The organism is Pseudomonas sp. G3-19, assembly GCF_054855875.1.
Map to the genome: position 1 here is coordinate 3,035,384 of NZ_JBMPIQ010000003.1, position 56,445 is coordinate 3,091,828.

General features: G+C 59.7%; 56 protein-coding genes, 1 tRNA gene and 1 pseudogene (2 of these 58 only partly in view). 25 read left to right on the forward strand and 33 right to left on the reverse strand.

Annotation, left to right across the window (positions count from 1 at the left end; translation table 11 throughout):
* The 7 genes from hscB to trmJ form a co-directional block, all read right to left on the reverse strand.
* A protein-coding gene (hscB, locus tag ACOYXI_RS13865; RefSeq protein WP_003227901.1) for a co-chaperone HscB crosses the window boundary here: on the reverse strand, positions 1-408 show its 5' portion. It extends 114 nt beyond the left edge of the window; 408 of the gene's 522 nt are visible here — the first part of the coding sequence; its start codon is at positions 406-408; the stop codon falls past the left edge of the window.
* An 8-nt stretch (positions 409-416) separates the two neighbouring features.
* The gene (gene iscA, locus ACOYXI_RS13870; RefSeq protein ID WP_003227904.1) at positions 417-740 is read right to left on the reverse strand and encodes an iron-sulfur cluster assembly protein IscA; all 324 of its coding nucleotides are present in this window, start codon (positions 738-740) and stop codon (positions 417-419) included.
* 28 nt (positions 741-768) lie between these two features.
* Positions 769-1,155 carry a Fe-S cluster assembly scaffold IscU gene (gene iscU, locus ACOYXI_RS13875; protein ID WP_003227907.1) on the reverse strand — a complete coding sequence of 129 codons (387 nt, stop codon included), beginning with the start codon at positions 1,153-1,155 and terminating at the stop codon, positions 769-771.
* A gap of 83 nt (positions 1,156-1,238) precedes the next feature.
* Positions 1,239-2,453 (reverse strand): IscS subfamily cysteine desulfurase, encoded by a 1,215-nt coding sequence (locus tag ACOYXI_RS13880; protein ID WP_007964423.1) that lies wholly within the window; start codon positions 2,451-2,453, stop codon positions 1,239-1,241.
* A 50-nt stretch (positions 2,454-2,503) separates the two neighbouring features.
* Positions 2,504-2,995 (reverse strand): Fe-S cluster assembly transcriptional regulator IscR, encoded by a 492-nt coding sequence (gene iscR, locus ACOYXI_RS13885; protein WP_007956690.1) that lies wholly within the window; start codon positions 2,993-2,995, stop codon positions 2,504-2,506.
* Between the two features lie 240 nt (positions 2,996-3,235).
* A complete protein-coding gene (gene cysE, locus ACOYXI_RS13890) occupies positions 3,236-4,012 on the reverse strand; it encodes a serine O-acetyltransferase (RefSeq protein ID WP_003227913.1) in 777 nt (258 codons plus the stop codon).
* 3 nt (positions 4,013-4,015) lie between these two features.
* Positions 4,016-4,786: a tRNA (cytosine(32)/uridine(32)-2'-O)-methyltransferase TrmJ gene (gene trmJ, locus ACOYXI_RS13895; protein ID WP_027612138.1), complete on the reverse strand. Its 771-nt coding sequence runs from the start codon at positions 4,784-4,786 to the stop codon at positions 4,016-4,018.
* Positions 4,787-4,931: 145 nt separating this feature from the next.
* On the opposite strand from trmJ, the gene suhB reads away from it, so the two are divergent.
* On the forward strand, positions 4,932-5,750 hold the full coding sequence (gene suhB / locus ACOYXI_RS13900; RefSeq protein ID WP_003227916.1) for a type III secretion system regulator SuhB: 819 nt from the start codon (positions 4,932-4,934) through the stop codon (positions 5,748-5,750).
* 244 nt (positions 5,751-5,994) lie between these two features.
* On the opposite strand, the gene ACOYXI_RS13905 is transcribed toward suhB, so the two are convergent.
* The 6 genes from ACOYXI_RS13905 to queA form a co-directional block, all read right to left on the reverse strand.
* Positions 5,995-6,543 carry a glycine zipper 2TM domain-containing protein gene (locus tag ACOYXI_RS13905; RefSeq protein ID WP_027612139.1) on the reverse strand — a complete coding sequence of 183 codons (549 nt, stop codon included), beginning with the start codon at positions 6,541-6,543 and terminating at the stop codon, positions 5,995-5,997.
* Between the two features lie 121 nt (positions 6,544-6,664).
* Positions 6,665-7,579, reverse strand: a complete 915-nt coding sequence (secF, locus tag ACOYXI_RS13910) for a protein translocase subunit SecF (protein ID WP_003227920.1) — start codon at positions 7,577-7,579, stop codon at positions 6,665-6,667.
* A gap of 9 nt (positions 7,580-7,588) precedes the next feature.
* Positions 7,589-9,457, reverse strand: a complete 1,869-nt coding sequence (secD, locus tag ACOYXI_RS13915; RefSeq protein WP_003227922.1) for a protein translocase subunit SecD — start codon at positions 9,455-9,457, stop codon at positions 7,589-7,591.
* A gap of 64 nt (positions 9,458-9,521) precedes the next feature.
* Positions 9,522-9,860 carry a preprotein translocase subunit YajC gene (gene yajC, locus ACOYXI_RS13920; RefSeq protein ID WP_003227923.1) on the reverse strand — a complete coding sequence of 113 codons (339 nt, stop codon included), beginning with the start codon at positions 9,858-9,860 and terminating at the stop codon, positions 9,522-9,524.
* 43 nt (positions 9,861-9,903) lie between these two features.
* Positions 9,904-11,019 (reverse strand): tRNA guanosine(34) transglycosylase Tgt, encoded by a 1,116-nt coding sequence (gene tgt, locus ACOYXI_RS13925; RefSeq protein ID WP_461675565.1) that lies wholly within the window; start codon positions 11,017-11,019, stop codon positions 9,904-9,906.
* Between the two features lie 14 nt (positions 11,020-11,033).
* The gene (queA, locus tag ACOYXI_RS13930) at positions 11,034-12,098 is read right to left on the reverse strand and encodes a tRNA preQ1(34) S-adenosylmethionine ribosyltransferase-isomerase QueA (RefSeq protein WP_367085639.1); all 1,065 of its coding nucleotides are present in this window, start codon (positions 12,096-12,098) and stop codon (positions 11,034-11,036) included.
* Positions 12,099-12,206: 108 nt separating this feature from the next.
* Here queA and ACOYXI_RS13935 point away from each other — a divergent pair.
* Positions 12,207-12,291: transfer RNA gene (locus tag ACOYXI_RS13935), tRNA-Leu, on the forward strand.
* A gap of 138 nt (positions 12,292-12,429) precedes the next feature.
* Positions 12,430-12,945, forward strand: a complete 516-nt coding sequence (locus ACOYXI_RS13940) for a DUF2059 domain-containing protein (RefSeq protein WP_461674971.1) — start codon at positions 12,430-12,432, stop codon at positions 12,943-12,945.
* 1,049 nt (positions 12,946-13,994) lie between these two features.
* Here ACOYXI_RS13940 and ACOYXI_RS13945 read toward each other — a convergent pair.
* Together ACOYXI_RS13945 and ACOYXI_RS13950 are read right to left on the reverse strand one after the other, a co-directional pair.
* Positions 13,995-14,351, reverse strand: a complete 357-nt coding sequence (locus ACOYXI_RS13945) for a DUF7079 family protein (RefSeq protein WP_461674972.1) — start codon at positions 14,349-14,351, stop codon at positions 13,995-13,997.
* A gap of 67 nt (positions 14,352-14,418) precedes the next feature.
* On the reverse strand, positions 14,419-14,679 hold the full coding sequence (locus ACOYXI_RS13950) for a DUF6429 family protein (RefSeq protein ID WP_461674973.1): 261 nt from the start codon (positions 14,677-14,679) through the stop codon (positions 14,419-14,421).
* A gap of 264 nt (positions 14,680-14,943) precedes the next feature.
* Here ACOYXI_RS13950 and ACOYXI_RS13955 point away from each other — a divergent pair, with 264 nt between their 5' ends.
* Complete coding sequence (locus ACOYXI_RS13955) at positions 14,944-15,273, forward strand: hypothetical protein (protein WP_103369541.1); 330 nt, start codon at positions 14,944-14,946, stop codon at positions 15,271-15,273.
* Between the two features lie 24 nt (positions 15,274-15,297).
* Here ACOYXI_RS13955 and ACOYXI_RS13960 read toward each other — a convergent pair whose 3' ends face one another.
* On the reverse strand, positions 15,298-16,047 hold the full coding sequence (locus ACOYXI_RS13960) for a hypothetical protein (RefSeq protein WP_134787278.1): 750 nt from the start codon (positions 16,045-16,047) through the stop codon (positions 15,298-15,300).
* 119 nt (positions 16,048-16,166) lie between these two features.
* Between ACOYXI_RS13960 and ACOYXI_RS13965 the strand changes: the two genes are divergently transcribed.
* The 3 genes from ACOYXI_RS13965 (at position 16,167) to ACOYXI_RS13975 (ending at position 19,376) form a co-directional block, all read left to right on the forward strand.
* On the forward strand, positions 16,167-16,541 hold the full coding sequence (locus ACOYXI_RS13965) for a hypothetical protein (RefSeq protein WP_266273552.1): 375 nt from the start codon (positions 16,167-16,169) through the stop codon (positions 16,539-16,541).
* Between the two features lie 110 nt (positions 16,542-16,651).
* A complete protein-coding gene (locus ACOYXI_RS13970) occupies positions 16,652-17,383 on the forward strand; it encodes a hypothetical protein (RefSeq protein WP_461674974.1) in 732 nt (243 codons plus the stop codon).
* Positions 17,384-17,456: 73 nt separating this feature from the next.
* Positions 17,457-19,376 (forward strand): alkaline phosphatase D family protein, encoded by a 1,920-nt coding sequence (locus tag ACOYXI_RS13975; protein ID WP_461674975.1) that lies wholly within the window; start codon positions 17,457-17,459, stop codon positions 19,374-19,376.
* A gap of 123 nt (positions 19,377-19,499) precedes the next feature.
* Here ACOYXI_RS13975 and ACOYXI_RS13980 read toward each other — a convergent pair whose 3' ends face one another.
* Positions 19,500-20,672, reverse strand: coding sequence for an aspartate aminotransferase family protein (locus tag ACOYXI_RS13980; RefSeq protein ID WP_223008003.1), 1,173 nt, complete (start codon positions 20,670-20,672; stop codon positions 19,500-19,502).
* A 102-nt stretch (positions 20,673-20,774) separates the two neighbouring features.
* Between ACOYXI_RS13980 and ACOYXI_RS13985 the strand changes: the two genes are divergently transcribed.
* The 3 genes from ACOYXI_RS13985 (at position 20,775) to ACOYXI_RS13995 (ending at position 22,715) form a co-directional block, all read left to right on the forward strand.
* Positions 20,775-21,680: a LysR family transcriptional regulator gene (locus ACOYXI_RS13985; protein WP_134787282.1), complete on the forward strand. Its 906-nt coding sequence runs from the start codon at positions 20,775-20,777 to the stop codon at positions 21,678-21,680.
* A gap of 53 nt (positions 21,681-21,733) precedes the next feature.
* Complete coding sequence (locus ACOYXI_RS13990) at positions 21,734-22,138, forward strand: GNAT family N-acetyltransferase (RefSeq protein WP_134787283.1); 405 nt, start codon at positions 21,734-21,736, stop codon at positions 22,136-22,138.
* A 61-nt stretch (positions 22,139-22,199) separates the two neighbouring features.
* Entirely contained in the window at positions 22,200-22,715 is a 516-nt protein-coding gene (locus tag ACOYXI_RS13995; protein WP_098965502.1) for a hypothetical protein, read from the forward strand.
* 1 nt (position 22,716) lies between these two features.
* On the opposite strand, the gene msrA is transcribed toward ACOYXI_RS13995, so the two are convergent.
* From msrA to msrB, 3 genes are read right to left on the reverse strand one after another with little or no spacing between them, the layout of a single operon-like run.
* A complete protein-coding gene (gene msrA / locus ACOYXI_RS14000) occupies positions 22,717-23,421 on the reverse strand; it encodes a peptide-methionine (S)-S-oxide reductase MsrA (RefSeq protein ID WP_134787284.1) in 705 nt (234 codons plus the stop codon).
* Positions 23,422-23,436: 15 nt separating this feature from the next.
* Positions 23,437-25,212, reverse strand: coding sequence for a cytochrome c biogenesis protein DipZ (locus ACOYXI_RS14005; protein WP_134787285.1), 1,776 nt, complete (start codon positions 25,210-25,212; stop codon positions 23,437-23,439).
* Between the two features lie 43 nt (positions 25,213-25,255).
* On the reverse strand, positions 25,256-25,774 hold the full coding sequence (gene msrB, locus ACOYXI_RS14010; RefSeq protein WP_096795498.1) for a peptide-methionine (R)-S-oxide reductase MsrB: 519 nt from the start codon (positions 25,772-25,774) through the stop codon (positions 25,256-25,258).
* A gap of 151 nt (positions 25,775-25,925) precedes the next feature.
* Here msrB and ACOYXI_RS14015 point away from each other — a divergent pair, with 151 nt between their 5' ends.
* The 3 genes from ACOYXI_RS14015 (at position 25,926) to ACOYXI_RS14025 (ending at position 28,974) form a co-directional block, all read left to right on the forward strand.
* Positions 25,926-26,636, forward strand: a complete 711-nt coding sequence (locus ACOYXI_RS14015; RefSeq protein WP_027612158.1) for a response regulator transcription factor — start codon at positions 25,926-25,928, stop codon at positions 26,634-26,636.
* Positions 26,633-28,153: a sensor histidine kinase gene (locus tag ACOYXI_RS14020; RefSeq protein WP_461674976.1), complete on the forward strand. Its 1,521-nt coding sequence runs from the start codon at positions 26,633-26,635 to the stop codon at positions 28,151-28,153. Before ACOYXI_RS14015 ends, ACOYXI_RS14020 begins: the two co-directional genes overlap by 4 nt.
* Before the next feature lie 119 nt (positions 28,154-28,272).
* Positions 28,273-28,974, forward strand: a complete 702-nt coding sequence (locus tag ACOYXI_RS14025) for a hypothetical protein (RefSeq protein ID WP_139054206.1) — start codon at positions 28,273-28,275, stop codon at positions 28,972-28,974.
* A gap of 67 nt (positions 28,975-29,041) precedes the next feature.
* Here the strand turns inward: ACOYXI_RS14025 and ACOYXI_RS14030 are convergent, their stop codons facing one another.
* The 9 genes from ACOYXI_RS14030 to hmpA all read right to left on the reverse strand — a co-directional run bounded on the left by ACOYXI_RS14030 (position 29,042) and on the right by hmpA (position 38,017).
* The gene (locus ACOYXI_RS14030) at positions 29,042-29,533 is read right to left on the reverse strand and encodes a RidA family protein (protein ID WP_461674977.1); all 492 of its coding nucleotides are present in this window, start codon (positions 29,531-29,533) and stop codon (positions 29,042-29,044) included.
* 311 nt (positions 29,534-29,844) lie between these two features.
* Positions 29,845-30,732 carry a heme o synthase gene (gene cyoE, locus ACOYXI_RS14035; protein WP_003227980.1) on the reverse strand — a complete coding sequence of 296 codons (888 nt, stop codon included), beginning with the start codon at positions 30,730-30,732 and terminating at the stop codon, positions 29,845-29,847.
* A 10-nt stretch (positions 30,733-30,742) separates the two neighbouring features.
* Positions 30,743-31,078 carry a cytochrome o ubiquinol oxidase subunit IV gene (gene cyoD, locus ACOYXI_RS14040; protein ID WP_003227981.1) on the reverse strand — a complete coding sequence of 112 codons (336 nt, stop codon included), beginning with the start codon at positions 31,076-31,078 and terminating at the stop codon, positions 30,743-30,745.
* A complete protein-coding gene (gene cyoC, locus ACOYXI_RS14045; protein WP_003227982.1) occupies positions 31,078-31,701 on the reverse strand; it encodes a cytochrome o ubiquinol oxidase subunit III in 624 nt (207 codons plus the stop codon). The genes cyoD and cyoC overlap by 1 nt, the downstream gene beginning before the upstream one ends.
* A 3-nt stretch (positions 31,702-31,704) precedes the next feature.
* Positions 31,705-33,732 (reverse strand): cytochrome o ubiquinol oxidase subunit I, encoded by a 2,028-nt coding sequence (gene cyoB, locus ACOYXI_RS14050; protein ID WP_007968380.1) that lies wholly within the window; start codon positions 33,730-33,732, stop codon positions 31,705-31,707.
* A 3-nt stretch (positions 33,733-33,735) separates the two neighbouring features.
* Complete coding sequence (gene cyoA / locus ACOYXI_RS14055) at positions 33,736-34,677, reverse strand: ubiquinol oxidase subunit II (RefSeq protein WP_027612162.1); 942 nt, start codon at positions 34,675-34,677, stop codon at positions 33,736-33,738.
* An 825-nt stretch (positions 34,678-35,502) separates the two neighbouring features.
* Complete coding sequence (locus ACOYXI_RS14060) at positions 35,503-36,012, reverse strand: disulfide bond formation protein B (protein WP_025109264.1); 510 nt, start codon at positions 36,010-36,012, stop codon at positions 35,503-35,505.
* A gap of 25 nt (positions 36,013-36,037) precedes the next feature.
* Complete coding sequence (locus ACOYXI_RS14065; protein ID WP_134787291.1) at positions 36,038-36,598, reverse strand: ester cyclase; 561 nt, start codon at positions 36,596-36,598, stop codon at positions 36,038-36,040.
* 237 nt (positions 36,599-36,835) lie between these two features.
* A complete protein-coding gene (hmpA, locus tag ACOYXI_RS14070) occupies positions 36,836-38,017 on the reverse strand; it encodes an NO-inducible flavohemoprotein (protein ID WP_461674978.1) in 1,182 nt (393 codons plus the stop codon).
* Between the two features lie 162 nt (positions 38,018-38,179).
* Here hmpA and norR point away from each other — a divergent pair, with 162 nt between their 5' ends.
* The 5 genes from norR to ACOYXI_RS14095 all read left to right on the forward strand — a co-directional run bounded on the left by norR (position 38,180) and on the right by ACOYXI_RS14095 (position 42,740).
* Complete coding sequence (norR, locus tag ACOYXI_RS14075; protein WP_282413091.1) at positions 38,180-39,739, forward strand: nitric oxide reductase transcriptional regulator NorR; 1,560 nt, start codon at positions 38,180-38,182, stop codon at positions 39,737-39,739.
* A 307-nt stretch (positions 39,740-40,046) separates the two neighbouring features.
* A complete protein-coding gene (locus tag ACOYXI_RS14080; protein ID WP_027612166.1) occupies positions 40,047-40,949 on the forward strand; it encodes a chemotaxis protein CheV in 903 nt (300 codons plus the stop codon).
* 27 nt (positions 40,950-40,976) lie between these two features.
* Positions 40,977-41,435, forward strand: coding sequence for a GNAT family N-acetyltransferase (locus tag ACOYXI_RS14085; protein ID WP_134787294.1), 459 nt, complete (start codon positions 40,977-40,979; stop codon positions 41,433-41,435).
* A 145-nt stretch (positions 41,436-41,580) separates the two neighbouring features.
* Complete coding sequence (locus tag ACOYXI_RS14090) at positions 41,581-41,904, forward strand: hypothetical protein (protein WP_134787295.1); 324 nt, start codon at positions 41,581-41,583, stop codon at positions 41,902-41,904.
* 86 nt (positions 41,905-41,990) lie between these two features.
* Positions 41,991-42,740: a YkgJ family cysteine cluster protein gene (locus tag ACOYXI_RS14095; protein WP_210558540.1), complete on the forward strand. Its 750-nt coding sequence runs from the start codon at positions 41,991-41,993 to the stop codon at positions 42,738-42,740.
* A gap of 140 nt (positions 42,741-42,880) precedes the next feature.
* Here ACOYXI_RS14095 and ACOYXI_RS14100 read toward each other — a convergent pair whose 3' ends face one another.
* The 4 genes and pseudogenes from ACOYXI_RS14100 to ACOYXI_RS14115 form a co-directional block, all read right to left on the reverse strand.
* The gene (locus tag ACOYXI_RS14100; RefSeq protein WP_372241229.1) at positions 42,881-43,984 is read right to left on the reverse strand and encodes a methyl-accepting chemotaxis protein; all 1,104 of its coding nucleotides are present in this window, start codon (positions 43,982-43,984) and stop codon (positions 42,881-42,883) included.
* Positions 43,985-44,188: 204 nt separating this feature from the next.
* Positions 44,189-44,470, reverse strand: a pseudogene (locus tag ACOYXI_RS14105) (PAS domain-containing protein); the annotation flags it as partial.
* A gap of 149 nt (positions 44,471-44,619) precedes the next feature.
* Positions 44,620-44,859, reverse strand: a complete 240-nt coding sequence (locus tag ACOYXI_RS14110) for a hypothetical protein (RefSeq protein WP_003228000.1) — start codon at positions 44,857-44,859, stop codon at positions 44,620-44,622.
* Positions 44,860-45,157: 298 nt separating this feature from the next.
* A complete protein-coding gene (locus tag ACOYXI_RS14115; RefSeq protein ID WP_095136865.1) occupies positions 45,158-45,520 on the reverse strand; it encodes a DUF6124 family protein in 363 nt (120 codons plus the stop codon).
* Positions 45,521-46,567: 1,047 nt separating this feature from the next.
* Between ACOYXI_RS14115 and ACOYXI_RS14120 the strand changes: the two genes are divergently transcribed.
* The 7 genes from ACOYXI_RS14120 to ACOYXI_RS14150 form a co-directional block, all read left to right on the forward strand.
* Entirely contained in the window at positions 46,568-47,728 is a 1,161-nt protein-coding gene (locus tag ACOYXI_RS14120; protein ID WP_134787298.1) for an efflux RND transporter periplasmic adaptor subunit, read from the forward strand.
* Positions 47,725-50,826, forward strand: a complete 3,102-nt coding sequence (locus ACOYXI_RS14125) for a multidrug efflux RND transporter permease subunit (RefSeq protein ID WP_134787299.1) — start codon at positions 47,725-47,727, stop codon at positions 50,824-50,826. Before ACOYXI_RS14120 ends, ACOYXI_RS14125 begins: the two co-directional genes overlap by 4 nt.
* Positions 50,827-50,835: 9 nt before the next feature.
* Positions 50,836-51,513, forward strand: coding sequence for a heavy metal response regulator transcription factor (locus ACOYXI_RS14130; RefSeq protein ID WP_007916978.1), 678 nt, complete (start codon positions 50,836-50,838; stop codon positions 51,511-51,513).
* A complete protein-coding gene (locus ACOYXI_RS14135; protein WP_266273578.1) occupies positions 51,503-52,867 on the forward strand; it encodes a heavy metal sensor histidine kinase in 1,365 nt (454 codons plus the stop codon). Before ACOYXI_RS14130 ends, ACOYXI_RS14135 begins: the two co-directional genes overlap by 11 nt.
* Positions 52,868-53,155: 288 nt before the next feature.
* Positions 53,156-53,377: a hypothetical protein gene (locus ACOYXI_RS14140; RefSeq protein WP_098965536.1), complete on the forward strand. Its 222-nt coding sequence runs from the start codon at positions 53,156-53,158 to the stop codon at positions 53,375-53,377.
* A 197-nt stretch (positions 53,378-53,574) separates the two neighbouring features.
* On the forward strand, positions 53,575-54,891 hold the full coding sequence (locus ACOYXI_RS14145; protein ID WP_098965538.1) for an OprD family porin: 1,317 nt from the start codon (positions 53,575-53,577) through the stop codon (positions 54,889-54,891).
* A gap of 197 nt (positions 54,892-55,088) precedes the next feature.
* Positions 55,089-56,445, forward strand: partial view of a sensor domain-containing diguanylate cyclase gene (locus ACOYXI_RS14150; RefSeq protein WP_461674979.1) — the 5' portion only. Its footprint extends 152 nt past the window's final position; only the first 1,357 of its 1,509 coding nucleotides appear in the window; the start codon lies at positions 55,089-55,091; the stop codon falls past the right edge of the window.

Consider the following 56,445-nt stretch of genomic DNA (forward strand, 5'->3'; position numbering starts at 1 on the left):
GGCTGCGAAGCTTTCGTTCAACTGTTCCTGAGCCACCTTCAGGCGACGCTTGAATACCGCGACACCGTCGAGATCGGCGCTGTCCTGGAGGTCTTCGAGCTCTTCGCGCCATTGCATCTGCTGCAAAAGAAACTCGGGATCATGGACCGTGACTTCCATCGGCACTTCATGCCCGCTGATGGTCAGCAGGTAGCGTGCACGCTGGGCAGGACTCTTGAGCGTCTGATACGCGTCGTTAAGCCGCGCAGACTGCTCGAGCGCTGAGCGCTGCTCGCGCTCGGAAGCGTCGGCAAAGCGGTCAGGATGAACACCGCGCGCCAACTCACGGTAGCGCGTGGCCAACTGCTCGAGATCCAGGCGAAAGCTCGGTTGCAGCTCGAATAAAGCGAAATGACAAGGAATACCCACGACAAGCCTCAGATGTTGAAGCTTTCGCCGCAGCCACATTCACCGCGTACGTTGGGGTTGTTGAACTTGAAGCCTTCGTTCAACCCTTCCTTGACGAAATCGAGCTCGGTGCCGTCCAGGTAAGCCAGGCTTTTCGGGTCGATGATCACTTTCTCGCCGTGACTTTCGAACACCTGATCCTCGGCAACCACCTCGTCGACAAACTCCAGCACGTAGGCAAGGCCGGAACAGCCCGTGGTGCGAACACCCAGACGAATCCCTTCACCTTTGCCGCGCCCGTCGAGGGAGCGTCGCACGTGTCGAGCAGCCGCTTCTGTCATGCTGATAGCCATCGTTGACTCCTTACTCGTCGCGCAATGCTTAGATCAAGCCTTTCTTCTGCTTGTAGTCGCGAACAGCCGCTTTGATAGCGTCTTCAGCGAGTACCGAGCAGTGGATTTTCACTGGCGGCAGAGCCAGTTCTTCGGCCAGCTGAGTGTTCTTGATGGTCTCGGCTTCGTCCAGCGTCTTGCCCTTCATCCACTCGGTGGCCAGGGAGCTGGAAGCGATTGCCGAACCGCAGCCATAGGTCTTGAACTTGGCGTCTTCGATAACGCCTTGATCGTTGACCTTGATCTGCAGACGCATCACGTCGCCGCACGCCGGAGCGCCGACCATGCCGGTGCCGACATCCGGGTCTTCCGCGTTCATCTTGCCGACGTTGCGCGGGTTTTCGTAGTGGTCGATGACCTTTTCGCTGTAAGCCATGGTGCTTAATCCTCACTCATCAGAGAGTCGCTCTTTAAGCCCTGCAACCTGGGGTCGCAGGGCCGGTTCGCGGCGACTTGAAATCAGTGTGCCGCCCACTCGATTTTCGAAATGTCGACACCGTCTTTGTACATGTCCCACAGCGGCGACAGAGCGCGCAGCTTGGTAACGGCCTCGCAGACTTTCTGCGCGGCGTAGTCGATTTCTTCTTCGGTGGTGAAACGGCCGAAGGTGAAACGGATCGAGCTGTGTGCCAGTTCGTCGTTGCGGCCGAGGGCGCGCAGAACGTACGAAGGCTCCAGGGACGCCGAGGTGCAGGCCGAACCGGACGATACCGCCAGATCCTTGAGCGCCATGATCAGCGACTCGCCTTCAACGTAGTTGAAGCTCAGGTTCAGGTTGTGCGGAACGCGGGCGGTCAGGCTGCCGTTGACGTACAGCTCTTCCAGATGCTCGACCTGCTTGTAGAAGCGGTCGCTCAGGGCTTTGATGCGCACGTTTTCGGCAGCCATGTCTTCCTTGGCTACACGGAACGCTTCGCCCATGCCGACGATCTGGTGGGTCGCCAAGGTGCCGGAACGCATGCCACGTTCGTGACCGCCACCGTGCATGGTCGCTTCGATGCGCACACGCGGCTTGCGGCTGACGTACAGCGCGCCGATGCCTTTAGGGCCGTAGGTTTTGTGGGCGGAGAACGACATCATGTCGACTTTCAGCTTCTGCAGGTCAATGTCGACCTTGCCAGTGGACTGAGCCGCGTCAACATGCAGCAGAACGCCCTTGGAGCGGGTCAGTTCGCCGATGGCAGCGATGTCGTTGATGGTGCCGATCTCGTTGTTCACGTGCATCACCGACACCAGAATGGTGTCTTCGCGCAGTGCCGCTTCGATCATCGCCGGGGTGATCAGACCGTCTTCGGTCGGCTCGAGGTAGGTCACTTCGAAACCTTCACGCTCCAGTTGGCGCATGGTGTCGAGAACGGCCTTGTGTTCGATCTTGCTGGTGATCAGGTGCTTGCCTTTGGAACCATAGAAATGCGCCGCACCCTTGATCGCCAGGTTGTCGGATTCGGTGGCGCCGGACGTCCAGACGATTTCACGCGGGTCGGCGTTGACCAGGTCGGCCACCTGACGACGGGCGTTTTCGACGGACTCTTCAGCTTTCCAGCCGAACACGTGGGAACGGGACGCCGGGTTACCGAAGTTTCCGTCGACCAGCAGGCATTCACTCATCTTTTGCGCAACGCGCGGATCGACCGGGGTGGTCGCAGAGTAATCAAGGTAAATCGGCAATTTCATGGACTATCTCCTAAATCAGGCTGGCTGGCGTGCCGCTAGCTCTTTGGCTGTCATTCGACGGCGGACGCTTCAATCTTGTCCAGGCGCGGCGCCTTGCCATTGCAACGACGCTGATCCTGACGCTGGGCCACTTCCTGCACCTCACGGCGAGTTACGAGGTCGGCCAAGCTGATACCGCTGAGAAATTCGTGAATCTGCAGGCTCAGGTCGCACCACAGGTGATGAGTCAGGCAGGTGTCGCCGGAATGGCAGTCGCCCTGGCCCTGGCACTTTGTAGCATCGACCGATTCGTTGACCGCATCGATCACCTGAGCCACCTGGATGCCCTGCATGTCGCGCGACAGCTGGTAACCACCGCCTGGACCGCGAACACTGGAAACCAGGTTACTGCGGCGCAGCTTGGCGAAAAGCTGTTCGAGATAGGACAGGGAGATGCCTTGGCGCTCGGAGATATCGGCCAGGGACACCGGCCCGTGCTGCGCGTGCAACGCCAGGTCAAGCATGGCGGTCACGGCGTATCGGCCTTTTGTAGTCAGTCGCATGGACAATTACCACGGAGTTCGGAATGGGCGGGAGTATGCAATTCCCGAGCATTTAAGTCAACTATAAGACCTAGTGCTTTAGTCGGGTTTACCCGCAAAAGAGCGCGCGCATCATAGCAAAGGCTGGCGGCGTACAGCCAGCGGTACCGCGTTATCGTTCTTCGCGAGCAAGCCCGCTCCCACAGGGGGGATGCATTCCAATGTGGGAGCGGGCTTGCTCGCGAAACACAGCGCCCCGGTTTAGCTGGCCTGGCTCTGATCCTTGCCCTTCACGCAAGCGAAATCTTCTTCGCGCAGCTCAGGCAGATCTTTCGCACAGTAATTACTGCCCAGATCCTTCAGCGCGCCGCACATCCCCTCCAGCCGCCCGTCCACCGCTTGCAGGTGATCGAGCAACTGACCGATGGCACGAGCCACCGGGTCGGGCATGTCTTCGCTGACGCCATAGGCGTCGAAACCAATCTTCTCGGCCATCGCCTTGCGCTTGGCGTCCTGCTCTTCATCGGTTTTGACGATGATCCGCCCCGGAATCCCCACTACTGTAGCGCCCGGCGGCACTTCCTTGGTCACTACGGCGTTGGAGCCGACTTTCGCGCCAGCCCCCACCGTGAATGGCCCGAGCACTTTGGCACCAGCACCCACGACAACCCCATCACCCAGCGTCGGGTGGCGCTTACCCTTGTTCCAACTGGTGCCGCCGAGGGTTACGCCCTGATAAATGGTCACGTCATCGCCAATCTCGGCGGTTTCACCAATGACGATGCCCATGCCGTGGTCAATGAAAAAGCGCCGACCAACTTTGGCACCCGGATGAATCTCGATCCCGGTCAACCAACGACCGAAGTTCGACACCAGTCGCGCCAGCCATTTCAGCTCGTTGCGCCACAGCATCCCGGCCAACCGATGAATCCAGATCGCGTGCATACCGGGGTAGCAGGTCAGGACTTCAAAAGCGTTACGCGCCGCCGGGTCTCGATGGAATACGCTCTGGATATCTTCACGCAAACGCTCAAACATCATTCAGTCCTTCCGCTTAAGAAGCTCACCACGGGCCGCTTTTTGGGTTTCCGTGAGGATGCCACGCAAAATATTCATTTCCGCCCGGCTGACCGAGCTGCGTCCGTACAATCGGCGCAGGCGCGCCATCAAGTGCCGTGGCTTTTCCGGATCAAGAAATTCGATGGCGACCAGCGTCTGCTCCAGATGCTCGTAAAAGCGCTCCAGCTCATCCATGGTCGCGAGTTCGGCGCTTTTCACCGAGGCCACTTCTTCTTTCTCGATCTTGGTCGGCTGCCCTTGAGCGGCCAGCCAGGCCATGCGCACTTCGTAGCTCAACACCTGCACCGCCGCCCCGAGGTTCAACGAGCTGAACTCAGGATCGGAGGGGATGTGCACGTGAAAGTGACATCGCTGCAGCTCCTCGTTGGTCAGGCCGGAGTCTTCACGACCGAACACCAACGCGATTTGTGCGCCCTGCCCCGCTTCCTCGACCACTTTGCTCCCGCATTCGCGGGGATCGAGCAGCGGCCAGGGAATGCGCCGGTCACGGGCGCTGGTGCCGAGCACCAGATTGCAGCCGACCAAAGCGTCTTCCAGAGTGGCGACGACTTGGGCGTTTTCAAGAATGTCACCGGCACCGGAAGCACGCGCATCGGCTTCGTGGTGCGGAAACAACCGCGGTTCGACCAGCACCAGCCGCGACAGACCCATGTTTTTCATGGCGCGCGCGGCCCCGCCGATGTTGCCGGGGTGGCTGGTATTGACCAGGACGACACGAATGTTCTGCAGCAAGGGAGGCGCTCTCGGACACAGGAAAGGGGTGCAAATCTTACAGAACAGCCTACCGTTAAGCTATGAAAGCGAACAGCGACCTTCACCTGAAGAAAAGTTCTGATAGAATGCGCGGCTTTCTTTAACAACCTTAGGTGACACATCCATGCAGCCCATGCTGAATATCGCGCTGCGCGCCGCCCGCAGCGCCAGTGAACTGATCTTCCGCTCCATCGAGCGCCTGGATACCATCAAGGTCGACGAAAAAGACGCCAAGGATTATGTATCCGAGGTCGATCGCGCCGCCGAACAGAAAATCATCGATGCTCTGCGCAAGGCTTACCCGAATCACTCGATCCAGGGTGAAGAGACCGGCATGCATGTCGGTAACGGCATCGAAGGCGAAGAGTACCTGTGGATCATCGATCCACTGGACGGCACCACCAACTTCCTGCGTGGCATTCCTCACTTTGCCGTCAGCATTGCCTGCAAATACCGTGGTCGCCTGGAACACGCTGTGGTTCTGGACCCGGTTCGCCAGGAAGAATTCACCGCCAGCCGTGGTCGCGGCGCTCAACTGAACGGTCGTCGTCTGCGCGTCAGCGGTCGCACCAGCCTCGACGGCGCTCTGCTGGGTACTGGCTTCCCGTTCCGTGACGACCAGATGGACAACCTCGACAACTACCTGGGCATGTTCCGCGCCCTGGTTGGCCAGACTGCCGGCATCCGCCGCGCCGGCTCCGCCAGCCTGGACCTGGCCTACGTGGCTGCCGGTCGTTTCGACGCGTTCTGGGAGTCGGGCCTGTCCGAGTGGGACATGGCTGCCGGCGCCCTGCTGATTCAAGAAGCTGGCGGCCTGGTGAGCGACTTCACCGGCGGTCACGATTTCCTTGAGAAAGGCCACATCGTTGCCGGCAACACCAAATGCTTCAAGGCAGTCCTGACGGCGATCCAGCCGCACCTGCCGGCTTCGCTGAAGCGTTAAGCTTCCCGCGAAAAGCAAAAAGCACCCTTCGGGGTGCTTTTTTTATGCCTGCGATTTCAGCCTCCACTCGAATCCACTGTGGGAGCGGGCTTACTCGCGAAGGCGGCGCGTCAGCCAACATTAATTCTGGATGGTAGACCGCATTCGCGAGCAAGCCCGCTCCCACAGGGTCTTTGTGGTGAGGCTTGAATGGCAGGCACAAAAAAGCACCCCGCAGGGTGCTCTTTTTTAAACGATCAGACGGTTATTGAGCCGGCTGATTCTGCGACAGAATCAACTTACCTTCCTTGTCCACCGGAATCTGGTTGCCCGGATCACGGTCCATCCGCACTTTGCCTTCCTTGCCATCCAGCGAATAACGCACGTCGTAACCGACAACCTTGTCGCTGATGTCATTCACGGTGTTACAGCGAGTCTGGGTGGTGGTGTAGGTATCGCGGTTCTGCATGCCTTCCTGCACCTTGTTACCGGCATAACCGCCACCGACCGCGCCAGCGACCGTGGCAATCTTCTTGCCGGTACCGCCGCCGATCTGGTTACCCAGCAAACCACCCGCTACCGCACCAATCGCGGTACCGAGGATCTGGTGTTGATCCTTGACCGGCGCCTGGCGGGTTACAGCAACATCCTTGCACACTTCACGTGGAGTCTTGATCTGTGTTTTGACCGGCTCAACGGCCAGCACTTGCGCATACTCAGGGCCGCTTTTAACCAGGCTGTAGGTGGCAACAGCACCCCCGGCAGTCACACCGACAGCACCCAATACCGCACCAACCAGCAACGACTTGTTCACATGAACCTCCTGACCATCACATACGGGACGCGCCCGCGCTTCTCCCAGCCTTGGAGCATAAAAAAAGGCGCGAGTTCAACTCGCGCCTTTTTCGGGCTGACAGCCGGAGAAACGATGGCCGTTATGGACGGTCGTCGACTTCCTTCTCGGTGTTGGCCGGAGGAATCAGATCCTCGGTGCTCAGGTTCAGCCAGATCAGCACCACGTTCGCGATGTAGATCGACGAGTAGGTACCCGCCAGAACACCGATGAACAGGGCAATGGAGAAACCGAACAGGTTGTCGCCACCGAAGAACAGCAGCGCAGCGATCGCCAGCAAGGTGGAGATCGACGTTGCCATAGTCCGCAGCAGGGTCTGAGTGGTCGAGATGTTGATGTTCTCGATCAGCGAAGCCTTGCGCAGCACACGGAAGTTCTCACGAACCCGGTCGAACACCACGATGGTGTCGTTCAGCGAGTAACCGATGATCGCCAGTACCGCCGCCAGCACCGTCAGGTCGAAGGTGATCTGGAAGAACGACAGGATACCGACAGTCACGATCACGTCGTGAATCAGCGAAACGATGGCGCCGACCGCGAATTTCCACTGAAAGCGGAAAGCCAGGTAGATCAGGATGCCGCCGAGCGCCAGCAGCATGCCGAGGCCGCCCTGGTCGCGCAGCTCTTCACCGACCTGCGGGCCGACGAACTCGACACGCTTGACCGTCGCCGGGTTGTCGCCGCCGACTTTCTGCAAAGCCTCGGCCACCTGGTGACCCAACTGCGGGTCTTCACCCGGCATGCGCACCAGCAGGTCAGTGGTTGCACCAAAGCTCTGCACGATGGCTTCGTGGTAACCGGAAGTCACCAGCTCTTCACGCACTTTGGTGACGTCGGCCGGACGCTCGTAGGTCAGCTCGATGAGCGTACCGCCGGTGAAGTCCAGGCCCCAGTTCATGCCCTTGTGGACGACGCTGAAAATAGCCAGCAACGTGAGAAACACTGTGACGCCGAACGCGAAGTTGCGAACGCCCATGAAGTTGATTGTACGTAACATGGCAGCCCCTTAAATCCACAACTTCTTGAAGTCACGTCCGCCGAAGATCAGGTTGACCATTGCGCGGGTCACCATGATGGCCGTGAACATCGAGGTAAAGATCCCGAGGGACATGGTCACTGCGAAGCCCTTCACCGGGCCGGTGCCCATGGCGAAGAGGATGCCGCCAACCAGCAGAGTGGTCAGGTTGGCGTCGAGAATCGCGGTGAAAGCCCGGCCGAAGCCTTCGTTGATTGCACGCTGCACGGTCATGCCGGCTGCGATCTCTTCACGGATCCGCGAGAAGATCAGCACGTTGGCGTCGACCGCCATACCCATGGTCAGGACGATACCGGCGATACCCGGCAGGGTCAGCGTTGCACCCAGCAGCGACATCAGCGCCAGCAGCAGCACCATGTTCACCGCCAGCGCGACCGTGGCGATCAAACCGAAGAAGCGGTAGATGGCGATGATGAACAGCGAGACGAACAGCATGCCCCACAGCGATGCATCAATACCTTTGGTGATGTTGTCAGCACCCAGGCTCGGACCGATTGTGCGCTCTTCAGCGAAGTACATCGGCGCGGCCAGACCACCGGCACGCAGCAGCAGCGCCAGCTCGGACGATTCACCCTGGCCGTTCAGGCCGGTGATGCGGAACTGCGCGCCCAGCGGCGACTGAATGGTCGCCAGGCTGATGATCTTCTTCTCTTCCTTGAAGGTCTGCACCGGCACGTCTTTCTCGACGCCATCAACAACCTGCTTAACGTAGGTGGTCACCGGACGCTGTTCGATGAAGATCACCGCCATGCTGCGGCCGACGTTCGAACGGGTCGCGCGGCTCATCAGCTCGCCACCGTGACCGTCCAGACGGATGTTCACTTCAGGTGTGCCGTGCTCGCCGAAACCAGCCTTGGCGTCGGTTACCTGGTCACCGGTGATGATCAGGCCACGCTCGATCTGCGCAGGAGGACGCTTGCCTTCACGGAACTCGAAGGTCTCGGAAGTGGCTTTCGAAGCACCCGGCTCTGCAGCCAGACGGAACTCGAGGTTGGCGGTCTTGCCGAGAATACGTTTGGCTTCGGCAGTGTCCTGCACGCCCGGCAGCTCAACCACGATGCGGTTGGCGCCCTGACGCTGAACGATCGGTTCGGCAACACCCAGCTCGTTGACGCGGTTACGTACCGTGGTCAAGTTCTGCTTGATGGAGTATTCACGGATTTCCGCCAGCTTGGCCGGGGTCATCGCCAGACGCAGCACCGGTTGACCGTTGAGGTCGGCCGGAACAATGTCGAAATCGTTGAAGTTCTTGCGGATCAGCGCACGGGCCTGTTCGCGGGAGTCAGCATCGCTGAAGCCCAACTGAATGGCGCCGCCCAGTTGTGGCAGGCTGCGATAGCGCAGCTTCTCTTTGCGCAGCAGGCTCTTGACGTCGCCTTCGTAGACTTTCAGGCGGGCGTCGAGGGCTTTGTCCATGTCCACTTCCAGCAGGAAGTGCACACCACCGGACAAGTCCAGACCCAGCTTCATCGGGTGCGCGCCGAGGTTGCGCAGCCATTGCGGGGTGGTCTGTGCCAGGTTCAGTGCGACGACGTAGTCATCACCCAATGCCTTGCGCACAACGTCCTTGGCCGGCAGCTGGTCTTCAGCCTTGGTCAGACGGATCAGACCGCCCTTGCCGTTGGCGGCCAGCGAAGCTGCCTTGACGTTGATCCCGGACTCACGCAGCGCGGTGCTGACGCGATCCAGATCGGCCTGATTGACCTGCAGTGCCGTGCTGGCGCCGCTGATCTGAATGGCCGGGTCATCGGGGTATAGATTGGGAGCGGAATAAATCAGACCGACCGCCAGCACCGCCAGGATCAGAATGTATTTCCACAGAGGATATTTGTTCAGCATCACGCCGCCCGTTATGAACGCGGGGCGCCTTGCGCGCCCCGTCGATTGAGTAGAAGTTGGAACCTTAGATCGCTTTCAGCGTGCCTTTTGGCAGCGTGGCGGCGATGGCGCCCTTCTGGAACTTCATTTCCACGGTGTCGGAAACTTCCAGAACCACGAAGTCATCGGCCACTTTGGTGATCTTGCCGGCGATGCCGCCGGTGGTGACCACTTCGTCACCCTTCGCAAGGCTGCTCAGCAGGTTCTTCTGCTCTTTGGCGCGCTTGGCCTGTGGACGCCAGATCATCAGGTAGAAGATGACCAGGAAGCCGACCAGGAAAATCCACTCGAAGCCGCCGCCCATTGGGCCTGCAGCAGCCGGTGCAGCTGCGTCAGCCATGGCGTTAGAGATAAAAAAGCTCATTTAGCACTCCAGTTGCAAATGTTGAATCTTGGGGTCAGAAAACTCAGTCCAAAGGCGGAACGGGGAGCCCGCGTTTGGCGTAGAAGGCATCGACAAAGGCGGCCAATGTACCCTGTTGAATAGCCTCGCGCAAACCAGCCATCAGCACCTGATAATGGCGCAAGTTATGGATGGTATTGAGCATGCTGCCGAGCATTTCGCCGCACTTGTCCAGGTGATGCAGATAAGCGCGGGAGAAGTTCTGGCAGGTATAGCAATCGCAGGTCGGATCCAGCGGCGAATCATCATGGCGATGGAACGCGTTACGGATCTTCAGCACGCCTGTATCAATGAACAGATGCCCATTGCGGGCATTACGGGTTGGCATCACGCAATCGAACATGTCCACACCGCGGCGCACACCCTCAACCAGATCTTCCGGTTTGCCAACGCCCATAAGGTAACGAGGTTTGTCAGTCGGCATCATGCCCGGCAGATAATCCAGCACCTTGATCATCTCGTGCTTCGGCTCGCCCACCGACAGACCGCCAATGGCCAGGCCATCAAAGCCGATCTTGTCGAGGCCTTCCAGCGAGCGCATGCGCAGATCCTGGTGCATGCCACCCTGAACGATACCGAACAGCGCCGCGGTGTTGTCGCCATGGGCGTTTTTCGAACGCTGGGCCCAACGCAGCGACAGCTCCATCGATACGCGAGCGACATCTTCGTCAGCCGGATACGGCGTGCACTCGTCGAAGATCATCACGATGTCGGAACCGAGATCGCGCTGCACCTGCATCGATTCTTCCGGGCCCATGAACACTTTCGAGCCGTCGACCGGGGAGGCGAAGGTCACGCCCTCCTCCTTGATCTTGCGCATCGCGCCCAGGCTGAACACCTGGAAGCCGCCGGAGTCAGTGAGGATCGGGCCTTTCCACTGCATGAAATCGTGCAGGTCGCCGTGCTCCTTAATCACCTCGGTGCCCGGGCGCAGCCACAGGTGGAAGGTGTTGCCCAGAATGATTTCCGCGCCAGTGGCGACGATGTCACGCGGCAACATGCCCTTGACCGTGCCGTAGGTGCCCACCGGCATGAACGCCGGGGTCTCGACGGTGCCACGCGGGAAGGTCAGCCGACCACGACGAGCCTTGCCATCGGTGGCAAGCAGTTCAAAGGACATGCGACATTCGCGACTCATTCTGTTTCCTCTGGGCCTGTGTGTTCAGGGGCAGTCGGGGCGGGATTACGGGTGATGAACATCGCATCACCGTAGCTGAAAAAGCGGTAACCGTTGTCGACGGCGGCTTTATAAGCGGCCATGGTTTCGGGATAACCGGCGAACGCCGAAACCAGCATCAACAGCGTGGATTCGGGCAAATGGAAGTTGGTGACCAGGGCGTCGACCACATGGAACGGCCGGCCCGGGTAGATAAAGATGTCGGTGTCGCCACTGAACGGCTTGAGCACGCCATCGCGCGCGGCGCTTTCCAGCGAACGCACGCTGGTGGTACCCACGGCAATCACCCGCCCGCCACGCTCACGGCACGCGGCAACGGCGTCGACCACGTCCTGGCCGACTTCCAGCCACTCGCTGTGCATGTGGTGATCTTCGATCTTGTCGACGCGCACCGGCTGGAACGTCCCCGCACCGACGTGCAGCGTGACGAACGCGGTCTCGACGCCCTTGGCGGCAATCGCCTCCATCAGCGGCTGATCGAAATGCAGCCCCGCCGTCGGCGCCGCCACCGCACCGAGACGCTGGGCGTAAACGGTCTGATAGCGCTCGCGATCCGAACCTTCGTCCGGGCGGTCTATATAAGGAGGCAACGGCATGTGCCCGACGCGATCGAGCAGCGGCAGCACTTCTTCAGCAAAGCCCAGCTCGAACAGCGCATCGTGGCGCGCGAGCATCTCGGCTTCGCCACCGCCGTCGATGAGGATCTTCGAACCCGGCTTCGGCGACTTGCTGGAGCGCACATGGGCCAGCACGCGATGCGAATCGAGCACGCGTTCGATGAGGATTTCCAGCTTGCCGCCCGAGGCTTTCTGCCCAAACAGCCGCGCCGGAATCACCCGGGTATTGTTGAATACCATCAAATCGCCCGGGCGCAAATGCTCAAGCAAATCAGTGAATTGACGGTGTGCAAGGGCGCCGCTCGGCCCATCAAGGGTCAGCAGGCGACTAGCGCGACGCTCGGCCAACGGGTGGCGGGCGATCAGCGAATCAGGAAGCTCGAAGGTAAAGTCAGCAACGCGCATGATGGGGTTCGTCTAGCAGGGCCGGAAAGTCTAGCGGAATTATCAAAAATTGACCATGAAACGTGATTGACCAACGGTAATCACCTCTCTATACTTCGCCGCCATTGAGCCCTGATGGCGGAATTGGTAGACGCGGCGGATTCAAAATCCGTTTTCGAAAGGAGTGGGAGTTCGAGTCTCCCTCGGGGCACCAACACAGTGAAGAAAGGCCTTGATTATCAAGGTCTTTTTTTTCGCCTGGCGTAAACCTGGCGTAACGATCGCAGCTGCTTACATCGATAGTGGTTAAGTTCGGGCGATTCAAAACAAAGACAATGGCAGGAGCGGGATCATGGCTGGATCGAGAAGGAACGAGATCATCATCGCCCTCATTGGCTTAATTGGAGTCGCTGTTTCGAACTGGGACAAGATCTTCCCGAGCGCAGCGAACAACCCTGTGCCTAGCGGCGATATTAACGTCCAGGCGAGATACTACGTAGAAAGCGCGGGCCTCCGAACGGGCCTGGAAGCAATCGAAAAAGCGAGAGCTGAGCGTTACCGACGTGAGTTCAAGCTGTCCTCCGAAACGGTGGACTGCATGATCGATATGGACATCCCCACCACTCAACTGGTCGAAATTGCTACGAACGTTCTGAAGGCACACTTCACTGTCGACGAACTGAAAGAACTTAACCGCATCGAAGCAACTCCTCTCATGCGCAGAGTTGCAGAAAAGCAACCCGCGATTGCATTAGACCTCGTCAAGGGAATCGAGGACGCCGCCGAGAGAGCGCGTCGACGGAATTTGGCGATCGCAGGTGGCGAACGTAAGGTCGCCCAACGAGATTCGGCTTGCCCAGCGCAGTAAATCTGATTGCGAGTACCGAGCGCTACAAAGCTCTGAGGGGGTGGCTGCGCATAGGCCCTAACCCTCAAATTTGCAGCGCGTGAATCTGCGTGTGGCACACATCCTACGCAACGGAAATTTTTTTCCTGCCCTATGCTCAAAAGCACGTAAGAAGTGTAAGTGAGAGAGGTAGATTCTCTGTATCCCTAATAGATAGAGGGGTAGAGGACTCTCTTCTACTGTAAGTGAACTGTCGGAAGTCTGTTTTTACCTAACAGTGGACACCTGTAAGTCTAAATCCTCCCAAGCCCCTGATTTACAAGGTTTTCAGCGCAGTAAAATTTCACCATACAGTTTCCTACACTCACACTGTAAGCGGCGATCCCCAATGAATCCGGGTTGTTGAGCCGTTTTCTGACACACCCAACACCACTTACAAGTTCGGAAGGGACTACCCAAGAAAGTGTTTTTGGTGAACGTCCAGACTTGGCAGTGATCCGCTCCTAAACTCCGGCGCGGTGTGTGAGACTTCGAAGCGCATCAAATAGCCCACAACCCTCGATCTGTGCGGGCTGCAGCGAAATTCTGCGTACCGCAAAGTCAGCCAGGCTCCAGGCGTAAAAGACCTACGCCCGCCGTTAAAACCTGCTGAAACCCAAGTTTTAAAAGTCTTCCAACAATGAACCGGGCGCGTCAGCGCCCCCCCCCGCCCGCTGCCGCTCACTGCACCTCTGTGCAAGCGCGCTGCATTTCTCTTCAAAACTTTGCACATTTTGAAACGGCCGCCTCGTTGCGAAGCCCCACGGCCCGCCTGGTCTGCAGGTTCATTTGCACTACATCCCGATTTGCACAAAAAAAGGACGTAAAGCCCGTCGCATTCAGACCGCTGCCCCCTCGGGTCACCAAAATTAAGAAAGGTCTTGCTTAGCAAGGCCTTTTTTTCGTCTGTCGGAAAGAGCCTCCTCTTCACTTAATGGCCACCTGCTCACCAGCGATGAGACCGGTTGCGCGATAAACTTGGCGCAGTATTGATCGCTAAAAGCGAAGAACTTCAGACGCTTGCCAAAAGCTCAAAGCCTGCTGGCGATTTCTTGCCACATATGGTCGTAGTTGTATTTCAACCAACGAATCAGCAACTTGTCGAACAGCCTGCGAAACCAATTACGCTGCCGCGCCGCAAGCCTTTCCTCTATCTCGCCCCTGAGCCAATCAGGGTCAAAACCTGTCCAGACAGTCGGCAAGACCGCTGCAATGTTCGAAAAGCACACTGGCGCTACTTCTGAATAAAAAATCTCGTAGAGCACCGCTGGATCGACGCCTCTGAGCTGGCATGCGATGTAATCGTAATCAGTGGGAAAATGGTTGAACGGTTCGGACAGTGCAGCTCTAACGTTTGTCAGTTGTGGTTCATTCAGAAAATGCTCCAACGGGAAAACCCCTCCATTTGCGTTCCACTGGCGCGGCGCAGTTCAAACGACGAGCCGAGACAGGAACTCAGATATCTGGATCAGACGCACGCTCGGCTTGAGCCCCTCCCCCAAACAAACGCTCGGCTAGCTGACGACCTCGTTCCTGGCCCTCCTCCGTCAACCAGATCGATTTGTTCCTGTTTACCGGATTACTGATGAGACCCTGTTCATGCAATCGGTTCATGACTTCAAAATCGAAGCCTTTCCATGCATTGCCGTCGTCGGAACTGAAAGCGGCCAACAGGGCAAGCACAGCCTCTTCAATCAACTTTTCGTCGTATTCCATGATCGTCGCTCCGCTCATGTGCCTGAACTATCGTTGAGTTTGTCTGGCAGCTCATACTCGCTGGCCATCCTGAGAAACTCGTTCTGTTGCTTAGGTCATTGAATGTCTCGGCGCTGTCCGTGCAACCTGTTTTGCCTAAGGACTGCACCTGATGCGTCCGCTCAGTATAATCACGCCCGCCCGCACGCGGTCTGCCGCCCGTAGCGGCTTTCGTTGGTCGTTCCGACTTTCAAGACTCATGCTTAAGGACCTCCAAGGCCAACCATGGAAACGTCACTGGAAACCGTCGCCCTGTTCTCCCTCAAACTCGCTTACGAGGAGGAAGGCCTGAGCCCGATTCTGCGGGATGACATGGTTATGGGTGACTATCAGAAAGACGTTTTCGAACTGCTGGTGCGCCGGGGTGATGTCGAGACGATTCAGTTCAAGATGAACGAGTGCCTGGGCTTGGCGATGGATGCGTTGGGCGGGGTCGAGAAACCGTTGGGGCGGGAGCTGCACAAGCTGTCAGCCGATTTCCGTCAGGCGCAGTCGCTGGAGCAGCTTGATCAGCCGCTCCTCGCGCTCAAGGGTTATCTGAAAGATATTCTTTGATCAGTTGCTTCACGCGCTGACCTTTCAGCGTCGAGCCTTCAACACCCGAATATCCGTGGGAAATCCATCCGCCCCCACAAGCTTCTTCCAGCCCACATACTGAAACTCGCCCCGCTCATCGATGTAATCGCCCTTCTCCACCGACCGGCCACCGACGATCGCCACGCGTTTTTCCTCGCCACAACCGCCATCCGATGGGCGAACGGTATAAATCACATACGGCTTCACATATTGCGTGGCGCGGAAGTATTGGCCGCAGACTTCGTCGACGGTGATCAGCATGGTTTTCAGGCGAGCTTCGCCGTCCATGTCTTCGTGCAGTTTCAGGAAGGAGATGTCGCCGACGTCGCTGTAGCCGAGTGAACGGGCGCGTTTGTATTTGGGGGAGTTCTGGTGGGCGATGCGCCCTTGCTCAGCCGCCTGATTCATTCTGGTGGCGAACTCGGCCTTGCCTTGGGCAATCGTTGCCTCGGCCTGGGCGGCGACGTTTTCGCATTGCGCGAATTCGCGGGAGCCGAGGTATTGGGGCGTCAGGTTCAAGCGGCGCTCATTGATGATCCGCAGGCTGCCTTCCAGATCACCTGCCACCTCAAAGGCGCCAGGTACGCGACCGCTCTGGACGTCGGCGATTTTTTCCTGCATTCGCTGGCAGTTAGCGAGGTAATACTGCCAGCTGCTTTCCGGGGGCTCTTTCCACTCGGCGAATGCCGGGGTAATGACAGCGGCGCACGTGATTGCACAGAGCAAGCGCAGAACAGAAGCGGCTTTTAGCATGAGTAGTCCATTACAGGAATCAAGAAAGTGGCGCGACGCTACTATTTTGCTATCGTGCCGTCCACTGTCGGCAAGGTGCCGAGTGCTTGTACCGTGACGGGTTTCGAAGGATGGATACGATGGATGTTGTGTTTTTCTTTATCGCCTGGATAGGCATGTGGGTCTGGGTCGTCAGGCAGCGTGGTGCGTGGAATCTGCTACTCGCCAATGTGTTGGGTGCGACCAGCGGCATGATTGTCGGCCTGGTGGTTTCGCAGCTTTGTGTCGGTCTGTTCGGCTCTAGCCGGCCACCGGTCCCGGGGGTCATGGGATCGCTTCTGGAAATGCTGGCGACTGCCGCGGCGCTGACCGGCGTATGGATGCTGGTGGCCCGTCGCTCGCAGGTCGAACACCCTGTCGCGCGTCAGCTACTGGCCGGCCTTTGCGGCGTTGTGGCCGGCATAACGGCGATCATGTTTTTTGTTCAGATCAATCCGCCCAATCTCGGCATGTGAATGTCTTCGTGGCGTCAGACCTCTATTTTGATATCTTGCCGTCCATCTTCAGCACTCACCGCCAGTGGGTGCTGTTTTGCAGGCTATTGAAGGGTTAAGGAAAGGATCGAATGGAGTTTCTGAGTTTTCTGGCATTTATCGCCGCCTGGGGTTTGATGTGGCGCTGGGTGGTGAAAAACCGCGGCAGCTGGAATCTGTTTTACGGCAACATCGTTGGCGCGGCGGGCGGTTTTATCGTCGGCATGGTGGTGCTGTCGATCCTCCTGTCGCTGTTCCCGTCGGCGCATAAAGCCGAAAAGGCGCCAGTCGAAGACGTGATCGCACAGAACGATGTCACCACCAGTCTGTTGCCCGAAGCCGAGTCGGATTCAACGTCCGCGGTGCTGGAAAACGCGCCGGGCTTTGCCGCGATCGAGCCGGATAACCAACCTTCTCCGCCGGATTCCGCACTGCTGCCGAATTACGCCAGCCGGGCGCCGAAATCGATATCGGAAAAAACCGTCCTGGATCAGAGCGACGCGCAGGGCCGTAAAGCGCTCACCGCGCTGCGCGACAAGCTTGGGCAAAATGCCGACAGCGATAAATCGATGCTCGCGTATGTCATGTGCGGCACGGTGGTCACCAGCACACTGCGCTTCCCAGCGTCGGAGCGCTTCGCCGACAGTTCCGCCATTGTCACCAAGCGCTTCAAGGATCAGGTCTACACCCTCAGCAACAAGGTCACCGCGCGCAACATGAACGGCGATGACGTCACTTATCGCTTCGACTGCTCGGTGCAGGAGCAACCCGCGTCCGCCGAATGGCGACTGCTGGCGCTGAAGCTGCAGAAGGCTGACTCTTAAGCCTCGTTTAAGGGTTCAAGGCGCCGGCTGCGCTATCATCGCCAGCCTGTGCGCCTTGAGCTTTGCCCCCTGAATGTCCCCGATACCTGCTGACCTGAATCCGCTACCTCCCGTCCTGGCCGGCCCACTGCTGCGCCGGCTGGAAACCACGCGCGTGGTGCTGTGGCTGGTCGGTACGCGTCAACTGTCGCTGACGTTGCGCCTGCAAGGCGTAGGAGATATCCCTCTCGATGCCGGGAGGTGCACGGTCATTCCTGTAGGCCGTCATGCGTTCGTTCATTTGATTGACGTTGTGCTCGACAGCGCCCTGCCCTGTGAGACCGTTGTGGGTTACGACTTGCTGATCGATGGCCAGCAGCGAATTGCCGACTGGGCACCACATCTGGTGTATGGCGATGCTACTTGCCCGAACTTCGTCGTGCGCTCACGGATCGATCAATTGCTCCACGGCTCCTGCCGCAAGCCGCATCATCCGGCGGCAGACGGTCTGCTCTGTGTCGATCAGTTGCTGGCGATAGAAACCGATCCACAACAACGCCCCGCCCTGTTGATGATGAGCGGCGACCAGATCTACGCCGACGATGTTGCCGGCCCGATGCTGCGGGCGATTCATGCGTTGATCGAGCGCCTCGGTCTGTTCGACGAACACCTCGAAGGCGCGGTGGTCAGCGACAGCGCCAAACTCTACGAACACCCGGCCAGCTACTACCACCGTGCGGATTTGTTACCCGCGCTGGAGAGCAACGAGACCTTGCGCGAGCGATTTTTCGGCGGTGCGCGTAAGCCGATTTTCACCAGCAGCAGTGCTGACAATCACCTGGTGACCTTCGCCGAAGTGATGGCGATGTATTTGCTGGTGTGGTCGCCGATTGCCTGGGGGTTGATCAATCCTGCTGCTCCAGCGCTGACGCCTGAACGCTTGAAGCGCTACACCCTGGAGCAGACCCGAATCGATGGTTTCAAGGCCGGGTTGGCCAACGTTGCCCGGGCGCTGGCGCACCTGCCGAGCCTGATGATTTTCGATGACCACGACATCACCGATGACTGGAACCTTTCCGCGCAATGGGAGGAAACCGCCTACGGTCATCCGTTCTCCAAACGCATCATCGGCAACGCCTTGATCGCGTACATGTTGTGTCAGGGCTGGGGCAATAATCCGGACGCGTTCAAGGATGTGCTGGAGAACACTCGCCGCCTGAGCGCCAGTGGTGACGATCAATATCTCGACAGCCCGGTGCAGGACGCGCTGATCGATGACTTGCTGCGCTTTCAGCATTGGCATTTCGTGCTGCCGAGCAGCCCGGCGCTGGTGGTGCTCGACACCCGCACCCGGCGCTGGCGCAGCGAGATGGCACTCAAGCAACCCTCCGGTTTACTGGACTGGGAAGCGCTGAGCGAACTGCAGCAGGAGCTGCTTGATCATCCGTCAGCGATCATCGTTTCACCGGCGCCGATCTTCGGCGTGAAGCTGATTGAAACCGTTCAGAAGGTTTTCAGCTGGTGCGGTTATCCGCTGCTGGTCGACGCCGAAAACTGGATGGCTCATCGCGGTGCGGCGCAGGTGATCCTGAACATTTTCCGACACACCCGCACACCCGGAAACTACGTGGTGCTGTCCGGCGATGTGCATTATTCCTTCGTCTACGAAGTGCTTATCCGACACCGCAAGGCCGGGCCACGGATCTGGCAGATCACCAGCAGCGGGATCAAGAACGAGTTCCCGAAAACCCTGCTGGAATGGTTCGACCGCCTCAACCGCTGGCTCTATTCGCCGCGCTCGCCGTTGAACTGGTTCACCAAACGCCGACGCATGCGCATCGTGCCGTACACCCCGGAACATGCCGAAGCGGGTGAACGGCTGTGGAATTCAGCCGGGATCGGCCAGGTGTTTTTCAATGCGCTGGGGCAGCCGAGCGAGATCATTCAGCACAATTCGAACGGGGCGCTGAAGACGCGGATGCTGGCGCCGGAGTTGGGGGATTATCCGGACTGACGTGCACCTATTCCAATGTAGGAGTGAGCCTGCTCGCGATTGCGGTAGGCCATTCAAAATGTATATCGCCTGATACACCGCTATCGCGAGCAGGCTCACTCCTACAGGGGGTTCGTTTGCGCGTCAGTGCGCGATCACGGCACGCCCCACCCCTCTGACAATCATCCCCACCTCCCGCTCATCAATCGTCAGCGGCGGCAGCAGCCGTATCGTCTTGCCACGCGTCACGTTGATCAGCAATCCATGATCCCGCGCCGCAATCAGCGTCAGATCGCGAATCGGCTGTTTCAACTCGATGCCGATCATCAAGCCCTGCCCGCGAATCGCCAACACATTGGGGTTGTCTGCCAGTTCGGCGCGCAGGCGGGTCAACAGGCGCTCACCCTGCACTCTGACGTTCTCCAGCAGCCCCTGTTCTTCGATGATGTCCAGCACCGTGCAGCCGACCCGGCAGGCCAGCGGGTTGCCGCCGAAGGTGCTGCCATGGCTGCCGGGCGTGAACAGGTCCGCCGCTCTGCCCCGCGCCAGACAGGCGCCGATCGGCACACCGTTGCCGAGGCCTTTGGCCAGGGTCATGACGTCCGGCACGATACCTTCATGCTGGAACGCAAACCACTGGCCAGTGCGGCCGATACCGGTCTGGATTTCGTCGAGCATCAACAGCCAGGCGCGCCGATTGCACACTTCCCGCAGGGCTTTGAGGTAGCCGGGCGGCGCCAGTTGCACGCCGCTTTCGCCCTGGATCGGCTCGACCAGAATCGCCACGATGCGCGCGCCATGCTTGTGCTGCAGCTGATCCAGCGCCGCCAGATCACCGAAAGGCACTTTGACGAAATCCCCCGGCAGATCATTGAAGCCCAGGCGCACCGCCGGGCCATCACTCGCCGACAACGTACCGAGCGTGCGGCCATGAAATGCGTTGGCCATGACCACCACCAGCGGCTGTTCGATACCTTTGCTCCAGCCGTACAAGCGCGCAAGTTTCAGTGCAGTCTCGTTAGCCTCAGCACCCGAGTTATTGAAGAACGCGCGATCCATGCCCGACAGCTCAGTCAGCCGTTTGGCCAGTTGCTGCTGCCAGTCGATGCTGTACAGGTTGGAGGTGTGCAACAGCAGCCCCGCCTGTTCGCTAATAGCAGCGACGATCCGTGGGTGCGAGTGCCCTACGTTGGTCACCGCAACCCCGGCGACGGCATCCAGGTATTCACGACCGGCCTGATCCCACAGGCGAGTGCCCAGACCTCTGGTGAAACTCAGAGCCAGCGATTGGTAGGTGTTCATCAGGGCGGCGGTCATGACTTCAAACTCCAGTGAAGGTCGGTGTGTTTGCAGTATGGTTAGCCACCAGAACTGGATAAACTCGGTAAAACTTCAATCATTTAAAAGCAGAGCTTGATAATGGACCTGTTGCAGGCAATGAGCGTCTACGTGAAGGTTGTAGAAGCCGGGAGCATGACGGCGGCCGCGTTGCAGTGCGAAATGTCCACGACCATGGTCGGAAATCACCTGCGCGCACTGGAGCAACGGCTCGGCGTGCAATTGTTGCAGCGCACCACCCGCCGGCAGCGGCTTACCGAGTTCGGCAACGTGTACTACCAGCGCTGTCTGGACGTTCTGGGTCTGGTGGCCGACTCCGAACGCTTGGCCGAACAGGCCCTAGACGAGCCACGCGGCCTGTTGCGCATCACCGCGCCGCTGACCTTTGGTGTCGAACGCCTGGCCCCAGCGCTCAGTGAATTTTCCCTGCAATACCCGCAGGTGAAAATGGATGTGGTGCTGACCAACCGCCGCCCGGATCTGCTGGAAAGCGGCCTCGACGTAGCGTTTCGGCTGGGACATTTCGAGCAGTCGAACCTGATCGCCCGGCCGCTGATCGACTACACCCTGACCGTGTGCGCTTCGCCGGCTTACGTCGCCCGACGCGGCATGCCGATCACCCCGGAAGACCTGCAACAACACGACTGCCTGTCGTTCGCCTACCCTGCCGGCGACGACTGGCAATCGGTGGAAAAACGCTGGCGCCTCAGCGGCCCGGACGGCGAGATTCTGGTCGACGTCAGCGGCCCGATGCTGATGAACACCTCCGCCGGCCTTCATCAGGCAGCACGCACCGGCATGGGCATCGTCATGCTGCCGGATGCGCTGGTGGAACAGGATCTGCGCGACGGCAAACTGGTGACGGTGATACCCGATTACCAGCCACCGAGCCGCCCTTTGCATTTGCTCTATGCCCCGGATCGTTATCGTTTGCCCAAGCTGCGGCGCTTCGTCGAATTCGCAATGCAAACCTGGGGCAGATCCTGACTCAATTGCTATCGACTACGCTCCGGTGATTGCCGACAAGGATGCTGTTATCGATGAGAAACGACCTTACCGTACGCGATCTGTTGCCCGACGAAGTGGAGCCAGTTCGGCTGTTTCTCGGCCTACATGGCTGGGGACACCGAACAGGCTCCAGCGACTACTTCACTCAACTGATCGAAAACTCGCAACGCACTGCCATCGCACTGAGCGGCGAAAAAATCATCGGTTTTGCCCGAGGCATCACCGATGGTTTGTCCAACGGTTATCTGTCGATGGTCGTAGTTGATGGCCAGCATCGGCGCGCCGGCGTCGGGCGCGCACTGGTCGAGCATGTCATGGGGGACAACCCCGAGATCACTTGGGTACTACGCGCCGGGCGCGAAGGTGCGGAGGCGTTTTTTGCCAGTTTGGGGTTTGAAACATCGGTAATTGCCATGGAGCGACCGCGCTTGAAATAACCGCCGCCGAACATGGCAACCGCTATGATTCATCTTCTCTTTCAAGCACGGACGCCAATTGATGCTGATCACTCTGCAAAACACCCCTCTGTGGGTTTATGCGGTTTTCCTGGTACTCGTTTATTTCGGGATCAAGGCTCGCACGCCCAGCCCCAAGAGCCGTTTAGCAATGCTGGTCACGCCACCAGTGTTAATAGCCTGGTCTCTCTTCTCAATAAATCTGACGCTTAACCCAGTCCTGTCCCTCAGCTGCTGGATTGGCGCCCTCTTGCTGGGCGGCGTTACGGCATGGCTAATGTTTTCGGCGCAATACGTGACGCTTGATGATTCGCAAACAGGACTGATCTTGCCCGGCACTTGGAAAGTGTTGATGTTGTACCTGCTGTTTTTTGCCGTGAATTACTACTTCGGTTATCAGGATGACGTGCATCCGGAGCAAGCCTCTGCTCTGGATACGCTGCTGTTCAAAGCTGCAGCGTCAGGTTTCGTCTGTGGGTTGATTGGCACTCGTTCGCTGAAGTACTACCGGTTGCTGCGCTTGCTTCAGGCGCAACGCCCGGGCTTGACCGCGCAATAAATCAGGAGCCGTTTTTCACCAACACCGGCTTCTCCTGATAACGCTGCGCGAACAACTGCTTCAACTGCGCGACCTTGGGCATGTCGTTGATCACGATGTACGGATAGCTTGGGTGTTCGGTGAGGAAATCCTGATGATAGTCCTCCGCCGGGTAGAAGCCGTTGTAGGTTTCCAGTTGGGTGACGATCGGTTTGCTGTAGGCATGCTCGGCGTCGAGTTGGGCGATGTAGGCCTGGGCCACGCGTTGCTGGTCGGCGTTGACCGGGAACAGCGCCGAACGATATTGCGTGCCGCTGTCGGGCCCCTGGCGGTTGAGTTCGGTCGGGTTGTGGGCCACCGAAAAGTAGATCTGCAGCAGGCTGCCGTAGCTGACTTGCGTCGGATCGAAGGTGACTTGTACTGACTCGGCATGACCGGTGTCGCCCTCGCTGACCCGCTCATATTCCGCCGTGTTCGCCGCACCGCCGGCATAACCGGAAACGGCTTTCTGCACACCTTTGACGTGTTGGAAAACCCCTTGCACGCCCCAGAAACAACCACCGGCGAATACCGCCGTTTCACTGTGCGCCTGAGTGGTTTCGTCGAGGGCTGGCGGCGGGATGACCACCGCGTCCTCGGCGCCGAAAGAGAACGCCGAGCACTGACCGATCACACCGGCCATGGCGACGCCGAGCAATGCACGGCGCCAGTTGTTTTGAGCTTTCATGTTGCGCACTCCCGATCAGCCGAAGGTGAAGGCGTAAGCCGATACGCCCGGGTCAAGAAATTCGATGGTGAAGGTCCGGTCCTTCACCTCGTCGGTTTGCCGCACCAATTGGTACAAGCGCTGTTCGGTCACGCGGCCGCTGCCATCCGCGGCGACATCGACACCGTGGGCGTCACCCGGCGCCTGCCCGTCAATCGACACGTTGAAACGCACCGGTTTGCCATCCGCACCCGGGCCCAGCACCAGATGCAGATCGCGGGCGTGGAAGCGGTAGACGATGCGACTGGCCGGCGCGCTGGCGGTGGCCTGCTCGGCACCGACGGCCCACTGGCCGCCAAGGCTCCAGTCATTCAAAGCCAGGTTGGCGGGTGGGTTATAGGTCGCGACCTTGTCAGGCACCAGCCCGGTTTCCGGTACGAAATGTTCCGCACGCTGGTAGCCGACGTAGGTTTCCGGTGACAGCACCTGATTCATGTCCGGCGCCTGTTGCACGCCTTGGGCATCGGCGTTGATCAAGCCGTCGGCGACGGTTTTCGCCCCGGCCTCACGCAGCAACTGCTGTATGACCCGTTCCGATTCGGCGTAATCCCCTTCGCCAAAATGGTGGTAACGAATCCGTCCTTGAGCATCGGCAAAATAATGCGCCGGCCAGTATTCGTTGTTGAAAGCACGCCAGATTTTGTAGTCGTTATCGATGGCGACCGGATAGTTGATACCCAGCTCCTTCATGGCTTTAGTGACATTGCCGACATCGCGCTCGAAAGCGAATTCCGGGGCGTGCACGCCAATCACTACCAGGCCTTGATCGCGGTACTTTTCCGCCCAGGCTTTGACGTATGGCAAGGTGCGCAGGCAGTTGATGCAGGAGTAGGTCCAGAAATCCACCAGCACCACTTTGCCCTTCAATGCCTGGGCATCGAGCGGTGGCGAATTGAGCCATTGCACGGCGCCATTGAGCGGCGGCAACTGGCCTTCGACCGGTAGTGTTCCCGGTGCCTTGTCGGCAACTTTCATCGCCCCGCCGGCAGCAGGAATCTGCGCCATCATGGTTCCGTTGCCCGTCGGCGATTTGCTGGTCAGCTTGCCCACCAGTGCCTGTTCAATCCCGCCCGTGGACGCCGTCGACAACCGCGCCAGCAACCCGGTGTCGAGGCCCAGCGCAATCGCTGCGACACCCGCGAGCATCGCCGCCCCCAACCCGCGCCGGATCCACTCCCCCGTACCGATCGAGCGCTTCATCAACGCAAAGACCTTACTGCCCAGCAGCAGCGCCGCCGCCAGTGAAGTCGCGGCGCCCGCCGCGTAGGCGAGCAACAACAGCGTGGTGGCGATGCTTGCCCCTTGCAGCGCGGCGCCGGTCAGAATCAAACCGAGGATGGGCCCGGCGCACGGTGCCCAGAGCAGACCCGTGGCGACGCCAATCAGAAACGAGGCGCCGGGACGCGGACGATTGTCCTGGCCCGCGGCTTCGGACAGCCGACTGCCGGCCGACACCAGCGGCCGCGTCAGGCGCTCGGCGAGACGCGGCAGCAGCAGCGTCAGCCCGAACAGTGCAACGAACAGCAACGCGAGCCAGCGACCGAACTGATTGACTTGCACCACCCAACCGCCGCCCACCGCCGCCAGCGTGGCGACTAAGGCGAAGGTAAGCGCCATCCCGGCCAATAGCGGCAAGCCACTCTTGATAAACGGCTGCCCGGTGCGAGCGAAGACAAAAGGCAGAACAGGCAGGATGCACGGACTGACGATCGTCAGCACACCGCCCAGATAAGCGAGAACCAAGAGCCACATGGTGTCGTCCTGTAGAAAGTGAACATCGAAAAATGGCCATGGCTCATGCCGCCACGGGTTTGAACGTCATCGCCAGGCCATTCATGCAATAGCGCAGGCCGGTGGGTTTCGGGCCGTCGTCGAACACATGTCCCAAGTGCCCGCCGCAGCGTCGGCAGTGCACTTCATTGCGTGACATACCGAACGATCGGTCCTGACGCGTGGCCACCGCATGTTCCAACGGTGCCCAGAAACTCGGCCAGCCCGTGCGGCTGTCGAACTTGGTCGCCGATGAAAACAGCGCCAGATCACAACCCGCGCAGGCGAATGTGCCGTTGCGATGCTCGTCGTTGAGCGGGCTGGTATAGGCCCGTTCGGTGCCTTCTTCGCGCAGGATGGCGTACTGCTCGTCCGAGAGCAGCGAGTGCCATTCACTGTCGCTGTGGCTCACCTCGAAAACCTCATCGGCATGGGCTTGCTCGATCAGTGCGGAGCCCGAGGAAAATTTTGGCAATACACCCGCCACCAGAGCTGCAACCCCCAGCCCGCCGCTCGCTACGAGAATCTGTCGCCGTGAAAACATGGCCGTCTCCAAAAATTCCAGGTGCCTGTCATGGAACACAGCCTAGGCTTGGGTTGATCGCCAAATCCTCACGGGAAGTTAACGAATTCGTGATAACTCGCTCCGAGGAAAACCCGCACAATGCGCTCACTGCGCCGAAGGATTGAGCTTGATGGAATTAACCAGACGCATCCTCGTGGTCGAGGATGACCAGCACATCGCCGACTTGATTTGCCTGCACCTGCGCGATGAGCATTACGATGTCGTGCACTGCGCCGACGGCGACGAAGGCATGCGCCTGTTGCAGCAAGGGCAATGGGATGCACTGATCCTCGACCTGATGCTGCCGGGGGTCGACGGCCTGGAAATCTGCCGCCGCGCCCGGGCGATGGCGCGCTACACGCCGATCATCATCACCAGCGCGCGCTCCAGCGAATTGCACCGCATTCTGGGTCTGGAACTGGGGGCTGACGATTACCTCGCCAAACCGTTTTCAATGCTGGAACTGGTGGCTCGGGTCAAAGCCTTGCTGCGCCGGGTCGACGCCATGGCGCGCAACCTGAAAATGGACGCCGGCAGCCTCAGCCTCGATGGCCTGAGCATCGACCCGATCACCCGCGACGTCGCCCTCAACGGCGCGCGACTGGACCTCACTCCGCGAGAGTTCGACTTGCTGTATTTCTTCGCCCGACAGCCGGGCAAGGTGTTCTCACGCATGGACCTGCTCAACGCGGTGTGGGGCTACAGCCACGAGGGTTATGAACACACGGTGAACACCCACATCAATCGCCTGCGGGCGAAAATCGAAAGCGATCCGGCGCAACCGACACGCATCCTCACTGTGTGGGGTCGCGGCTATAAATTCGGCACGGAACAACCATGAGACTGAACCTGTCGCAGCGCCTGTCGCTGGTGTTCGCCGTTTTGCTGCTGGTGTGCTGCGGCACCTCGGCATGGCTGCAGGTGCGCTCCAGCAAGATGCATGAACTGGAAGTGGTGCAAGGCCTGTCGCGGGACCTGGCACAGCACATCGCCCATGACACGGTGCTGATGGACAGCAATGGCCTGATGCCCGGCGCCGTGCGCGAACTGTTCAGCAAGCTGATGCTGGTCAACCCGAGTGTCGAGGTGTACCTGCTCGACCCCGAGGGACGGATTGTCGGCAATGCGGCGCCGGAAGGACATCTGCGCCGGGAGACGGTTGATCTGGCGCCGATCCGCCGGCTGCTCGATGACCAGCCGTTGCCGATCCTCGGCGATGACCCGCGAAGTGCCGACGGGCGCAAGGTCTTCAGTGCCGCGCCGTTACGGGTCAACGGCAAGCCCGCCGGTTATCTGTACGTAGTGTTGCTCAGTGAAGAACACGATCGTTTCGCCGAACGTGGCGCGACCAGTGCCGCGCTCAACACTGCATTGCTGTCGATCGGACTGGTCGCATTGCTATGCCTGATCGCCGGTCTCACGGCGTTCAACCTGATCACCCGGCCACTACGCCGATTGACCGAAACCGTCAGCCGCTTCGACATTGATGGCGCGCCGCAACCTCTGCCTGCACCGTCAGCGACTGTGGATAAAAGCGCTGACCCGGATGAAATCGCCGTACTCGATGGCGCCTTCCGGCAGATGCAAAACCGACTGGGTGATCAGTGGCGCTCGTTGACCCGCCAGGATCAGGAGCGCCGCGAACTGGTGGCGAACATTTCTCACGACCTGCGCACACCGCTGGCCTCGTTGCACGGCTATCTGGAAACCCTGTCACTCAAGGACGCCACACTCACCGCCGAAGAACGCCGGCGTTATCTGGGCATTGCCCTCGATCAAAGCCGCAAGGTCGGCGGGTTGGCGCAATCGCTGCTGGAGCTGGTACGTCTGGAGCACGGTTTCGTGCAGCCGGTACTGGAGCGCTTCTCGCTGATCGATCTGCTGCAGGACATTTTCCAGAAATTCGAACTGGCCGCCGAAGCACGCCACGTCGAACTCAAGGCCAGCTTCGGGCCGAACCTGCCGACGGTGTGCGCCGACCTTGGGTTGATCGAACGGGTGCTGACCAACCTGGTGGATAACGCTTTGCGCTATACGCCTGCGGGCGGTGAAATCGAGCTGGATTTGAAATCCCAGGGCGCACTGGTGGAAGTCACCGTCAGCGACACCGGCCCCGGCATCGCTCCGGATCTGCGCGAAGGTCTGTTCCTGCGTCCGTTCAATATTGGCGGCGCGCGGCGTGACGGTGGACTGGGCCTGCGGATCGTCCACCGCATCCTGCAACTGCACGGGCGTGAGATTCAGTTGATCGATGTCGCCGGGCGCGGCGCGACTTTCCGCTTCACGCTGCCGACCGATCAGCAAACCGCTGAACAGTGGATGGTGCGCTCGATGAACCTGAACACGCCGGACAAATAATCCGCACCACCGGACTGTTGTTCCGTGACAACGCCGCCCCGCTCCCCTAAATTAACCGGCCTGAAAAAGACCTCGCGCTTTCTCGTTTCCACTCAAGTTAAAAAAGTAGTGAAATTTCAATGTCCGATTTCAACACCGCTGAATCCGTAGTCACCGAATCGTCCAAAGCGGAATACGAAAACTCCATCAATCTTTCACAACACCTTCCACAAGCCAAAATCATCAGCGAGATGGTGCTGGATGCTTTCCAGTCGACCCGCGAAAGCGACCAGATTCGCGAGCTGCGCGCCGCGATCCGTCAGGCGCACGACAGCTTCGATGACGACAAGGCCTACGAGCTGATGGGCCAGCTCAAGGCGCTGAAAGACGCCGAGGCCGCCGACATCGCCGCCCTCGAAGACCTGAGCAGCAAGTTTTCAATCGGCCGCATCCTGTCCTGCTTCAAGGACGATCCGGCGTTCCAGGAAATCGTTTACGGCCTCGCGCTCAAAGTGCTGAATCAGACCCACCAGGCGATCAGCAACCCGAGCGGCGGCAAGAGCAAGGCTGCCAAGAAGAAAGAACTGGAAATCTTCACCATCAGCAAGGACGGCAGCAGCGTAACGCTGCCGCTGCGCACGCCGCGTTCGCGTCTGAACGTTGACCGTGAAGCGCTGGAGTTCCTCGGTTTCACCTTCATCGGTGAAGGCGAAGAAGCCGAGTTGGAGGGCGAGACCTTCATCGACAACGCCGGCACCGAACACGCGATCAACCGCAAGAACATCATCACCGCCCTGCAACAGCAAACCGCGTTCGATGGTTACAGCATCGCCGCGCAGTAATCCCGGCGCCGACAAAAAAGCCCCGCTCTGAGATTCAGGCGGGGCTTTTTGTTGGGCGGCGCGGCGATCAGACTTCCGACTGCACCGCCGCGATCATGTCGACTTCAATCGCGGCGTTCTTCGGCAACTGATAGACACCGACCGCAGTGCGAGTGTGCCGGCCGGCATCGCCGAGCACATGGCTGAACACGTCCGATGCGCCGTTTGCCACCTCGCTCAGGTCAACGAAGTCCGGGGTCGACTTCACATACACCGTAACCCGCAACAACGCCCGAATCTTGTCCAGCGAACCCACCGCATCGACAATCAGCGCCAGGCAGCGCATGGCACTGATGCTCGCGGCGGCCTGGGCGTCCTTGATGGTCAACTCCAACCCCACGCGACCGGGATACAGAATCCTGCCATTGACCCGCGGCACCATGCCGCTGATGTACAACTCATCGCGATGCCGGATCAGCGGCGCGTAATTGCCGCCGGCGGTGTTTTCGCCATAGATGTCGTAGTTCAGCTCTTGTGCCAGGGCAATGAAGCGTTCGTCGCAGGTCATCCTCTCAGTCATTTCGCCCAACCTTTTGATCGATGCATAAAGAATCGCGGAGTGGAACAGTTGAGCGCCGAAAAAGTGGCATGGCGCTATCACTGAAGACTGGATCCAAATCTAGGTGTTTTGCCAGTACTGCGCAACCTTCGAAATCGGCGGCGCACGCCATCGCGAGCAGGCTCGCTCCCACATTTGATTGGCGTCGTTCACAAATCCCCTGTGGGAGCGAGCCTGCTCGCGATGGTGTCACCTCGATTCAGCATAATTTACCCAACAAAAAACCCCGCACATCTCTCAATGTGCGAGGTTTTTCGTAAAGCCATCCAGCCTTACGGCGCGTACGTCAGCAGCAGCTCGGCGGGCACCTTGAAGTCCAGGGACATCATGACGCTCAGGGCGGTGATGGTGAAGATCGAGAACACGAACAGCTTGCGTGCCCAGACCGTGTCATCCACCGCCTTGTAGCCGGTCCAGGCCATGTACAACCAGTACATGCCCATGGCCGCGGCGACCGCGAGGTAGCTCATGCCGGCGTAACCGCTGAAGGTCAGCATCAAGGTCGCCACGAGGAACGCCAGGATGTAGAGCAGGATGTGCTTCTTGGCCACTTCGATTCCGCGCTTGACGGGCAGCACCGGAATCGATGCGGCCAGGTAGTCGTTGAAACGGAAGATCGCGATGGCGTAGGAATGCGGCATCTGCCACAGGCTGAACATCACCAGCAGGGTCAGTGCGGCCATGTCGAAGCTGTTGGTTACGGCAACGTAACCGATCACTGGCGGCATGGCGCCCGACAGACTGCCCACCAGCGTGCCGTGCACCGACTTGCGCTTGAGGTACAGGCTGTAGAAGCCGACGTAGATGATGAAGCCGATTACCGCGAACAGGGCGGCCAACGGGTTGGCCACCTTGTACAACAAGGCAACGCCGAGAACACCCAGGATGGTCGCGTAGACCAGGGCCAGTTTCAGGGAGATCAAGCCCTGCACCAGCACCCGGTTCTTGGTGCGTTCCATCTTCAGGTCGATGTCGCGGTCGATGCAGTTGTTGAACACGCAACCGGAGGCCACAACCAGGGATGTGCCGATCATGGCGGCCAGGAACACCGCCAGATCTACATGCCCTTTCGAGGCCAGGAAGAACCCGCCTGCCACAGAAAGCACGTTACCGAAAATGATCCCCGGTTTGGTGATTTGGATAAAGTGCTTGAGCGACATCGGGTCTACCTCACTTCGCCATCATGTACGTGTGGATGCTGAACATGATCCACAGCGACAGGCCAACCAGCAGCAGGATCACGATGGCCGTAAAGACAAACGCGATCACGTTGTTACGTTGTGCAATCGAACGGTCCAGGTGCAGGAAGTAGTACAGGTGAACGATCACCTGGATTACCGCGAACAGCAGGACGATTGCCAGCGTGGTCGACTTCGGCAAGGTCGGGAACATCACCAGGCCGAACGGGATGGCAGTCAGGATCACCGACAGGATGAAGCCGATGGCGTACGACTTTACGCTGCCGTGGCCAGCATCATGGCTGTCATGGGAGTGTGCATTAGCCATTACAGAGTCCCCATCAGGTAAACAACGGTGAATACGCAGATCCACACCACGTCCAGGAAGTGCCAGAACAGGCTCAGGCAGCTCAGACGGGTCTTGTTGGTCGCCGTCAGGCCGTGCTTGTTGACCTGGTACATCATGATGCCCATCCAGATCAGACCCGCAGATACGTGCAGACCGTGGGTACCGACCAGGGTGAAGAACGCCGACAGGAAGCCCGAACGGCTAGGACCGAAGCCCTCGGAGATCAGCAGGTGGAACTCGTTGATCTCCATGGCGATGAAGCCTGCGCCGAGCAGGAAGGTCATGAACAACCAGCCCAGAACCTGCTGCTTCTTGCCTTTGTACAACGCCAGCATGGCGAAGCCGTAGGTGATCGAACTGAACAACAGCAGAGCGGTTTCGCCCAGCACGTATGGCAGTTCGAAAATGTCGTGGCCCGACGGGCCACCGGCGACGTTGTTTACCAGTACTGCGTACACCGCGAAGATCGACGCAAACAGAATGCAGTCGGTCATCAGGTAGAGCCAGAAACCGTATACGGTCATCTCGCCCGAGTCGTGGTGATGGTCATCGTGCCCATGGTCACCATGGGCGTGTCCAACATTGGTCACTAAGTTCGACATGGTTTAAGCCTGTTCCAACGAGGTTACACGGGTGGCATTGGCCGGGATTTTCCCTGCCGCGACCAGACGCTTGTGCTGCTCGGCTTCGATGCGCTCGATCGTTTCAACCGGAACCATGTAGCCCTGGTCGTCACGTGCGGCGTGGATCACGAAGTAGATGACAGTGCCGGCCAGGCTGGCGATCGCCAACCACCAGATGTGCCAGATCATCGCGAAACCGAAGACGGTCAGCAGTGCGCCCATCACCACGCCAGTGGCGGTGTTGTTTGGCATGTGGATCGGCTCGTACTTGGCCGGAGCCTGGTACGCAGTACCGTTTTCCTTGGCTTCGGTGAACGGGTCGATGCAGTCAGCCTTAGGCAGCACAGCGAAGTTGTAGAACGGAGGTGGCGACGAGGTCGACCATTCCAGAGTGTGGGCATTCCACGGGTCACCGTGTTCGCACATGTTCTCTGGCTTGTTGCGGTCACGCACACTGACGTACAGCTGGATCAGTTGGCAGGCGATACCGACAGCGATCATCACCGCACCGAACATGGCAACGTACAGGTACGGTACCCACTCAGGGTTGGTGGTGGCGTTCAGACGACGGGTCATGCCCATGAAGCCCAGTGCATAGAGCGGCATGAACGCGACGAAGAAGCCCGAGATCCAGAACCAGAACGCTGCTTTACCCCAGCCTTCGTGCAGCTTGAAGCCGAACGCTTTCGGGAAGTAGAAGCCGAAACCTGCGATGTAGCCGAATACCGCGCCGCCGATGATCACGTTGTGGAAGTGCGCGATCACGAACAGGCTGTTGTGCAGAACGAAGTCAGCACCCGGGATGGCCAGCAGTACGCCGGTCATGCCGCCGATGGCGAAGGTCACCATGAAGCCCAGGGTCCACAGAACCTGGCTGGTGAAGCGCAGACGGCCCTGGTAGATGGTGAACAGCCAGTTGAACAGTTTCACACCCGTCGGGATGGAAATCAGCATCGTCGCCAGACCGAAGAAGGCGTTGACGCTGGCACCCGAACCCATGGTGAAGAAGTGGTGCAGCCAAACCATGAAGCCCAGTACCGAGATCGCGCCCGAAGCGTAGATCATCGAGTGGTGGCCGAACAGTTTCTTGCCGGTGAACGCCGAGATCACTTCCGAGAAGATGCCGAATGCCGGCAGGATCAGGATGTAAACCTCAGGGTGGCCCCAGGCCCAGAACAGGTTGACGTACATCATTGGATTGCCACCAAGTTCATTGGTGAAAATGTGGAAATCCATGTAACGGTCGAGGGTCAGCAGTGCCAGGGTAGCGGTCAGGATCGGGAACGAAGCCACGATCAGGACGTTAGCCCAGGTGCAGGTCCAGGTGAAGATCGGCATGTCCATCAGTTTCATGCCAGGGGTACGCATTTTCAGCACGGTGGCGAGGAAGTTGACCCCCGTCAGCGTCGTGCCTAACCCGGATAGCTGTAGCGCCCAGATGTAGTAGTCCATACCCACGCCAGGGCTGTACTGCAGACCCGACAGCGGCGGATAGGCAACCCAACCAGTCTTGGCGAATTCGCCGACACCCAGCGACAGGTTGATCAGCACAACGCCGGACACCAGCAGCCAGAAGCTCAGGGAGTTCAGGAACGGGAAGGCAACGTCACGCGCGCCGATCTGCAGCGGCACTGCAAGGTTCATCAGGCCGGTGAAGAATGGCATCGCCATGAAGATGATCATGATCACACCGTGAGCGGTGAAGATCTGGTCATAGTGTTCAGGCGGCAGGTAGCCAGGCGAACCCTCGGTGGCCATGGCCAGCTGGGTACGCATCATGATGGCGTCGGCAAAGCCACGCAGCAGCATGACCATGGCAACGATGATGTACATCACACCGATTTTCTTGTGGTCGACCGACGTCAGCCATTCGGTCCACAAGTAGGTCCACTTCTTGAAGTAGGTGATTGCAGCGAACAACGCCAGACCACCGAGCGCGATCATCGAGATGGTGACCATCACGATCGGCTCGTGGAAAGGGATCGCTTCCCAACTTAATTTACCAAACATCGTTTACTCCTCTGCCCCGGCAGCTGAATGCGAATTCGAGTCCATGTCCGTTGCCGCCACTTCTTTCTCTTTCTTCTCGTGCTTCAGCGGCTTGCCCGGTTTCATGCCTTCGTACTTGTCGACGATGGTCTGGAACAGGTTCGGCGTGACCGAGGAGTAGAGCTCGACTGGATTGTTCTGGCTTGGCTTGGCAAGGGCTGCATATTCAGCTTGTTCAAGCTGTTTAGGTGCCTTTTTGACTTCACTTACCCAGGCGTCGAAATCTTCCTGAGAAGTTGCGATCGCTTTGAATTTCATACCGGTGAAACCAGCGCCGCTGTAGTTGGCGGAGATACCGTCCATTTCAGCGTTGCGGTCAGCGATCAGGTGCAGCTTGGTGGTCATGCCCGCCATCGCGTAGATCTGGCCGCCCAGGCCCGGGATGAAGAACGAGTTCATCACGGCGTCGGAGGTGATCCGGAAGTTGACCGGAGTGTGCGCCGGGAACACGATCTTGTTGACCGTGGCAATGCCTTGTTCCGGGTAGATGAACAGCCACTTCCAGTCCAGCGCAACGACTTCGATGGTCACCGGCTTGACGTCGGATTCAATCGGACGGTACGGGTCCAGTTTGTGGGTCGAAATGTAGGTGATGTAACCCAGGGCGATGATGATCAGAACCGGGATGGTCCAGACCGCCACTTCGATTTTGGTCGAGTGCGACCATTTCGGGGTGTAGACGGCATCCTTGTTGGACGCGCGGTACTTCCAGGCGAACAGGAAGGTCATGACGATAACCGGCACAACGACCAACAGCATCAGCAGCGTGGCGGTGATGATCAGGTTGCGCTGTTCCAGGCCGACCTGGCCCGTTGGATTGAGCAGGGTCATGTTGCAGCCTCCCAGCAACAACGTGCCGAGCAGCGGCACTAGGCCTAGTAATCTGGGGTACCTGTTTTTACTCATCTCACGACCTCTAAAGCAGCTTGCGCAATGCAGTTGGGTTTTGATCGCCAACACTTCACCCTGCCAAGGGTTGGCATTTTCTTTGGATTGAATAAGGGCCGCCCGTCGCGCGTCAGACGCTCGACAAAACCATGGACAGCGGTCAGTTCTTATTCGAATTCGTGGTCAAAGGCCTTGTTACAGACCAATTCCATTTGGTGCGGAAAGTTGGAAGGCACCGACACCTGGGTGTCGCAAAAGCCTTTCGGCCCGCTCGACACCCGACTTCCTGTCCAGTTCCTTAATAAAGGCTGAACAGTGCCGGGAATTCAGTGCGGGCGATTGTAGATAGGTAGCGCCCTATACACCATGTCTTATCCCGAAATAATTTTTATCGCTCAGAGCAACAATCCATCACCGTTTTTGCAAAAGTTCCGCATGTTATCGAAATCGATTCTCAACAAAAACACCAAAAAATGTAGGCCTATACACCTCAGTTCAGACAGCTCCGAAGGGATTTTCCCAGCGGCGAATCGGCGCAAAGCCCGATATTCAAAGGCCTCTGGCCATCTGCCAGAGCCTGTTAAAACTGCCTGATCTGGCACCTGCGTGCAAAACCAGAAAAATGCCGAAACAGACCAATCCTTTTTTGTAACATTACGCCAATCCGGGTCGCCGAAAGGCCCTGCGACATGGCGCGTGTGACAACATGTCGCACACCTGCCGCACTCTCCATTGCCGTTCGTCACGGTGATTTCACAAACACTCTGAAATGCAAAACGCCCCGATCGGCTGATACGCAAATCGGGGCGTTTTCTGTATCGGCCAATCTGCCGAAGAGTTGATTCAGCGCAGTGCTTTTCGGTTACGCGAGGTCAGCAGCGGCACCAGAATCACCACCAGCACGAACGCCACCAGCGCCCATTGCGCCAGCGACAGACCGAGGATCGGCGGGTACGGCGTCGAGCAGAAACCATCGACCTGGAAGCCCAGCGGGAAGATCTTCGCCAGCGGCAGGTCGTCGACAATCGGCTGCAACACATCGATGCCGCAGCTCACCGCCGGATAGAACTGGGTGTACACGTGATGCCCGGCAACACCGGCGCCGGCGATCGCGCAGATCACCACCAGCACTTCGAACACCGTGATGCTGCGGCGGGTGCGCATGGCCGCGCCGATAAACGCGAACAGCGCAATCAGCAGCAACGCATAACGCTGCAGGATGCACAGCGGGCATGGTGCCTCGCCCAGCACGATCTGCATGTACAGCGCGCCGCCGATCAGTGCCAGACAGATGATGCCCAGCAGCACCAGAAAGCGCCGCTCACGTCCCAGTCGAATCGTTTCCTCGCTCATCGCGTTTCCCTTGTATGTCCATGGTTCAGCTGGCTGGCGGCTGCGCTTGCAGTTGCGCCATCAGACTGATGTTGTCTTCGATATGCCAATTGGCCGCGATGCGACCGTTGTCGATCTGATAGATATCGGTTGCCCGGAAGTCTACACGCTGGCCCTGCCCTTTGAGAGCCTTGAACGTCCCACTGAAGTGTCCGCGAAAGTGCAGATGCACCACCACGCGGTCACCGGCAATGATCATTTGCTCGATCTCGCAGCTCAGGTCCGGCACCGCCGTGCGAAAGAACTTCGATGCCAGCAACGGCCCGGTCGGCCCCTGCACCCGACCTTCGGGCGGGGTCTTGTCGACAAACTGCGGCGACAAGGCTGCCGTGGCCAGGGCCTCTTCCCCACTGTTCCAGAAACTGCCGTAACGCCGCGCCGCCAACTCCATTGCATCGCGCTGAGCCTTGGGCAGGCTCTGATCGACGACCAGGGTCTGTGGTGCGATCAACGCCGATTCGGCCGCAGCAAATGGACTGGCCAGCAAAGCGGCCGACAGGCCAAGCATTGCCAGGCTCAGACGAGAGGAGAAGATGATGTGCGACATGGGAGCGATCCTGATCAGTTAAACGAACGAGCGCCTATCATCAGCATCGGGGAATAAACGATAAACCGGTTAAGAAACGATTAACCTTTAAACACTTTTTAAGAATCAAAGTTGTCTAACGGCCATCGCGAGCAGGCTCACTCCTACAAGAGGTCTGCTTCGTACACCATTTTCATGTACGCCACCGCCCCTGTAGGAGTGAGCCTGCTCGCGATGAAGGCGACTCAGTCCTAAGGATTATTCCAAAGCCGCCGCCGGCCCGAAGAACTCATACCGGCTCTGCTGCTCCGGCACACCCAGCGCCTTCAAATGCCGCTTGATCGCGCCCATGAAGCCCTTCGGCCCCAAGAAGTAAGCGTCGACATCGCGTTGCGCCGGCAGCCACTCACCCAATTGCTCTTGGCTGAGGATCCCGACCTTGTCCGCCGCCGGACTCACGCCGTCGTCTTCGGCGTAGCAATAGAAGCGCTTGAGCTGCGGATGACGCGCCGCCAGCCCATCGATCCAGTCGCGGAACGCATGCACGCTGCCGTTGCGCGCGCAGTGGATAAAGTGCACCGGGCGCTCGGTTTGCAGCGCTGCTTCGAGCATCGCCAAAGTTGGCGTGATGCCGACCCCGCCACTGATCAGCACCAACGGCTTGTCGCTGGCAGTCAGGGTGAACTCGCCCGATGGCGGGAACAGCTGAATGCTCGCGCCGACGTGCAATTGGTCATGCAAGTGGTTGGACGCACGACCACCCGGTTCGCGTTTGACGCTGATGCGGTACTGACCTTTATTGGCCAGTGCCGACAGTGAGTAATTACGGCGGATTTCTTCGCCATCAAGGATCAGCTTCATGCCAATGTACTGACCCGGTTCTGCGGCAAGGATCGGGCCTTTGTCCGCCGGCTCGAAGTAGAACGAAATGATTTCCGCGCTCTCCTCGACCTTGTCCACCACGATGAACTCCCGCGCGCCGCGCCAGCCGCCGACCGCTTGTTCTTTCTGGTCGTAGATCGCGGCTTCAGCGCCGATCAGAATCTCGGCCAATTGCCCGTACGCCGCGCCCCACGCGCTCATCACTTGCGGAGTGGCGATCTCGTCGCCGAGCACTTCGGAGATGGCACGCAGCAGGCAGGTGCCGACAATCGGGTAGTGCTCCGGGAGGATTTGCAGGGCGACGTGCTTGTTGATGATCTTCGCCACCAGATCGCCCAACTGGTCGAGCTGATCGATGTGCCGGGCGTACATCAACACACCATTGGCCAACGCGCGCGGCTGATCGCCACTGGCCTGATGCGCCTGGTTGAACAGTGGGCGTACCTCAGGGTATTCGGAGAGCATCATGCGGTAGAAGTGGGTGATCAGCGCTTCTCCGCCGCTTTCCAACAGAGGCACAGTGGATTTGACGATGGCACGATCCTGGACGCTAAGCATAAGAATGACTCCTGAGCTTTTTGAGAATTACCTTAGGCTTATCAGTTTTCGTGCCAGATAAATTATCGTTATAAATCAATGGTTTATTTTTTACGTAGTCATTTAGACTCAAAGCGTTTTATAGTCATCGCGACTACATCGAGTCTCTTTGACTACAAGACCATGACCGCCAAATCCCTGCTCACCGCTCTACTGCCACTGGTCTCCGACCTGTCCCGCGAACTGCCCGAGGGCGAGCGCTATCGGCGCCTGCTCGAAGCCATGCGCGCCCTGCTGCCGTGCGATGCCGCCGCGTTGCTGCGCCTGGACGGCGAATGGCTGGTGCCGCTGGCGGTGGATGGTTTGAGTACCGACACCCTCGGCCGGCGCTTCAAGGTCAGCGAACATCCCCGTTTCGAGATCCTGCTGGACGGCGCCGGGCCAACGCGGTTCGCCGCCGACAGCGACTTGCCCGATCCTTACGACGGCTTGGTCGATGGTCTGGGCGATCACCTTGAGGTACATGACTGTCTCGGCTGTCCGCTGTTCGTCGATGAAAAACTCTGGGGCCTGATCACCCTTGATGCGCTCGATCCGGAGCGTTTCGAGCCGATCGAACTCGACGCCTTGCAAGCGTTCGCCAGTCTCGCCTCGGCCACGGTCAACGCCGCCGAACGCATTGAGCGCCTGGCGCTGCGTGCCGAGGACGAACACCATCGCGCCGAGGTCTACCGCCAGGCCAGCGGTCAGCAGCAGCGTGAAATGATCGGCCAGAGCAAGGCGCACAAACGGCTGGTGGAGGAAATCAATCTGGTCGGCGGCAGCGACCTGACCGTGCTGATCACCGGCGAAACCGGGGTCGGCAAGGAGTTGGTGGCGCAAGCGATCCACGCCGCCTCGCCGCGCGCCGACAAACCGATCATCAGCCTCAACTGCGCCGCCCTGCCCGACACCTTGGTCGAGAGCGAACTGTTCGGCCATGTGCGCGGCGCCTTTACCGGCGCCACCAGCGACCGCCGCGGCAAGTTCGAACTGGCCAATGGCGGCACGCTGTTTCTCGATGAAGTCGGCGAACTGTCGCTGACCGTACAGGCCAAGTTGCTGCGCGTGCTGCAAAGCGGCCAGTTGCAGCGGCTCGGCTCGGACAAGGAACATCAGGTCGATGTGCGCCTGATCGCCGCGACCAACCGCGATCTGGCCGAAGAAGTGCGCAGCGGCCGCTACCGCGCCGACTTCTATCACCGCTTGAGCGTGTACCCGCTGCGCGTCCCGGCGCTGCGCGATCGCGGCCGCGATGTGTTGCTGCTCAGCGGCTTCTTTCTGGAACAGAACCGCTCGCGCATGGGCCTCAACAGCCTGCGTTTGAGTAGCGATGCCCAGGACGCGTTGCTCGCCTACACTTGGCCGGGCAACGTGCGCGAACTGGAACACTTGATCGGGCGTAGCGCGCTGAAGGCACTGGGCAATTGCAAGGTGCGGCCGAAGATCCTCAGTTTGAGCGCGGCGGATCTGGATTTGCCGCGGGAGGTTGTGGATAACTCGGTTGAGCCGGTTGCCAATATTTTAACCGTGGCACCGTTGATCAATGGCGACTTGCGCAGCGCCACTGAGGAGTATCAGCGCCGCTTGATCAGTGCGGCGCTGGAACGCAATCAGGATAACTGGGCGAGTGCGGCGCGGGAGCTGGGGCTGGATAGGGCGAATCTTGGGCGGATGGCCAAGCGGTTGGGGATGAAGAGCTAAAAGCACACCCTCACCCTAGCCCTCTCCCGGAGGGAGAGGGGACTGATTGGGGGATATTCAAGAATTCCGCCGACGTGAGAGATCTGTACTGAATCCATAATCGACTCGGTCATTCAGGTCGATGTACAGCGCCAGACACCTCGTTCGGCCCCCTCTCCCTTCGGGAGAGGGCTGGGGTGAGGGGCTTTGGATCTGCCGCCAGCCGATAACCGACCTAAAGCCCACCCCGTTAACGCCGATAACCCGGCATCAATAGTTTCTGGCGATTTGCACCCTCGCCCATCACCTTTTTCCACAGAAGGTTTTTATGTCTTCCAACAAAGCCCGCGCAGATTCACTTTCGCTTCTGCTGTTTACCTTGCGCAGCGGCAAGCTGATGGCGATCAACCTGCTGAAAGTCAGTGAAATCATCCCCTGCCCGCCGCTGACCAAAATGCCCGAGTCGCATCCGCACATCAAAGGCATCGCCACCCTGCGCGGCGCGTCGCTGTCGGTGATCGACCTCAGCCGCGCCATCGGCGAGCGACCGCTGGAAGACCCGAACGGCGGCTGCCTGATCGTCACCGACGTCAGCCGCTCCAAGCAGGGCCTGCACGTTCAGGCGGTGAGCAAAATCGTCCATTGCCTGACCACCGACATCAAGCCGCCGCCGTTCGGCTCCGGCGGCTCGCGCGCCTACATCACCGGCGTGACCTCGGTGGACGGCACACTGGTACAAGTGCTCGACATCGAGAAAGTCATCCACAGCATCGCCCCGGCGCAGATCGAAATGGCCCCGACCGACCTGAGCATGGAAGACGCCGAAGTCCTTGGTAACGCACGGATTCTGGTGGTCGACGACAGCCAGGTAGCGCTGCAGCAATCGGTGCACACCCTGCGCAACCTCGGCCTGCAATGCCACACCGCGCGCAGTGCCAAGGAAGCCATCGACTGCCTGCTGGACCTGCAAGGCACCGCGCAACAGATCAACCTGATCGTCTCCGACATCGAAATGTCCGAGATGGACGGCTACGCCTTCACCCGCACCCTGCGCGAGACGCCGGACTTCGCCCACCTCTACGTGCTGCTGCACACCTCGCTCGACAGCGCGATGAACAGCGAGAAAGCGCGTCTGGCCGGGGCCAACGCGGTGCTGACCAAGTTCTCCTCGCCGGAACTGACCCAGCGCCTGATCGAAGCGGCCAAACACGTCGCCGCCAACGGTCACTGAGTTTTGGGCCAGACGTACTGCTTTTTGATGCGGCGCGACCTTCGCCAAGGCGTGTCGCCGATCCACTGGCCGGAAGGCATTGAGCTGAGCACTTATCGCCCGGAACTGGCGGCGGCGGTGCATCAGCTGATGCAACTCGGCTACCGTGAGGGCGGCGGTCGGGTGCCGGCACTGGAGGAGTGGCAGCAGCGGTTTGAAAGCGATGCCGAATACGATCCTGAATTGTGCTTCATCGCCCGCGATAACGAAGGCGTGATCGGCGTGGCGCAATGCTGGACCAGTTCGTACATCAAGAATCTGGTGGTGCACCCACGTGCTCAGGGCCGAGGTTTGGGTCGGGCATTGCTGCTGAATGCATTCAAGGTGTTTCAGCAAAGGCGCGAAGGATTTGTCGATCTGAAGGTGCTGGAAGACAATCTGCGGGCGCAGCGGTTGTATGAGAGTGCCGGGATGATTGTGGTTCGCCGGGAACTTGTGCCGGACTGATCGACCGTCTTCGCGAGCAAGCCCGCTCCCACAGGGGGAACGCATTCCAAATTGTGGGAGCGGGCTTGCTCGCGAAGAGGCCGGCCCAGGCAACTTCTCCCCCTCAGGCATACTCAAACCTTGGCCAAACCAAGGATGCCCAACCATGAAAACCCTCTCCCTGAGCCTGCTCTGCCTCACCGCCCTAGCCTCACAGGCCCACGCCTCCAGCCCCGACGCCTGGGCCGCTTACGACAAAATCGTGCTCGCCAGTTGCACCAAGGCCAGCGGCCTGAAAGACGCCAAACCCGTCGGCACACCCGCGCAATTCGATGACCGCGTCGGCTACACCGCCGTGCTGTTGCAAGGCCAATACCCGCAAAAACACATGAAAGGCCTGCAAGGCACTGAGCTGTGCCTGTACAGCAAAAAGTCGAAAACCGCGTTCGTCACCGAATGGGACTCGATCCGCCCGACCGCCAAGCCCTGAGGGCTGGCGCACAACTTGCTTCGATCAGCCTCAGCCTGGCGACTTTACGTCGCCGTATCACACTCTGATTGAAGATTGATCGTGCAATGAATACGACATTTTCCTGCGTCGGTTGCGGCAAATGCTGCACCGACCACCATGTGCCCCTGACCCTCGCCGAAGCCCGCATGTGGGCGGCGGATGGCGGTCAGGTGATTGTGCTGGTGGAGGCCTTTCTCGGCAACGGCCTGGGCCTGCCGGCGCAGCAGCGTGAACACGCCGAACGGCGTTCGCTGGCAGTGCGCAGCGGCAACACGGATGCCCACGTGGCCATCACCTTCGCCGCCTACAACGTCGGGCGCTGCCGGAATCTTGACGAAGACAACCTGTGCCGTATCTACGAGCGCCGACCGTTGGTGTGCAGGATTTATCCGGCAGAAATCAATCCGCACATCCCGCTCAACCCGGCGGCCAAGGATTGCCCGCCAGAATCGTGGCAACAGGGGCCGCTGCTGATTGTCGGCGGGGAGCTGGTCGATCAGGAACTGCTGGCGTTGATCCAGCGTTCGCGCCAGGCCGATCGCGATGACATCCGGATCAAGGATGCAATCTGCGCGGCGCTGGGGATTCGCACCACGGCGCTCAAGGGCGATGGATTTACCGCGTATTTGCCGCAGATGGACGCTTTTGCGGCTGTGATCGATCAGGTTTCAGCACAGCCGCTGAGTGGAACGTCCAGTGAATGGCTGTTTCATTTGTCCGGGGATGATGTGGCTGGGCAGTTGCTGGCGGCCGGGGCGCAGGTGGTGACTGAGCCGGCGCAGACGTATGCATTCATTTCGCTGCGGGCGGCTTGATCCGGATTTTGTACTGCCTGCAATGGCCCCTTCGGGAGCAAGCCCCCTCCCACAGGGTTTTGAGTTGTACACAGAATAAATGATCAACTCACAAACCTGTGGGAGGGGGCTTGCTCCCGAAGAGGTCGGCCCAGACTACCTCAATCCCGAACCTGCCGCCGCCCCCAGAACTCCCGCGCCAGCAACCGCAAATCCCCCGCCAGCCCCGCCACATCTTCCGAATTGCGCTGACTCTGCCGCCCCTCATCCACCGTCAATTCCGACGCCGTGCGAATGCTGACGATGTTGCGATTGATGTCCTCGCTCACCGCACTCTGCTGCTCCACCGCCGCGGCAATCTGCAGGCTCATCTCGGTGATCTGCTCAACCCGCTCACTGATCCCGTCCAGTGCCCGCGCCGCGCGCTGTGCCTGTTCGACGCTGTTATCCACATGCTCGCTGCTCTGCTGCATCACCAGCACTGCATCGCGCGCGCCATTTTGCAGGCTGCTGATCATCCGCTGGATCTCGTTGGTCGACTGCTGCGTGCGTTGCGCCAACCCGCGCACCTCATCGGCCACCACTGCAAAACCGCGCCCGGCATCACCAGCGCGCGCCGCTTCGATCGCCGCGTTGAGCGCCAGCAGATTGGTCTGCTCGGCAATGCTGCGGATCACCTCCATCACCCCGGAAATCTCGCTGCTGTGGCCTTCGAGCTGATGAATCACCTCGGTCGCCCGCCGCAACTCCTCGGCCAGACGCAACACCGCACTGCGACTCTCGCCGACCAGCAAATGCCCTTCGCGGGTTTCCGTGCCGGCCATGTCCGCCGCTACCGACGCCTGCTGCGCATGGCTGGCAACTTGCGCGACGCTGGCGGCCATCTGATGAATCGCCGCCGCCACCTGATCGGTTTCCGCTTGCTGCGCCAACGAACTGCTGTGGCTGCTTTGCAAATGATCAACCAGTTGCGCCGCATGCCCGGCCAACTGCTGCGATGCATCACCGATGCGCCCGACCACAGCGCCGACCTGCGCTTCGAGCATCTGCAGGGCGAATTCAATCTGGCCGATTTCATCGCGGCGCCCGGTGTAAATGCTCTGACTCAACGGATTGTCCGCGACCTGCCGCGCCCGTTCGCTCAGCCGCTCCAGCGGCCGCAAGATCCAGCGCACGCCCAACGCGCAGAGACTGCTGCCGACAACAAATGCCAGCCCATCGATCCATGCCGACTCCGGACGCAACCAGGCCTCGATCCCCAACACCAGCCCCAGCAACGCACTGGCCAACACCGTGATCCTGCCACGCAGACCTAAAGTGGGCAGCGGCCGCCGTCCCTTCAACTCTCCACGCAACTGCGCGTACACCCGCTCCGCCGCCGCCACCTGCCGTGCATCCGGCCGGGTGCGCACCGACTGATACTCCACCGCCACGCCGTTCTGCGTAACCGGCGTGACATACGCGCTGACCCAATAATGATCGCCATTCTTGCAACGATTCTTCACCAGCCCCATCCACGAGCGTCCGTCCTTCAGCGTCTGCCACATGTGCGCAAACGCCTGCGCCGGCATGTCCGGATGGCGCAACAGGTTGTGTGGCGTGCCGAGCAATTCGTCGCGACTGTAGCCGCTGATCCTGATGAAATCGTCGTTGGCGTAAGTGATCGCGCTGGTCAGATCAGTGGTCGAAAGAATGTTCGCGTCCGGCGCCACATCGACGTTACGGCCGGTTACCGGGAGATTGATCTTCATGGAAAGCGCGCTCGTTTTATGGGAAGAGTCGGCAGGGCTGCTGACTCTAAGCGCACCAATTGGTCAAATATTGATCTGGCTCAGGATCTGAGCACTTAGCCATCACTGCGACCGAAAATCGCAGTCGATGGCTGAAGGCGGGATGAAACTCAGCGCTTGCCCATCGAGCGACGGGTGCCCGGCGGCGCCATGCCCGGGGTCTTGGTGTGGCCGTTCTTGGCGCCGTTCTTGTACCACGGCTGATTCGAACCCTTGGCGGCCGCCAGTTCACCCGGTTTGAACGGGAATTTGAAAGCCGCAATCTCGGGTTTGCTCTCGCTGGCGTCAGCCAGTTCAGCCGGGACATCGCTCACAGCGTCGTCAACCGGCGGTTGGGTCGGGGAAGTCATAAAAGCTCCGCAAAGCAAAAAAGTCGGGCCCGAACAGTGAGCCGCGAAGGCGCGCAGTATACCTGCGCGCCTTGCGACAGCACCTGAAGATTTGCAGCGCACGCCGAACGGTTTAGAGGTAGGTGATGGTGCAATGTTTGCCGAATTGGGATTGATCGGTCCCTTTATGGGTCCGGCTGACACCAATAGCCGGCAGAGATGCATCGCCCGCACAAACGCCTTCGCGAGCAAGCTCGCTCCCACAGGTGAGTGGGAGTGAGCCTGCTCGCGATGAAGGATGACGCGGTGCTCGGACGAATCAAGTGCGTGGATCAACCCGATCCAGCGCCCGGTTCACCGCCAGTTCGGCGAGCATGACGATCTGCTGGATCGCCAACGCCGTGCTGCGTTGCGGACCGCCGAGTTCATTGGCGAAATTGCTGGCCATGGCACTGGCAGAGGCCAACGATTCGTAAGCGTGGGCGAGCAGAGTTTCGGTGTCGATGCCTGGGTTGACCAGAAACATCGTGCTTGGCTGTCGCGGCTGGGCGGGTTGTGGACTGAGGTAGAAATCGAGCGCGCGTTTTATGGCTTCGCGGTTTTTGGCGAGGTCTTCAGCGCGGATGGCTTCGGCGAGCGGGGTTGTGGTTTCTACGGGAGGATCGGGTACGGGTTTCGACATTGAATTGATCTCTAATCATCTGATTAAAGCCATCTCTGTCGTTCTCACGCGACGAAGAGGTGGCAGCTATGTGCGGAGTGAGAAACCGGTAAGAGATCAACCCGGCCGAACCGAAGTCCGCCCGCACACAGCCGCCATAGAAGATCGTCGGCAGCAAATAAGCTGACGGCGATTATGGTGCGGCTGGCGCTTGATTAAAACCTCTCAGCGGGTTCTCACACCCGATCACCGATTTGCGGTGACAACCAAAGCCTAAAGACCGCACTTCCGACGGACAACCTGAAAACCTTGTGGGAAGGTTCTGGTTATTTGGCACAGAATTAAACAGCCTCAGACCATGGGGCGGATGGACTGGCCTCATCGCCAGCAGGCTGGCTCCCCACAGTTGAATTGAGTGCATTCAGTTGAGTATTGGTCGGCTATCAGGCCGCCTTCGCGAGCAAGCCCGCTCCCACAGTGGGATTGGGTGAGTCAGTTGGAGATTGGTCGGCTATCAGGCCGCCATCGCTGGCAAGCCAGCTCCCACGAAAGAGCAAAAGCAAGATCAAAAGATCGCAGCCTCCGGCAGCTCCTACAGGGAAGACAAGTACAACCCGCACGCGGCGCATGCCGCCCCACTCCAGGATGAGCGCAAGCTCGGCTGCAGCTCTTGATCTTGATCTTGATCCACGGGCGACGTCGGAAGGCTGAGTGGAGGGATTGATCCGGGGGTGGGAGCGCAGCGACCGTTTGGCGAAGCCAAACACAGCGAGAGGAGGTGCAGCGAAGCAAACCGTAGGCGCTGCGCCCGGATCGATCCCGGAGCGAAGGGACCCCGAGCCCCAGCGAGCGGGCCGAACGCAGGAGCAAGCGTTTTTGGTTACTTTTTAGGCGTTTGTAAAAAGTGACCCGCCGTAAGGGCGGAACCGTAATCAGCCACACCCGCAGAAACGGATATACACCCCGGCGAAACTGACAGCGCTGACAGCTAGCCGTCACCCTACTGACCTGCAGACAGGTTTATAAAGACAACAACCCTGCCCAAACTCCGTCCGGCGCCCACCCCGCATGCGAATCCAAAAGAACAAAGCCCTGCTCGCCACCCTGTTGATCGTCCTCGCAGGCGCAGGTCTGTGGTACACCCTGAAACCCGCCCCGACCAAACTGGCCACCCCAACCGCCATCCCGGTCCGCGTCGTCACCGTCAGCGAAAAAGACGTCCCCCGCTACACCAGCGGCATCGGCTCCGTACTCTCATTACACAGCGTCGTAGTGCGCCCACAAGTCGACGGCATCCTCACCAAAATCCTCGTCAAGGAAGGCCAACTCGTCAAAGCAGGCGACCTGCTCGCCACCATCGACGACCGCTCGATCCGCGCCAGCCTCGACCAGGCCCGCGCGCAACTGGGCGAAAGCCAGGCGCAACTGCAAGTCGCCCTGGTCAACCTCAAACGCTACAAACTGCTCAGCGTCGACGACGGCGTCTCCAAACAGACCTACGACCAGCAACAAGCACTGGTCAACCAATTGAAAGCCACCGCCCAAGGCAACCAGGCCTCGATCGACGCGGCGCAAGTACAACTTTCCTACACGCAGATCCGCTCCCCGGTCACCGGCCGCGTCGGTATTCGTACAGTCGATGAAGGCAACTTCCTGCGCATGACCGACACCGCCGGCCTGTTCACCGTGACCCAGATCGACCCGATCGCCGTGGAATTCTCGCTGCCGCAGCAAATGCTGCCGACCCTGCAGGGCCTGATCAACGATCCGCAGCACGCACAGGTCAAGGCCTACATCGGCGCCGACACCGACGGTGAAACCGGCAACCTGCTCGGCGAAGGTCACCTGACCCTGATCGACAACCAGATCAACGCCAACACCGGCACCATCCGCGCCAAGGCCGAATTCGACAATGCCAGCCAGAAGCTCTGGCCGGGCCTGCTGGTGACGGTAAAAATTCAGACGGCACTGGATAAGAATGCGCTGGTGGTGCCGCCCACTGTCGTACAGCGCGGTCTCGATCAACACTTCGTTTACCGGGTGAGTGGCGACAAAGTCGAAGCCGTACAAGTGCAGATGGTCTATCAGGGCAGCGGCCAGGACATCATCAAAGGCGTGAAGGCCGGTGACGTACTGGTGACCGACGGCCAGTCGCGGCTCAAACCCGGCTCGACCGTGCAGGTCATGAGCGAGCCGCCACAGGTGGTGCAAGCGGAGCCGAAACCATGAAGGCGCACAAAGGCGTCTCCACCTGGTGCATCAATCACCCGGTCGCGACGATTCTGCTGACCATCGCATTGGTGCTGGTCGGCGTGATTGCCTTCCCGCGCCTGCCGATCGCCCCACTGCCGGAAGCGGAATTTCCGACAATTCAGGTCTCGGCGCAGTTGCCCGGCGCCAGCCCCGACACCATGGCCTCGTCCGTGGCCACGCCGCTGGAGGTGCAATTCAGCGCCATCCCCGGCATGACCCAGATGACCTCCAGCAGTGCGCTCGGCTCCAGCCTGCTGACCCTGCAATTCACTCTCGACAAGAGCATCGACACCGCCGCTCAGGAAGTCCAGGCCGCGATCAACACCGCCGCCGGCAAGCTGCCCAAGGACATGCCGACCCTGCCGACCTGGAAGAAGGTCAACCCGGCCGACAGCCCGGTGCTGATCTTAAGCGTCAGCTCGACGCAAATGCCCGGCACCGAACTCAGCGACCTGGTGGAAACCCTGCTCTCGCGCCAGATCAGTCAGATCGACGGTGTAGGCCAGATCAACATCACCGGTCAGCAACGTCCGGCGATTCGCGTGCAAGCCTCGGCCGACAAACTGGCGGCCATCGGCCTGACCCTGGCCGACATTCGTCTGGCGATCCAGCAGACCAGTCTCAACCTTGCCAAAGGCGCGTTGTACGGCGAATCGAGCATCTCGACGCTGTCGACCAACGACCAGTTGTTCAAACCCGAGGACTACAGCCAACTCATCGTTTCCTACAAGGACGGCGCCCCGGTTCACCTGCGGGATGTCGCCAAAGTCGTCAACGGTTCGGAAGATGCCTACGTGCAAGCCTGGGCCGGTGATCAACCCGGGGTGAACCTGGTGATCTCGCGCCAGCCCGGCGCGAACATCGTCGAAACCGTCGACCGCATTCAAGCCGCCCTGCCCGGCCTCGAAGCCATGCTCCCGGCCTCGGTGCAGGTGAAAACCCTGATCGACCGCACCCAGACCATCCGCGCCTCGCTGCATGAAGTCGAGATCACCCTGTTGATCGCGATCCTGCTGGTGGTGGCGGTGATGGCGCTGTTCCTGCGGCAGTTGTCGGCGACCATGATCGTCTCGGCGGTGCTCGGTGTATCGCTGACCGCCAGTTTCGCCCTGATGTACCTGTTGGGCTTCAGCCTGAACAACTTGACGCTGGTGGCGATCGTCGTCGCGGTCGGGTTTGTCGTGGACGATGCGATTGTGGTGGTGGAGAACATCCACCGGCATCTGGAGGCCGGCGACAGCATGCGCGAAGCGGCGGTCAAAGGTGCCGGCGAGATCGGCTTCACCGTGGTGTCGATCAGTTTCTCGCTGGTGGCAGCGTTTATTCCGCTGCTATTCATGGGCGGCGTGGTCGGGCGGTTGTTCAAGGAATTCGCCCTGACGGCGACCTCGACCATTCTGATTTCGGTGGTGGTGTCGCTGACCCTCGCGCCGACGCTGGCAGCGCTATTCATGCGCAAACCGGTGCATCACGCCCACGACAAACCGGGCTTCAGCGAACGCCTGCTCGGCTGGTACGAAAAAGGTCTGCGCCGCGCCCTCGCCCACCAGAAACTGATGATCGGCGTGTTCGGCCTGTCGCTGGCACTGGCGATTGCCGGTTACATCTTTATCCCCAAGGGATTCTTCCCGGTTCAGGACACCGGATTCGTCCTCGGCACTACCGAAGCCGCTGCGGATATTTCCTACGGCGACATGGTGAAAAAACACTTGGCCATGGCCGAAATCGTCGCCGCCGATCCGGCCGTTCAGGCGTTCTCGCACTCGGTGGGGGTGTCCGGCAGCAACCAGACCATCGCCAATGGGCGCTTCTGGATCGCCCTGAAAAAACGCGGTGACCGCGACGTCTCGGCCAGCCAGTTCATCGACCGCATTCGTCCGCAACTGATGAAAGTCCCGGGCATCGTCCTGTACCTGCGCGCCGGTCAGGACATCAACCTCAGCTCCGGGCCGAGCCGTGCGCAGTACCAATACGTGCTCAAGAGCAATGACGGCGCGACCCTCGCCACCTGGACCCAACGCCTGACCGAAAAACTGCGCAGCAACCCGGCGTTCCGCGACATTTCCAACGACCTGCAACTGGGCGGCAGCATCACTCACATCAGCATCGACCGCAGCGCCGCCGCGCGTTTCGGCCTGACCGCGAGTGATGTCGACGAGGCGCTGTACGACGCCTTTGGTCAGCGTCAGATCAACGAGTTCCAGACCCAGGTCAACCAGTACAACGTGATTCTGGAGCTGGACACCAAGCAACGCGGCAAGGCCGAAAGCCTCAACTATTTCTACCTGCGCTCGCCGCTGAGTGGCGAGATGGTGCCGCTGTCGGCGCTGGCCAAATTCGATGCGCCGACCATCGGCCCGCTGTCGATTGCCCATGACGGCATGTTCCCCGCCGCCAACCTGTCGTTCAACCTGGCGCCCGGCGTGGCGTTGGGCGACGCGGTGATCCTGCTCAATCAGGCCAAGGCCGAGATCGGCATGCCGATCGCGATCAGCGGCAATTTCCAGGGCGCGGCGCAGGCGTTCCAGAGTTCGCTGGCCAGTCAGCCGTGGCTGATTCTCGCGGCGCTGGTGGCGGTGTACATCATTCTCGGCGTGCTCTATGAGAGCTTCGTACATCCGCTGACAATCATCTCGACGCTGCCGGCGGCCGGTCTCGGGGCGGTGATCATGCTGTGGATCTGCGGTCAGGATTTTTCGATCATGGCGTTGATCGGGCTGGTGTTGCTGATCGGTATCGTCAAGAAGAACGGCATCCTGATGATCGACTTTGCCCTGGAAGCCCAGCGCAATCGCGGACTGGCGCCGCAGGATGCGATTTTCGAAGCGTGCCTGACGCGGTTCCGGCCGATCATCATGACCACCCTCGCCGCGCTGCTCGGCGCGTTGCCGCTGATGCTCGGTTACGGCACCGGCGCGGAACTGCGCCAGCCGCTGGGGATCGCGGTGGTGGGCGGCTTGCTGGTCAGCCAGATGCTGACGCTGTTTACTACGCCGGTCATATACTTGTGGCTTGAGCGGCTATTCCACAGGCCCAAACCAATGCCCACGACGGCACTGGCGACCACAGACTGAGGCAGGGTCATGCGCGTTCTGATTATCGAAGACGAGGAAAAAACCGCGGATTATCTGCACCGCGGTCTGACGGAACAGGGTTACACCGTGGACCTGGCCCGCGACGGCGTCGAAGGCCTGCATCTGGCGCTGGAAAGCGACTACGCGGTGATCGTCCTCGACGTCATGCTGCCGGGCCTGGATGGCTTCGGCGTGCTGCGCGCATTGCGTGCGCGCAAGCAGACCCCGGTGATCATGCTCACCGCCCGCGAGCGCGTCGAAGACCGGATCAAGGGCCTGCGTGACGGCGCCGACGATTACCTCGGCAAGCCGTTTTCCTTCCTTGAACTGGTAGCCCGCCTGCAAGCGCTGACCCGGCGCAGCGGCGGCCATGAACCGGTGCAAGTGAGCATCGCCGACCTGTGGATCGATCTGATCAGCCGCAAGGCCACCCGCGCCGGCACCCGCCTGGATCTGACGGCGAAAGAGTTCTCGCTGCTCAGTGTTCTGGCGCGCCGGCAAGGTGAAATCCTCTCGAAAACCGCGATTGCCGAGATGGTCTGGGACATCAATTTCGACAGCGACGCGAATGTCGTCGAAGTCGCGATCAAGCGCCTGCGAGCCAAACTCGACGGGCCGTTCGACGAGAAACTGCTGCACACCATTCGTGGCATGGGTTACGTGCTGGAGAGCCGTGGTGTCCAGTAATTCGATTGCCCTGCGTTTGAGCGGGATGTTTACGCTGGTGGCGCTGCTGGTGTTTCTGTTGATTGGCGGCGCGCTGTATCAGCAGGTCGACAAAGGCCTGGGTCTGCTGCCGGAAGCCGAGCTGGATGCGCGTTACAGCGTGCTGGAGTCGGCGCTCAATCGTTATGGCACGCCTGAGCATTGGGTGAAGATCAACGCCAAGCTCAAGCTGCTCGGCGAGGAAGACAAGCGCATTCGTTTCTGGGTGGTCAGCGGTGATCCCGGTTACGAGTACGGCGCGCCGGACGCGCAAATCCGCGCCTTCGCCAAAGGGCCGCTGGGCATGCATGACCTGCAGTTGCCCGAGCATCCTTATCCGCTGAAAGTGCTGCTGACCGAGTTACCCGCCAAGGATCAACGCCCGCCGCTGCGCTTCATGATCGGCATCGATACCGAGACTTTCCACGAGACTCAGCACAACCTGCTGATCGCCTTGGTCAGCCTGGCGATTGTCGGCGTGCTGCTGGCCTCGGCGCTGGGCTACTGGGTGGCGCGGATCGGCCTCAAGCCGTTGATCAAACTGTCTCACGAAGCCCAGCGCCTGGCACCGCCACTACGGGCCGGACGCCTGCGCATGTCGCCCTTGCCGCCGGAGCTGGAGCAGTTTGTCGACTCGTTCAACTCAACCCTGGAGCGGGTCGAACAGGCCTATTCGCGCCTGGAATCGTTCAACGCCGACGTCGCCCATGAACTGCGCTCGCCACTGACCAACCTGATCGGCCAGACCCAGGTCGCGCTGACCCGCGGGCGCTCCGCCGAACACTATTTCGAAGTGCTGCAATCGAACCTCGAAGAGCTGGAACGCCTGCGTTCGATCATCAACGACATGCTGTTTCTGGCCAGCGCCGACCAGGGCAGCAAGGCGACCAAGCTCACCGAAACTTCGCTGGCTGATGAAGTCGCGACCACGCTCGAGTACCTGGATTTCATCCTCGAAGACGCGCAAGTGCAGGTGCACGTCAGTGGCGATGCGCAGGTGCGGATCGAGATCGCGCATCTGCGCCGGGCACTGATCAATCTGCTGAGCAACGCCGTGCAGCACACCGAGCCGGGCCAGGTGATCGAGGTGCACATCGAAGTTGAAGAGCATCAGGTCAGCATCGGCGTGGCCAATCCGGGCTCGCCGATTGCCAGCGAGCACTTGCCGCGCTTGTTCGAGCGCTTCTATCGGGTCGATGCCTCGCGCAGCAACAGCGGCAACAACCATGGGCTGGGGCTGGCGATCGTCAAGGCAATTGCTCTGATGCACGGTGGCGATGTGTTTGTGCGCAGTGATCGGGGGATGAATACCTTCGGCATCCACCTTCCCGTTTAATCGCTGATTAAAGTCCCCTGTGGCGAGGGGATTCATCCCCGATGGGTTGCGAAGCGACCCCAAAATCAGCGATCGCGATCTTCCTGACACAACCAGTACAAAGGATTGAGGGCTGCTTCGCAGCCCATCGGGGATGAATCCCCTAGCCACAAGGAATGGCGTTCACCCGTGGTTGATCTTTGCTTCTGCTGTAACAGTCATTTATGAAAATCACGCTGTTTCCCAACGTCCGGCAACCTTATCTTTGCCCGCACCAAACAGCACTTGCCAAGCAAGAAGGTTTTCCAGATGTCCAACAGTATGGGTATTGCCAGCGCTTTCGTTTTGTCCTCATTGATCCTGTCGCCAATGGCGATGGCTGAAGAATCGCAGTCGTTCGTAGCGCAGAATGCCGCTCGCGCTCACGCCTTCGAACAGTATCAGGCAGAAGTGATGGCCAAGTCGCAGGACGCCTCGCAAGCCCCTCAAGCCGCCACTTCCCAGGCTCAAGCGGCCGAGAAAGACAGCTGAGTCGCGCACCGCGAAACATTTCCCTCGACGCGGTTGTTTGGCTCTTCCCGTTCAACCGTCGTCCTTCCAGGCCGCTGCCTTTCAGCGGCCTTTTTTCGTTGTGGTCTGAAAGCCGTTTGGTTCGTCTGTAAAAAACAAGAAACATCCCGCACCTCAAGACATTGAAGTGTCAGTTGACCCAAGGAGCTCCGTCGCAAGTGCGTTACCCAGTCAGTTTCACCCCGCTGTTCATTGCAATTGCCGCAACGATTGCCCCCACAGCCCAAGCCGACGAAGCCGCCAAACAAGGCTTCATCGAAGGCTCGAGCCTCAACCTCAACGCCCGCAACTACTACATGAATCGCAACCGTCTGCAGCAGACGGACGACAACATCGAGTGGGGCCAGGGTTTTCTCGGGATCTTCCAGTCGGGTTACACCGAAGGCACGGTCGGCTTCGGCATCGACGCCCACGCCATGCTCGGGCTGAAGCTCGACGGCGGTGGCGGTACCGATGGTTCGAGCATCCTGCCGATCAGCGATGGCAACGGCAAAGCGCCGGGCTCGTTCTCGACTGCGGGCGGCACGTTGAAGATGCGCGCGTTCGATACCGAGCTGAAGGCCGGTGACCTGTTCCTCACCAACCCGGTGATTGCCGGCGGTGATTCGCGCATGCTGCCGCAGACCTTTCGTGGCGTGAGCCTGACCAACCACAGCTTCGACGGCTGGATGTTCGAAGGTGGCCAGGCCAGTTTTACCAAGCCGTACAATCAGAGCGGTCGCCAGCGCATCGGCACGTCCTACGGCAAACTCGCCGAGGGCGACGAAAGCCGACACCTGAACTGGGCCGGCGTGTCCTGGAGCGGCGTCGAAGGGCTGACCAGCAACCTGTACGCCGCCGAGCTGAAGGACATCTGGAACCAGTACTACTACGACCTGGATTACACCTGGCAGTTGACCGATCTGGTCAGCCTCAACCCGGGCCTGCACTTCTATCACACGCAGGACACCGGCGACGCGCTGCTGGGTAACATCGACAACAATACCTACAGCCTGCATTTCACCGTCGGCATCGGCAACCACAGCGTCACCGCTGCGTACCAGCGCGTGAACGGCAACACGCCGTTCGACTACATCAGCCAGGGCGACAGCGTTTACCTCGATAACTCGCAACAGTACTCGGACTTCAACGGCCCGAACGAGCGCTCGTGGAAGCTCAAGTACGCCTATGACTTCGCCGGTCTCGGTGTGCCGGGCCTGACTTCGGCAGTTTCCTATTCGCGCGGCACCGTGGACCTGACCAAGGTCGATCCGGGCAGCAAAGGCTATGCCTCGTGGTACAGCGCTGACGGTCGCAACGCCAAGCACTGGGAACGCGACCTTGATCTGAAATACGTGGTGCAGAGCGGTCAGGCGAAAGACCTCGCGGTACGCCTGCAATGGGCGACCAACCGGGGTGGCAACGGTTACGGCGCGATTGATACCGATACCGATGAATACCGGGTGATTGTCGACTACCCGATCAACGTCTTCTAAGATCCCCCCTGCACCACGGTCTTGAATTTAGAGATGTACCCTGTGGGAGCGGGCTTGCTCGCGAATGCGCTGCATCAGTCGACATCAATGTTGAATGACACGGCGCATTCGCGAGCAAGCCCGCTCCCACAATGGAATACCGTCACTGACTTGATGCAACTACGCTAATAAGATCCTCCCAACCGACAGCCCCCATCATGATCGCGAGCCGTACCCCACCTCTGGCGGGCAAGACCGGACGCCCCGAATTGCTGCTGATCTGCGGCAGTTCGCTGACCGTGATCGCGATTCTGTGCATCGTCACTTTTCTGCTGATTCGTGAGCACGCCAACGCTCAGGAAGCGGCCACCCGCAGTGCCACCACCATCGCCCAGTTGATCGACGCCGACGTCCTGCGCACGGTCGAGCTGTACGACCTGACCTTGCAAGGCCTGATCGCCGCCGCCCAGCGTGATGATCTGCGCGACGTCACCCCGCAGATCCGCCATCTGGCGCTGTTCGACCGCTCCACTACCGCGCGCTTCAAGGGCGACATCCTGCTGCTCGACAAGCATGGCGATGTGGTCGCCGACTCATCACGCATCGAACCCAAACCGGGCAACTTCGCCGACCGCGATTATTTCCTCGCCCATGCCTTCAACCGTGACATGGGCATGTTCATCAGCCGCCCGTTCAAGACCCGCTGCGATTGCGACGAAGCCAATCAGTGGCGCATCAGCTTCAGTCGGCGGATTTCTTCGGACACTGGAGAATTCGCCGGTGTGGCGGTGGCGTCGATGAAACTCGACTACTTCGATCAACTGTTCAACAGCCTCGACATCGGCAAAGACAGCACGCTGAACATCATCAACAGCGACGGCGTGCTGCTGGCGCAGAAGCCTTATCTGCAAAGCGACTCCATCGGCAAGAGTTTCGGCAACCGGCCCAACGTGGTGCGGATTCTCGGCGACAAGGACGGCAGTGGCAGTTTCACCAGCACCTCGAGCATGGATCATCAGCAGCGCCTCTATACCTATTCGCGAGTCGGGAATTTGCCGTTGACGGTGATGGTCGCGCTTTCCAGTGATGAGGTGTTCGGCACTTGGCGCCGCACGGCGCTGTTGATCAGCGGCGCCACCGGCGTGCTGTGTGCCGGACTGCTGTGGCTGACCTGGCTACTTGCCCGCGAACTGCGTTTGCGCCAGCGCGCCGAACGCGAACTGGCGCAACTGGCCGCCACCGATGCGCTGACCGACGTGGCCAACCGGCGGATGCTCGATCAGTCGCTGCGCCACGAATGGTTCCGCGCCCAGCGTTCGGGCAAGCCGCTGTCGGTGATGATGATCGATGCCGACCACTTCAAGGCCTTCAACGACCGGCATGGGCACCAGGCCGGTGATCAGGCGCTGCGCGAACTGGCCAGGGTAATCACGGCGAACGTGCGACGACCAGGGGATCTGGTCGCCCGTTACGGTGGCGAAGAGTTCTCGGTGATTCTCGCCGAAACCGACAGCAGCGGCGCACGACAGATTGCCGAACATATCCGCCAGGCGGTCGAGCAGATGCCAAGGGTCG

Bases quoted from the DNA above. Each gene is read 5' to 3' on its own strand.
- iscA (WP_003227904.1), bottom strand. From the start codon at position 740: ATGGCTATCAGCATGACAGAAGCGGCTGCTCGACACGTGCGACGCTCC.
- iscU (WP_003227907.1), bottom strand. From the start codon at position 1,155: ATGGCTTACAGCGAAAAGGTCATCGACCACTACGAAAACCCGCGCAAC.
- ACOYXI_RS13880 (WP_007964423.1), bottom strand. From the start codon at position 2,453: ATGAAATTGCCGATTTACCTTGATTACTCTGCGACCACCCCGGTCGAT.
- iscR (WP_007956690.1), bottom strand. From the start codon at position 2,995: ATGCGACTGACTACAAAAGGCCGATACGCCGTGACCGCCATGCTTGAC.
- cysE (WP_003227913.1), bottom strand. From the start codon at position 4,012: ATGTTTGAGCGTTTGCGTGAAGATATCCAGAGCGTATTCCATCGAGAC.
- suhB (WP_003227916.1), top strand. From the start codon at position 4,932: ATGCAGCCCATGCTGAATATCGCGCTGCGCGCCGCCCGCAGCGCCAGT.
- secF (WP_003227920.1), bottom strand. From the start codon at position 7,579: ATGTTACGTACAATCAACTTCATGGGCGTTCGCAACTTCGCGTTCGGC.
- secD (WP_003227922.1), bottom strand. From the start codon at position 9,457: ATGCTGAACAAATATCCTCTGTGGAAATACATTCTGATCCTGGCGGTG.
- yajC (WP_003227923.1), bottom strand. From the start codon at position 9,860: ATGAGCTTTTTTATCTCTAACGCCATGGCTGACGCAGCTGCACCGGCT.
- tgt (WP_461675565.1), bottom strand. From the start codon at position 11,019: ATGTCCTTTGAACTGCTTGCCACCGATGGCAAGGCTCGTCGTGGTCGG.
- queA (WP_367085639.1), bottom strand. From the start codon at position 12,098: ATGCGCGTTGCTGACTTTACCTTCGAGCTTCCTGATTCGCTGATCGCC.
- ACOYXI_RS13940 (WP_461674971.1), top strand. From the start codon at position 12,430: ATGGCTGGATCGAGAAGGAACGAGATCATCATCGCCCTCATTGGCTTA.
- ACOYXI_RS13950 (WP_461674973.1), bottom strand. From the start codon at position 14,679: ATGGAATACGACGAAAAGTTGATTGAAGAGGCTGTGCTTGCCCTGTTG.
- ACOYXI_RS13955 (WP_103369541.1), top strand. From the start codon at position 14,944: ATGGAAACGTCACTGGAAACCGTCGCCCTGTTCTCCCTCAAACTCGCT.
- ACOYXI_RS13960 (WP_134787278.1), bottom strand. From the start codon at position 16,047: ATGCTAAAAGCCGCTTCTGTTCTGCGCTTGCTCTGTGCAATCACGTGC.
- ACOYXI_RS13965 (WP_266273552.1), top strand. From the start codon at position 16,167: ATGGATGTTGTGTTTTTCTTTATCGCCTGGATAGGCATGTGGGTCTGG.
- ACOYXI_RS13970 (WP_461674974.1), top strand. From the start codon at position 16,652: ATGGAGTTTCTGAGTTTTCTGGCATTTATCGCCGCCTGGGGTTTGATG.
- ACOYXI_RS13975 (WP_461674975.1), top strand. From the start codon at position 17,457: ATGTCCCCGATACCTGCTGACCTGAATCCGCTACCTCCCGTCCTGGCC.
- ACOYXI_RS13980 (WP_223008003.1), bottom strand. From the start codon at position 20,672: ATGACCGCCGCCCTGATGAACACCTACCAATCGCTGGCTCTGAGTTTC.
- ACOYXI_RS13985 (WP_134787282.1), top strand. From the start codon at position 20,775: ATGGACCTGTTGCAGGCAATGAGCGTCTACGTGAAGGTTGTAGAAGCC.
- ACOYXI_RS13990 (WP_134787283.1), top strand. From the start codon at position 21,734: ATGAGAAACGACCTTACCGTACGCGATCTGTTGCCCGACGAAGTGGAG.
- ACOYXI_RS13995 (WP_098965502.1), top strand. From the start codon at position 22,200: ATGCTGATCACTCTGCAAAACACCCCTCTGTGGGTTTATGCGGTTTTC.
- msrA (WP_134787284.1), bottom strand. From the start codon at position 23,421: ATGAAAGCTCAAAACAACTGGCGCCGTGCATTGCTCGGCGTCGCCATG.
- ACOYXI_RS14005 (WP_134787285.1), bottom strand. From the start codon at position 25,212: ATGTGGCTCTTGGTTCTCGCTTATCTGGGCGGTGTGCTGACGATCGTC.
- msrB (WP_096795498.1), bottom strand. From the start codon at position 25,774: ATGTTTTCACGGCGACAGATTCTCGTAGCGAGCGGCGGGCTGGGGGTT.
- ACOYXI_RS14015 (WP_027612158.1), top strand. From the start codon at position 25,926: ATGGAATTAACCAGACGCATCCTCGTGGTCGAGGATGACCAGCACATC.
- ACOYXI_RS14020 (WP_461674976.1), top strand. From the start codon at position 26,633: ATGAGACTGAACCTGTCGCAGCGCCTGTCGCTGGTGTTCGCCGTTTTG.
- ACOYXI_RS14025 (WP_139054206.1), top strand. From the start codon at position 28,273: ATGTCCGATTTCAACACCGCTGAATCCGTAGTCACCGAATCGTCCAAA.
- ACOYXI_RS14030 (WP_461674977.1), bottom strand. From the start codon at position 29,533: ATGACTGAGAGGATGACCTGCGACGAACGCTTCATTGCCCTGGCACAA.
- cyoE (WP_003227980.1), bottom strand. From the start codon at position 30,732: ATGTCGCTCAAGCACTTTATCCAAATCACCAAACCGGGGATCATTTTC.
- cyoD (WP_003227981.1), bottom strand. From the start codon at position 31,078: ATGGCTAATGCACACTCCCATGACAGCCATGATGCTGGCCACGGCAGC.
- cyoC (WP_003227982.1), bottom strand. From the start codon at position 31,701: ATGTCGAACTTAGTGACCAATGTTGGACACGCCCATGGTGACCATGGG.
- cyoB (WP_007968380.1), bottom strand. From the start codon at position 33,732: ATGTTTGGTAAATTAAGTTGGGAAGCGATCCCTTTCCACGAGCCGATC.
- cyoA (WP_027612162.1), bottom strand. From the start codon at position 34,677: ATGAGTAAAAACAGGTACCCCAGATTACTAGGCCTAGTGCCGCTGCTC.
- ACOYXI_RS14060 (WP_025109264.1), bottom strand. From the start codon at position 36,012: ATGAGCGAGGAAACGATTCGACTGGGACGTGAGCGGCGCTTTCTGGTG.
- ACOYXI_RS14065 (WP_134787291.1), bottom strand. From the start codon at position 36,598: ATGTCGCACATCATCTTCTCCTCTCGTCTGAGCCTGGCAATGCTTGGC.
- hmpA (WP_461674978.1), bottom strand. From the start codon at position 38,017: ATGCTTAGCGTCCAGGATCGTGCCATCGTCAAATCCACTGTGCCTCTG.
- norR (WP_282413091.1), top strand. From the start codon at position 38,180: ATGACCGCCAAATCCCTGCTCACCGCTCTACTGCCACTGGTCTCCGAC.
- ACOYXI_RS14080 (WP_027612166.1), top strand. From the start codon at position 40,047: ATGTCTTCCAACAAAGCCCGCGCAGATTCACTTTCGCTTCTGCTGTTT.
- ACOYXI_RS14085 (WP_134787294.1), top strand. From the start codon at position 40,977: ATGCGGCGCGACCTTCGCCAAGGCGTGTCGCCGATCCACTGGCCGGAA.
- ACOYXI_RS14090 (WP_134787295.1), top strand. From the start codon at position 41,581: ATGAAAACCCTCTCCCTGAGCCTGCTCTGCCTCACCGCCCTAGCCTCA.
- ACOYXI_RS14095 (WP_210558540.1), top strand. From the start codon at position 41,991: ATGAATACGACATTTTCCTGCGTCGGTTGCGGCAAATGCTGCACCGAC.
- ACOYXI_RS14110 (WP_003228000.1), bottom strand. From the start codon at position 44,859: ATGACTTCCCCGACCCAACCGCCGGTTGACGACGCTGTGAGCGATGTC.
- ACOYXI_RS14115 (WP_095136865.1), bottom strand. From the start codon at position 45,520: ATGTCGAAACCCGTACCCGATCCTCCCGTAGAAACCACAACCCCGCTC.
- ACOYXI_RS14120 (WP_134787298.1), top strand. From the start codon at position 46,568: ATGCGAATCCAAAAGAACAAAGCCCTGCTCGCCACCCTGTTGATCGTC.
- ACOYXI_RS14125 (WP_134787299.1), top strand. From the start codon at position 47,725: ATGAAGGCGCACAAAGGCGTCTCCACCTGGTGCATCAATCACCCGGTC.
- ACOYXI_RS14130 (WP_007916978.1), top strand. From the start codon at position 50,836: ATGCGCGTTCTGATTATCGAAGACGAGGAAAAAACCGCGGATTATCTG.
- ACOYXI_RS14140 (WP_098965536.1), top strand. From the start codon at position 53,156: ATGTCCAACAGTATGGGTATTGCCAGCGCTTTCGTTTTGTCCTCATTG.